General features: G+C 67.1%; 48 protein-coding genes and 1 pseudogene (2 of these 49 cut by a window edge). 28 read left to right on the top strand and 21 right to left on the bottom strand.

From position 1 onward, the window contains the following. The 4 genes from AB0313_RS09885 to AB0313_RS09870 all read left to right on the top strand — a co-directional run. Window positions 1-81, top strand: partial view of a type II secretion system F family protein gene (locus tag AB0313_RS09885; protein WP_141945972.1) — the 3' end only. Its footprint begins 522 nt before the window's first position; 81 of the gene's 603 nt are visible here — the last part of the coding sequence; the start codon falls outside the window, past its left edge; the stop codon is at window positions 79-81. Window positions 82-249: 168 nt separating this feature from the next. Further along, a complete protein-coding gene (locus tag AB0313_RS09880; protein WP_141945974.1) occupies window positions 250-660 on the top strand; it encodes a DUF4244 domain-containing protein in 411 nt (136 codons plus the stop codon). Window positions 661-704: 44 nt separating this feature from the next. Continuing rightward, window positions 705-1,196 carry a TadE family type IV pilus minor pilin gene (locus tag AB0313_RS09875; RefSeq protein ID WP_366305247.1) on the top strand — a complete coding sequence of 164 codons (492 nt, stop codon included), beginning with the start codon at window positions 705-707 and terminating at the stop codon, window positions 1,194-1,196. Further along, window positions 1,193-1,633: an Rv3654c family TadE-like protein gene (locus AB0313_RS09870; protein WP_366305245.1), complete on the top strand. Its 441-nt coding sequence runs from the start codon at window positions 1,193-1,195 to the stop codon at window positions 1,631-1,633. Before AB0313_RS09875 ends, AB0313_RS09870 begins: the two co-directional genes overlap by 4 nt. A gap of 54 nt (window positions 1,634-1,687) precedes the next feature. Here AB0313_RS09870 and AB0313_RS09865 read toward each other — a convergent pair whose 3' ends face one another. Continuing rightward, on the bottom strand, window positions 1,688-4,063 hold the full coding sequence (locus tag AB0313_RS09865; RefSeq protein ID WP_366305243.1) for a DEAD/DEAH box helicase: 2,376 nt from the start codon (window positions 4,061-4,063) through the stop codon (window positions 1,688-1,690). Window positions 4,064-4,147: 84 nt separating this feature from the next. Further along, window positions 4,148-4,840, bottom strand: a complete 693-nt coding sequence (locus tag AB0313_RS09860; RefSeq protein WP_366305241.1) for a GNAT family N-acetyltransferase — start codon at window positions 4,838-4,840, stop codon at window positions 4,148-4,150. 131 nt (window positions 4,841-4,971) lie between these two features. On the opposite strand from AB0313_RS09860, the gene AB0313_RS09855 reads away from it, so the two are divergent. Further along, window positions 4,972-5,868 (top strand): rhodanese-related sulfurtransferase, encoded by an 897-nt coding sequence (locus AB0313_RS09855; RefSeq protein WP_366305239.1) that lies wholly within the window; start codon window positions 4,972-4,974, stop codon window positions 5,866-5,868. Window positions 5,869-5,943: 75 nt separating this feature from the next. Here AB0313_RS09855 and AB0313_RS09850 read toward each other — a convergent pair whose 3' ends face one another. Further along, a complete protein-coding gene (locus AB0313_RS09850) occupies window positions 5,944-6,507 on the bottom strand; it encodes a hypothetical protein (protein WP_366305237.1) in 564 nt (187 codons plus the stop codon). A 51-nt stretch (window positions 6,508-6,558) separates the two neighbouring features. Continuing rightward, window positions 6,559-7,035 (bottom strand): hypothetical protein, encoded by a 477-nt coding sequence (locus tag AB0313_RS09845; RefSeq protein WP_366305235.1) that lies wholly within the window; start codon window positions 7,033-7,035, stop codon window positions 6,559-6,561. Between the two features lie 44 nt (window positions 7,036-7,079). Between AB0313_RS09845 and AB0313_RS09840 the strand changes: the two genes are divergently transcribed. The 5 genes from AB0313_RS09840 to proC all read left to right on the top strand — a co-directional run bounded on the left by AB0313_RS09840 (window position 7,080) and on the right by proC (window position 14,146). Then, window positions 7,080-8,717, top strand: a complete 1,638-nt coding sequence (locus AB0313_RS09840; protein WP_366305233.1) for a methyltransferase — start codon at window positions 7,080-7,082, stop codon at window positions 8,715-8,717. A 112-nt stretch (window positions 8,718-8,829) separates the two neighbouring features. Further along, the gene (topA, locus tag AB0313_RS09835; RefSeq protein ID WP_366305231.1) at window positions 8,830-11,556 is read left to right on the top strand and encodes a type I DNA topoisomerase; all 2,727 of its coding nucleotides are present in this window, start codon (window positions 8,830-8,832) and stop codon (window positions 11,554-11,556) included. Window positions 11,557-11,640: 84 nt separating this feature from the next. Further along, the gene (locus AB0313_RS09830) at window positions 11,641-12,060 is read left to right on the top strand and encodes an SseB family protein (RefSeq protein WP_141945988.1); all 420 of its coding nucleotides are present in this window, start codon (window positions 11,641-11,643) and stop codon (window positions 12,058-12,060) included. Between the two features lie 7 nt (window positions 12,061-12,067). Continuing rightward, window positions 12,068-13,057: a Ppx/GppA phosphatase family protein gene (locus AB0313_RS09825; RefSeq protein ID WP_366305229.1), complete on the top strand. Its 990-nt coding sequence runs from the start codon at window positions 12,068-12,070 to the stop codon at window positions 13,055-13,057. Between the two features lie 255 nt (window positions 13,058-13,312). Further along, entirely contained in the window at window positions 13,313-14,146 is an 834-nt protein-coding gene (gene proC / locus AB0313_RS09820) for a pyrroline-5-carboxylate reductase (protein ID WP_141945991.1), read from the top strand. 89 nt (window positions 14,147-14,235) lie between these two features. Here proC and AB0313_RS09815 read toward each other — a convergent pair whose 3' ends face one another. After that, window positions 14,236-14,874, bottom strand: a complete 639-nt coding sequence (locus AB0313_RS09815) for a TrkA family potassium uptake protein (protein ID WP_174237627.1) — start codon at window positions 14,872-14,874, stop codon at window positions 14,236-14,238. 40 nt (window positions 14,875-14,914) lie between these two features. Beyond that, window positions 14,915-16,348 carry a potassium transporter TrkG gene (locus tag AB0313_RS09810; protein WP_141945995.1) on the bottom strand — a complete coding sequence of 478 codons (1,434 nt, stop codon included), beginning with the start codon at window positions 16,346-16,348 and terminating at the stop codon, window positions 14,915-14,917. A 105-nt stretch (window positions 16,349-16,453) separates the two neighbouring features. Between AB0313_RS09810 and AB0313_RS09805 the strand changes: the two genes are divergently transcribed. Together AB0313_RS09805 and AB0313_RS09800 are read left to right on the top strand one after the other, a co-directional pair. Continuing rightward, the gene (locus AB0313_RS09805) at window positions 16,454-17,665 is read left to right on the top strand and encodes an acetoin utilization protein AcuC (RefSeq protein WP_366305226.1); all 1,212 of its coding nucleotides are present in this window, start codon (window positions 16,454-16,456) and stop codon (window positions 17,663-17,665) included. Between the two features lie 76 nt (window positions 17,666-17,741). Further along, complete coding sequence (locus tag AB0313_RS09800; RefSeq protein WP_366305224.1) at window positions 17,742-18,374, top strand: metalloregulator ArsR/SmtB family transcription factor; 633 nt, start codon at window positions 17,742-17,744, stop codon at window positions 18,372-18,374. Between the two features lie 5 nt (window positions 18,375-18,379). Here the strand turns inward: AB0313_RS09800 and AB0313_RS09795 are convergent, their stop codons facing one another. Beyond that, window positions 18,380-19,717 (bottom strand): alpha-hydroxy acid oxidase, encoded by a 1,338-nt coding sequence (locus AB0313_RS09795; protein WP_366305222.1) that lies wholly within the window; start codon window positions 19,715-19,717, stop codon window positions 18,380-18,382. Window positions 19,718-19,783: 66 nt separating this feature from the next. Between AB0313_RS09795 and AB0313_RS09790 the strand changes: the two genes are divergently transcribed. Further along, entirely contained in the window at window positions 19,784-20,503 is a 720-nt protein-coding gene (locus AB0313_RS09790; protein WP_366305220.1) for an FCD domain-containing protein, read from the top strand. On the opposite strand, the gene AB0313_RS09785 is transcribed toward AB0313_RS09790, so the two are convergent. Then, on the bottom strand, window positions 20,500-22,995 hold the full coding sequence (locus AB0313_RS09785) for a glycoside hydrolase family 3 C-terminal domain-containing protein (protein WP_366305218.1): 2,496 nt from the start codon (window positions 22,993-22,995) through the stop codon (window positions 20,500-20,502). The two genes, AB0313_RS09790 and AB0313_RS09785, sit on opposite strands and share 4 nt — an antisense overlap. Continuing rightward, window positions 22,996-24,330: an MFS transporter gene (locus AB0313_RS09780; protein ID WP_366305216.1), complete on the bottom strand. Its 1,335-nt coding sequence runs from the start codon at window positions 24,328-24,330 to the stop codon at window positions 22,996-22,998. A gap of 110 nt (window positions 24,331-24,440) precedes the next feature. Here AB0313_RS09780 and AB0313_RS09775 point away from each other — a divergent pair, with 110 nt between their 5' ends. Beyond that, window positions 24,441-25,031: a TetR/AcrR family transcriptional regulator gene (locus AB0313_RS09775; protein ID WP_366305214.1), complete on the top strand. Its 591-nt coding sequence runs from the start codon at window positions 24,441-24,443 to the stop codon at window positions 25,029-25,031. A gap of 6 nt (window positions 25,032-25,037) precedes the next feature. Here AB0313_RS09775 and AB0313_RS09770 read toward each other — a convergent pair whose 3' ends face one another. Further along, window positions 25,038-26,072: a LacI family DNA-binding transcriptional regulator gene (locus tag AB0313_RS09770; RefSeq protein ID WP_366305212.1), complete on the bottom strand. Its 1,035-nt coding sequence runs from the start codon at window positions 26,070-26,072 to the stop codon at window positions 25,038-25,040. 287 nt (window positions 26,073-26,359) lie between these two features. On the opposite strand from AB0313_RS09770, the gene AB0313_RS09765 reads away from it, so the two are divergent. The 5 genes and pseudogenes from AB0313_RS09765 to AB0313_RS09745 form a co-directional block, all read left to right on the top strand. Further along, the gene (locus AB0313_RS09765) at window positions 26,360-27,772 is read left to right on the top strand and encodes a Gfo/Idh/MocA family oxidoreductase (RefSeq protein ID WP_366305210.1); all 1,413 of its coding nucleotides are present in this window, start codon (window positions 26,360-26,362) and stop codon (window positions 27,770-27,772) included. A 10-nt stretch (window positions 27,773-27,782) separates the two neighbouring features. Next, window positions 27,783-28,742 carry an NAD(P)-dependent oxidoreductase gene (locus tag AB0313_RS09760; RefSeq protein WP_366305208.1) on the top strand — a complete coding sequence of 320 codons (960 nt, stop codon included), beginning with the start codon at window positions 27,783-27,785 and terminating at the stop codon, window positions 28,740-28,742. Further along, window positions 28,739-29,644, top strand: a complete 906-nt coding sequence (locus tag AB0313_RS09755) for a 5-dehydro-4-deoxyglucarate dehydratase (RefSeq protein WP_141946024.1) — start codon at window positions 28,739-28,741, stop codon at window positions 29,642-29,644. The genes AB0313_RS09760 and AB0313_RS09755 overlap by 4 nt, the downstream gene beginning before the upstream one ends. Beyond that, window positions 29,644-30,747 carry a mandelate racemase/muconate lactonizing enzyme family protein gene (locus AB0313_RS09750; protein ID WP_366305206.1) on the top strand — a complete coding sequence of 368 codons (1,104 nt, stop codon included), beginning with the start codon at window positions 29,644-29,646 and terminating at the stop codon, window positions 30,745-30,747. The genes AB0313_RS09755 and AB0313_RS09750 overlap by 1 nt, the downstream gene beginning before the upstream one ends. 21 nt (window positions 30,748-30,768) lie before the next feature. Beyond that, a pseudogene (locus tag AB0313_RS09745) lies at window positions 30,769-32,235 on the top strand (aldehyde dehydrogenase (NADP(+))); the annotation flags it as partial. A 69-nt stretch (window positions 32,236-32,304) separates the two neighbouring features. Here the strand turns inward: AB0313_RS09745 and AB0313_RS09740 are convergent. The 10 genes from AB0313_RS09740 to AB0313_RS09695 form a co-directional block, all read right to left on the bottom strand. Next, window positions 32,305-33,420, bottom strand: a complete 1,116-nt coding sequence (locus AB0313_RS09740; RefSeq protein ID WP_366305204.1) for a peptidase M24 — start codon at window positions 33,418-33,420, stop codon at window positions 32,305-32,307. Next, window positions 33,417-35,459, bottom strand: coding sequence for a DUF6807 family protein (locus AB0313_RS09735; protein ID WP_366305202.1), 2,043 nt, complete (start codon window positions 35,457-35,459; stop codon window positions 33,417-33,419). Before AB0313_RS09735 ends, AB0313_RS09740 begins: the two co-directional genes overlap by 4 nt. Window positions 35,460-35,493: 34 nt before the next feature. Beyond that, window positions 35,494-36,612, bottom strand: a complete 1,119-nt coding sequence (locus tag AB0313_RS09730; protein WP_366305200.1) for an acetylxylan esterase — start codon at window positions 36,610-36,612, stop codon at window positions 35,494-35,496. Between the two features lie 100 nt (window positions 36,613-36,712). Beyond that, entirely contained in the window at window positions 36,713-38,737 is a 2,025-nt protein-coding gene (locus AB0313_RS09725) for a beta-galactosidase (protein WP_366305198.1), read from the bottom strand. Window positions 38,738-38,800: 63 nt separating this feature from the next. Then, window positions 38,801-42,118, bottom strand: coding sequence for a family 78 glycoside hydrolase catalytic domain (locus AB0313_RS09720; RefSeq protein ID WP_366305196.1), 3,318 nt, complete (start codon window positions 42,116-42,118; stop codon window positions 38,801-38,803). Then, window positions 42,115-43,320: a Gfo/Idh/MocA family oxidoreductase gene (locus AB0313_RS09715; protein WP_366305194.1), complete on the bottom strand. Its 1,206-nt coding sequence runs from the start codon at window positions 43,318-43,320 to the stop codon at window positions 42,115-42,117. The genes AB0313_RS09720 and AB0313_RS09715 overlap by 4 nt, the downstream gene beginning before the upstream one ends. 36 nt (window positions 43,321-43,356) lie before the next feature. Further along, a complete protein-coding gene (locus AB0313_RS09710) occupies window positions 43,357-44,307 on the bottom strand; it encodes a carbohydrate ABC transporter permease (protein ID WP_366305192.1) in 951 nt (316 codons plus the stop codon). Next, window positions 44,297-45,238, bottom strand: coding sequence for a sugar ABC transporter permease (locus AB0313_RS09705; RefSeq protein WP_366305190.1), 942 nt, complete (start codon window positions 45,236-45,238; stop codon window positions 44,297-44,299). The genes AB0313_RS09710 and AB0313_RS09705 overlap by 11 nt, the downstream gene beginning before the upstream one ends. After that, window positions 45,235-46,536 carry an extracellular solute-binding protein gene (locus tag AB0313_RS09700; protein WP_307308318.1) on the bottom strand — a complete coding sequence of 434 codons (1,302 nt, stop codon included), beginning with the start codon at window positions 46,534-46,536 and terminating at the stop codon, window positions 45,235-45,237. Before AB0313_RS09700 ends, AB0313_RS09705 begins: the two co-directional genes overlap by 4 nt. A 645-nt stretch (window positions 46,537-47,181) precedes the next feature. Then, window positions 47,182-47,748 (bottom strand): ABC transporter substrate-binding protein, encoded by a 567-nt coding sequence (locus tag AB0313_RS09695; protein WP_366305188.1) that lies wholly within the window; start codon window positions 47,746-47,748, stop codon window positions 47,182-47,184. Between the two features lie 273 nt (window positions 47,749-48,021). On the opposite strand from AB0313_RS09695, the gene AB0313_RS09690 reads away from it, so the two are divergent. Next, window positions 48,022-48,399 (top strand): STAS/SEC14 domain-containing protein, encoded by a 378-nt coding sequence (locus AB0313_RS09690; RefSeq protein ID WP_141946065.1) that lies wholly within the window; start codon window positions 48,022-48,024, stop codon window positions 48,397-48,399. Window positions 48,400-48,416: 17 nt separating this feature from the next. Here AB0313_RS09690 and AB0313_RS09685 read toward each other — a convergent pair whose 3' ends face one another. Beyond that, window positions 48,417-49,439 (bottom strand): LacI family DNA-binding transcriptional regulator, encoded by a 1,023-nt coding sequence (locus AB0313_RS09685; RefSeq protein WP_366305186.1) that lies wholly within the window; start codon window positions 49,437-49,439, stop codon window positions 48,417-48,419. A gap of 151 nt (window positions 49,440-49,590) precedes the next feature. Here AB0313_RS09685 and AB0313_RS09680 point away from each other — a divergent pair, with 151 nt between their 5' ends. The 8 genes from AB0313_RS09680 to AB0313_RS09645 all read left to right on the top strand — a co-directional run. Beyond that, window positions 49,591-49,944, top strand: a complete 354-nt coding sequence (locus AB0313_RS09680; RefSeq protein ID WP_366305290.1) for an L-rhamnose mutarotase — start codon at window positions 49,591-49,593, stop codon at window positions 49,942-49,944. Between the two features lie 66 nt (window positions 49,945-50,010). Further along, window positions 50,011-51,177, top strand: coding sequence for an L-rhamnose isomerase (gene rhaI, locus AB0313_RS09675; RefSeq protein ID WP_141946069.1), 1,167 nt, complete (start codon window positions 50,011-50,013; stop codon window positions 51,175-51,177). A 7-nt stretch (window positions 51,178-51,184) separates the two neighbouring features. Continuing rightward, a complete protein-coding gene (locus AB0313_RS09670; RefSeq protein ID WP_366305183.1) occupies window positions 51,185-53,221 on the top strand; it encodes a bifunctional aldolase/short-chain dehydrogenase in 2,037 nt (678 codons plus the stop codon). Continuing rightward, entirely contained in the window at window positions 53,218-54,675 is a 1,458-nt protein-coding gene (locus AB0313_RS09665; RefSeq protein ID WP_366305181.1) for a rhamnulokinase family protein, read from the top strand. The genes AB0313_RS09670 and AB0313_RS09665 overlap by 4 nt, the downstream gene beginning before the upstream one ends. Window positions 54,676-54,745: 70 nt before the next feature. Further along, window positions 54,746-55,765, top strand: coding sequence for an acetylxylan esterase (locus tag AB0313_RS09660; RefSeq protein WP_366305179.1), 1,020 nt, complete (start codon window positions 54,746-54,748; stop codon window positions 55,763-55,765). A gap of 242 nt (window positions 55,766-56,007) precedes the next feature. After that, entirely contained in the window at window positions 56,008-57,129 is a 1,122-nt protein-coding gene (locus tag AB0313_RS09655) for a 3-deoxy-7-phosphoheptulonate synthase (RefSeq protein ID WP_366305177.1), read from the top strand. Window positions 57,130-57,285: 156 nt separating this feature from the next. Next, window positions 57,286-57,498 (top strand): helix-turn-helix domain-containing protein, encoded by a 213-nt coding sequence (locus AB0313_RS09650; protein ID WP_141946079.1) that lies wholly within the window; start codon window positions 57,286-57,288, stop codon window positions 57,496-57,498. A 151-nt stretch (window positions 57,499-57,649) separates the two neighbouring features. Then, window positions 57,650-57,671: the beginning of an AURKAIP1/COX24 domain-containing protein gene (locus tag AB0313_RS09645; protein ID WP_003792170.1), read on the top strand. 77 nt of this gene lie beyond the right edge of the window; 22 of the gene's 99 nt are visible here — the first part of the coding sequence; the start codon lies at window positions 57,650-57,652; its stop codon lies off the right edge, out of view.

Below are 57,671 nucleotides of genomic sequence, written 5' to 3'. Positions count from 1 at the left end.
CTCGGCCTCTGTTCGCTCCCTGCCTTCATCTGCCTGGGAGTGGTTCCGGTGCTGCTCGCCATGGTTCCATCCGGTACCTAGCAGACCTGGCATCTGCCTGCATCCGGACCCAACCCGTCCTCCACATCGAAGCAGGAACCAGGCTTTTCCACTTAGCGCACCTTGTGCCTTACCGGCGCCGGCCGGGCCGGGAAGAGTCAAAGCAGCCGGCAAAAACCGGCCACCGGCTAACTACGGAAGGAAGACCCGATGTCCATCAACCACCAACGCAACTACTTCGCAGGAACCTCTGCGCCCCCTGCTTCCTGGCAGCGTCCCACGCCGCGGAGTGGGCGGGTGCGCAGCGGCGCCGGCCCATACACCTTCGGACCGGAAAGTGTCCCGAACCGGAGCCTGGCGGACGCATCCGTCCCCGGCGCCGCCGCCGTGCCAGTGCCCGGCAACGTGGTGGAGCTGTATCCAGGATCCGCCGCAGTCCCGGCCGCGTCCCGCCGCAGGCGGAGACTTCCGGGATCAGAGGCGGGGATGGCCACGGCGGAATATGCCATCGCCACCCTGGCGGCGGTAGGGTTCGCCGGGCTGCTCGTGTTCATTCTTCGCAGTGATGAGGTGAGGGGCTTCCTGCTCACGCTTATCCGCACCGCCCTGGCGCTGCCGTGACCCGTGGGGCCGGCTGGCCTTGTCCCTGGCGGCCCCGGCCCGGTGTGACCGGCTCGGTCGGGAGCAGGCACCTCGCTTTCGGCCAAAGAGCCGGTCTGCAGCGACACAGCGGAACAGCTGATCAAGCGAGGGGCACGGCGGACGCGGACCGGGGTACGGTCACGGCCGAATTTGCTGTCGTGTTGCCTGCCGTCCTGGCGTTGCTGGCCATGCTGTTGGCCGGAGCCGCTGCGGGCATGACCCAGCTGCGCATCGAGGAAGGCGCCCGGGCAGGTGCCAGGGCCCTGGCCAGGGGTGATGGCCCGGCTGCGGTTGAACGGACGGTCCGGACACTCGCCGGCGGCTCAGCCGCCGCGTCTGTTGCCGCCGACGGCGAGTGGTTCAACATCACGGTCACCGACCGTGTCGCCGGGCCCTTGGGATCGGCCATTCCGTTGGTCCTCACCGCCCGCGCCTCAACCCGCAGCGAAACGGCGGGGACGGGAGCCGGTGTGCCAGGTGGTGGCAGCGGCGTGACCGGTGGCGGGCTTAGGTGAGGAGGAATGGCTGGCCCCAAAACCCTGCTGGCGGGTGCTCCCGGAAAGCTGAACCCCGACGGCACCGCGGGAAAAGGCGGCCGCCGGAAAAAGGGGACGGGTGCGAGCGTGGGGCCGGGACGGTTCTGGCTGCAGGGGTTGCCCTCGTGGTCATGACCGCGATGGCAGTCATGCTCCTGCTGGTCCAGTCAGCCGTGCTGGCAAGCCGGGCGGCAGCGGCGGCAGACCTTGCAGCCCTTGCCGCAGCTGACGCTCTCCGTGGCATCAGCACCGGAGAGCCCTGCACGGTAGCCGCGGAGGTAGCTGCCCGCCATGCGGCCACGGTCCTCAGCTGTTCCGAGGGCCCGGGGCAGACAGTGGAGGTGCGGACCGGGCTGACCGGCAACCCCTTGCTGGGAACCGCAACCGGACATGCCCGTGCAGGACCTCCACCCTAGGGGCACACCGGTCAGCAGGGACATACTGCGCACCAGGGAGCCGCCGGGCAAGAGTCAGGTTGTGGCGTGCAGGCCCGCCGGCATGGCTTCCGTGGCGTCCTTGAGAAGGACGTCCAGCAGGGTCACAGCGGCCGCCTTGTCCAGCGGGTTGTTCTTGTTCCCACATTTGGGGGACTGGACGCAGGAGGGGCAGCCTGAGTCGCACTCGCAGGCATTGATGGCGTCCCGGGTTGCCCCCAGCCACACCCTCGCCTTGTCGAAACCCCGCTCAGCGAACCCGGCACCCCCGGGGTGCCCGTCATATACGAAAATGGTGGGCACCCCGGTGTCGGCGTGCAGCGCCGTGGAGACGCCGCCGATGTCCCAGCGGTCGCTCGAGGCAACGAGGGGCAGGAGGCCAATGGCGGCGTGCTCGGCGGCATGCAGGGCACCAGGGAACTGAGCCTCGATGAGCCCCGCTCCGGTGAGGGAGCGGTTATCCACCACGAACCACACCGCTTTGGTGAAGAGCTCGCGTGCCCCCAGTTCCAGCGGCTCTTCGCCAAGGACCTCATTGGAGATCAATGCCTTGCGCTGGAAGGAGACAACCTGGGTAGTGACCTTCACATCGCCGAAGTGGACGGTAACGTCGCCCCACTGCATGGTCCGCAGGGTGTCCAGGACCTCGATCTGGGTCACGTCGCGTGCTGTGGTGTAGTAGTCGGGGTTCGCCCGGCGCACCATCACGCAGTGGTCGTCCTCGTTCAGGTCCTCAACCAGGTAGGTGTCGCCCTGGTGGACATACACAGCGCCCGTATGCGCCTGGTAGTGGGTCTGCGGGGAGTCCATTGTTCCCAGGAGTGAGCCGGTTTCGGCATCGACGATGCTGACCGGACCCCCGCCGTCGGCGCGCAGATTCACCATACCCGCGGCGCTCTGCGAGTGCGTCCAGAACCACCCGGCGGGGCGCCGCCGGAGATAGCCCTGCGCCACCAGCCGGTCCAGGAGCATTTCGGCTGTGCCGCCGAAGAGGTCCAACTCAGCCGGTCCCAGCGGAAGTTCAGCGGCTGCCGCGCACAGATGCGGTCCGAGCACGTAGGGGTTGGACGGGTCGAAAACCGTGGCTTCCACCGACACGTCGAATATCGCTTCCGGGTGGTTCACGAGGTACGTGTCCAGCGGGTCGTCACTGGCCACGAATGCAGCCACGGCATCCTGGCCGGCGCGCCCCGCCCTGCCAATCTGCTGGAACAGTGATGCCCGGGTCCCGGGCCAGCCGGCCACCAGGACCGCGTCGAGGCCCGAGATATCTATGCCCAGCTCCAAGGCGGAGGTGCTGGAAACGCCCAGCAGCTGGCCGGAGCGCAGCGCTTTCTCCACAGCACGGCGTTCCTCCGGCAGGTATCCGGAGCGGTAGGCCGCCACGCGTTGGGGGAGGCTGGGGTCCACCTCGTCCAGGAGGCGCTTGGTGATGGCGGAAATGGTCTCGGCGCCCCGGCGTGACTTGATGAAGGCAATGGTGCGGATACGGGCGGACACCAGGTTGGCCAGCAGGTCAGAGGTTTCCGCCACGGCCGTGCGCCGTTCCTTGGCGCCGCTCTCCCCACGGACCTCAGTCAGCGCCGGCTCCCAGAGTGCCACCGTGGTGGCTCCATGGGGTGAACAGTCGCGGGAAACCGCCTTCACGGGTGCGCCGATAAGGCGAGAGAAGGACTTATCAGGCTCGGAAGCTGTGGCTGACGCTGCAATGAACACGGGTTCGGGAAAAGAGGTTCCCGCCCCGTAGTAGGCGCAGATCCGGCGCAGGCGCCGCATTAGGTTGGCCACATGCGATCCAAAGACACCGCGGTAGCTATGGGCCTCGTCGACGATGACGTAACGCAGCCGGCGGAAGAACGCTGCCCACCAGGCATGGTTGGGAAGGATGCCAAAGTGCAGCATGTCCGGGTTCGCCAGGATGAAGTTGGCGTGGTCGCGAATCCAGCGGCGGGCGGCAGGATCAGTATCGCCGTCGTAGGTCTCAGCCCGGACCGTGGGCAGTTTCAGCGCACGGATGGCGTTCAGCTGGTCCGCGGCCAGCGCCTTGGTGGGGGAGAGGTAAAGGGTGACGGCGCCGTCGTCGTGGATTTTGCCCGGGTCCGCAAGCACCCGCAGCTCCGACCGGTGGATCGCGTCCAGCGCAGGCAACTGGTACGCCAGCGACTTCCCGGACGCAGTTCCCGTGGCCACCACAACGTGCTCGCCCCCGTGGGCTGCCTGGGCCGCGTCCACCTGGTGCCGGTACGGTTCCCGGATACCCAGGGACGCATACGCCTCCACGATGTCCGGATGCAGCCACTCCGGCCATGGTGCGTGGACGGCTGCCCTCGCCGGGATGGTGCGGACATGACGCAGCTGTTCCGGGTCCGGGCCGCGGCCCAGCAAAGGAATCAGCGAGTCATGGGGGTTCACTCCACCATTCTTTCATCCGGCGCCCGGCCGGAAGGCAGCGCTTCGCCGATGGGAAAACCTGGGCGGCGGAACGGGGCCGGCAAATCAGCTCAGGGAAAGGTCCGTTCCGTCGTGCGATGCCGAGAGCATGAGGACCTGCGCGACGGTGGTCCAGCCGAGATGCGAATAGAGTTTCTGGCCGTCAATGGATGCAAGCAGGAGCCCGGTGCGGACATCGTGGCCGAAAGCCTGGGCCGCAAGCGCACGCATGATGAAACTGCCCAGGCCGCGCCGCTGGAACGCGGGCTGGGTGACGATCTTGTCGAACACCGCAGTATCGCCCACCACGAAAACACGGCCGCTGGCGGCTACGGCGTCCCCGGACCGGACCTCGGCGTAGTGGACCCCGTCCTGCTCGTAGGTGAAGAGCTTCAGGTCGTCGTCGGAAAGCCAGGGATCCTCGGCGTCCTGCGTCTCCATGTCCACGATCATCATGGTCTGCGTATTGGAGGTGACATTAAGCCCGTGGCTGGCTGCCATGGCGGCATAGCGGGAGGGGTCGTTCGTCAGGATGGTCAACACCCGGGCGGGTGTTTCCGCCGTTCTGGCAGCCAGGGCGGCAAACTCGTCATCAGTGGGCTCGGAAGCGAAGACTTCCCACTCCCCGGTCGTGTCGGCCCGCAGCGCGGACGGGAAGCGGCCCTCTGTGGAGGTCCGGTAGCCGCGGCAACCGGCCCAGCCGGCAACCCATACTTCAAGCAGGCCAGTGATGTCTTCAACCATGGTTTCCGGACTCATGGCAAGAACAATATTCCAGCCCGATCGCCAGCAACAGGGGGTGGTGGAGTGCTTATGCAATTGTGATCCGTACCCAGCCCGGACCGTGGAGCCAGACGGGTGGCGGCGGCCCAGACGGTACCCTTAAATACGTGGCTTTAAACAAGATTGTGCTCTTTTACGGCTTTACCCCCATCGCTGATCCGGACGCAGTACGGCTCTGGCAGCGTGCCCTCTGCGAGAAGCTGGGCCTGACGGGCCGCATTATCATCTCCAGGGACGGGATCAACGCCACCGTTGGCGGGGAAATTGGCGCCGTTAAACAGTACGTCAAGACCACGCGCGAATACTCCGGATTCAAGGGCATCGACGTGAAGTGGTCCGACGGCGGCGCGCAGGACTTTCCCCGACTCAGCGTGAAGGTGCGGGACGAGATCGTGTCCTTCGGGGCACCCGGGGAGCTCAGGGTCGACGGCAATGGCGTGGTGGGCGGCGGGACGCACCTCAAACCCCGGGAACTGCACGAGCTCATCGACGCCAGGAAGCAGGACGGCCAGGACGTGGTCTTCTTTGACGGCCGGAACGCGTTCGAGGCCCAGATCGGCCGGTTCAAGGACGCAGTGGTGCCGGACGTGGCCACAACCCATGACTTCATCAAGGAGCTGGACTCCGGCAAGTACGACTCCCTGAAGGACAAACCCGTAGTCACCTACTGCACCGGGGGTATCCGCTGCGAGGTGCTCTCCAGCCTGATGGTGAACCGCGGTTTTAAAGAGGTCTACCAGCTCGACGGCGGCATCGTGCGGTACGGCGAGGCCTTCAAAGACCAGGGGCTTTGGGAAGGCTCGCTCTACGTCTTCGACAAACGCATGCACCTGGAGTTCAGCGAGGACGCCAAGACCATAGGCGAGTGCGCCCGCTGCTCCGCGCCCACCAGCAAGTTCGAAAACTGCTCCAACCCCAGCTGCCGCACGTTGACGCTGTACTGCGCCGGGTGCGCCGCAAGCCCCGAAACACTCCGGTGCCCGGAAGGCTGCGCGGCAGCATAGCAGCGGCCCGGATCCGAAATCCTGCCCCACCCGGACAGGCCTGACGGCCACGGGTCGAGGCAGGGGCGGAGCACGTCAGAGCCGGTGCACCCGGAACGCATAGTTGGCTGGGGTTCTTGCCTCCAGCCTGACGGTCAGGACACTGTCCGTGGACAGATAGATGACGTTCTCGCGGTTAATGCCGCATCTGAGGGCCAGGTCCACCAAGGTAAGGGTGTCGCTGCGCACCGTGAATGTGACGCGGCGCTGGCTCCGGCAGGCGATGGCCAGGATGTAGGTTCCGGTCCCCAGCACCGGCGACGAAAAACTCCGGACCTCCCCTGCGACCAGGAGTCCGGCATCGGCCTGGACCACGGGCCCGGTGCTGTCCGGGAGCGCACGGGACACCCAGTCGCCGAGTTCGGCGTCGCTGACAGGGTCCTGCTGCAGCGGGTCGCGGGAGAAGGCAGGAGCGGGCGCAACGCTGGCGGTGGCCTGCGCGTTGCCGGCCCGGCCGTCGTCGTACGTATATTCACAGCCAGCCAGTGCACCTGCCGCAAGCACAAGTCCGAGGGCGACGGCGGCAACCGGCTTCGGTGCCGGGCACGCCCGTGCTGCCCCTTGGGAAAGGGCCGCGGAGAGTCTCCGCCCGCTGGGCATACTTCGACTTTAAGCCCGCCCAGGCCGCCCGGCCATAGCCGGAGCGGCGGGTTATTGCGCCGGTGCCATCTGGTAGGCGTACAGCAGCGGCGCGTCCACGCTGGAACCGCTGATTTGCACCCGGCCAGCCGCGGGAAGGGTGATCCTGGTGGTTTCCTGCCGCCCGTTGCAGGCTGCCCCGGCTTCCGCGACCGGCTTGCCGTCCAGCGATACCGCGAAGAAGGCCTTGCCCGTCCCCTCGCATACGGCCGTGATCATGTACTTGCCGGCTGGAACCCTGGCGGCCTCCCGAACGATGGGGTCACGGTTGAGGATCTTTCCCGAATCCTGGAGCACAACACCGGGCGCGGAGGTCGGCATGGCCGTTGCCCGCCACTTCGGAACATCCGCGTTTTCCACAGAGTTGACCGGCGCGCAGCCGGCCACTGCAGCGCCGAGCGCCGTGGCAACCAGCATCAAAGACAGAATGCGCCGGGCTGCTGCGGGGGCCTTGGGGGCATGCGGCATGACGGGGAGGCGGGAAGGCATGGCTCCACCGTACCCCCGCCGGCACACCGGACTAAACTTGAGCGGTGCCTAGATCCCCTTACGAGTTCACCGCCGGCAACACCCCCGACGCGCCCCGCAGCGACCTCCCGGAACTGCTGGCCGCGCTGGCCGCAGACCTGCGGCGCCTGGAGTACACGCTGGACGGCGTGGCCGGACTGCTGGGGCCTGCAGCCTCCGCGGCGCTGAACCGGGACCAGATCATCCCCGCGCTGCTTGCTGCCGAGCAGGCAGTAGGGAAGGACAAAGGTGCGGCGCCGCTTGCCGCCGTCGTCCGCCTGTGGCTCCTTGCCGAGCCGCAGGACCGGGAAACGCTCGACGCGGCCCTGCCCGGCACCGGCGCGGAAGGCCTGCTGAAGCTGGGCCTGGTGCAGCCCGTTCCCGGTTCGGACCTGCTGACCGCCAGGGCAGACCTGCGGCCCTACGGCTGGGACAAAAACGAAGACGGCAGCGGCGGCGCCGAGCTGTGGGTCGCCAGCGACCTTGCCGCCCACCAGCAGGCGGGCGTGCTGCGGCACGACCACGTCCTGGGCATCGGGCAGGCATCCACCACCCTGGTGCAGACCACCATCCGCCGCCACACTGAGCGCGCCCTGGACCTGGGCACAGGCTGCGGGATCCAGGCCTTCCACCTGCTGCACCACTGCCAGCACGTGACGGCCACTGACATCTCCGAGCGCGCCCTCGCCTACGCGCGGTTCAACATCCTGCTTAATGCCGGGCAACTTTCCGTCGACCCGGACCGCCTGGAGGACAGGGTGAGCCTGCGCCTGGGCTCCCTCCTGGAACCGGTGGCCGGCGAGGAATTCGGCCTGGTGGTCTCCAACCCGCCGTTCGTCATCACCCCGCGCAGCGCCGGCGAGGAGGCGTCGGGCCAGTTCACCTACCGCGACGGCGGCCTGCCGGGCGACGAGATCGTCGCGTCCCTCGTGGCGGACCTGCCCGGTGTCCTGGCGCCCGGCGGATGGGCGCAGATGCTGGGGAACTGGGAAGTCCCCGACGGCGCGGACTGGGACGAGCGGCCAAGGTCATGGGTGCGGCCGGGCACCGACGCCTGGTTCATCCAGCGCGAGCAGGTCAGCCCGGAACAATACGCCGAAACCTGGCTGCAGGACGCCTCCGAGTCCCGGGACCGGAAGCACTACCGGGAGGCGTACGCCGCCTACCTCGCGGACTTCGCCGCACGGAACGTGGCCGGGATCGGCTTCGGCATGGTGTGGCTGCGCCGCCATGCTGACGGCGGGCAGGCCGCCATCAGCCGCTTCGAGGAAATCAGCTACCCCATCGAGCAGCCCATCGGCCCCCACCTGGGCGCCGCCGTCGAACGCAGCGACTGGCTCGCCGCGCACGATCTTGCCCAAACGCACCTGCTCGTTGCCGACGACGTCACCGAGGAGCGCCACCAGCGTCCCGGCGCCGAGCACCCGGGGGTGATCCTGCTCAGGCAAGGTGCCGGCCTGCGCCGCACCAACCTGATGAGCACGGAGCTGGCCGGGTTTGTGTCCGCGTGCGACGGCGACCTCACCGCAGGACAGATCGCCGGTGCCTTGGAGGCCCTCCTGGGTGGAGAGGCCGGCTCATTCCAGCGCTCGCTGCTTGCCGATGTGGCCAACCTGGTGCGGGACGGGTTCCTCATTCCGGCCGCGTTTCCGGCCGAACAGTAAGCCCCCTTATGCCCCCGTCTTTTCCACATGAATGCGCACGATTCCCCAAAATATGGTGAACTAGGCGAACATGGGCTCATCTGCCCCAGCAACCCTTTTCTGTAGGAGCACCGTGCCAAGCAAGGCCAAAACCGGCAAGAAACTCGTGATTGTGGAGTCTCCGGCCAAGAGCAAGACCATCGCCAAGTACCTCGGCGAGGGCTTCATCGTGGAGGCTTCCATCGGTCACATCAGGGACCTGCCGCAGCCGTCCGAACTCCCCGCCGAGCTGAAAAAGACGTCGGTGGGCAAGTTCGCCGTCGACATTGAGCACGACTTCAAGCCCTACTACGTGGTCTCCCCGGACAAGAAGAAAAAGGTCACTGAGCTCAAGGCCGCGCTCAAGGATGCCGACGAACTCTATCTGGCAACAGATGGGGACCGCGAGGGTGAGGCCATCGCGTGGCACCTGCTGGAAGTCCTCAAGCCCAAGGTTCCGGTCTACCGGATGACCTTCGGTGAAATCACCAAGGAAGCCATCCAGCGCGCCATGGGCAACCTGCGGGACGTCGACCAGGACCTGGTGGACGCCCAGGAGACCCGCCGTGTCCTGGACCGGCTCTACGGTTACGAAATCTCGCCCGTGCTCTGGCGCAAGGTGGCGCGCGGCCTCTCCGCAGGGCGCGTGCAGTCCGTGGTCACCCGCATGGTGGTGGACCGCGAACGTGAGCGCATGGCATTCAAGGCCGCGTCCTACTGGGATCTGACCGGCCAGTTCGGCGCGGAATCAGGCTCCTTCAAGGCGAAGCTTGCCGCCGTTGACGGTGCCAAGGTGGCCACGGGCCGCGACTTCAATGACAACGGCGAGCTCACCTCCCGCAACGTCGCCCATCTCAACCAGGAACTGGCGACGTCGCTGGCGGCCGGGCTGCAGAACGCGGACTTCCGGGTGCGCGCGGTGGATACCAAGCCGTACACCCGCCGCCCCGCTGCACCGTTCACTACCTCCACCCTCCAGCAGGAGGCCGGCCGCAAGCTGCGGTTCTCGTCCAAGAGCACCATGCAGATCGCCCAGCGGCTGTATGAAAACGGCTACATCACCTATATGCGTACGGACTCGTCCGCATTGAGCGACGAAGCCATCACGGCCGCCCGCCGGCAGGCTTCGGAACTGTATGGTCCGGAGTACGTCCCGCAGTCGCCGCGCTTGTACTCGAACAAGGCAGCCAACGCCCAGGAAGCACACGAGGCCATCCGCCCCGCAGGTGACTCCTTCCGGACACCGGCCCAGGTTGCCAAGCAGCTCTCCGGCGACGAGTTCCGGCTCTACGAACTCATCTGGAAGCGCACCGTCGCCTCCCAGATGGGGGATGCCAAGGGCTCGACGGCGACCATCCGCCTGGGTGCCGTGTCCTCTGACGGGCGCGATGCGGAATTCTCCGCCTCCGGTACCGTGATCACGTTCCCCGGCTTCCTTGCCGCCTACGAGGAAGGCAAGGACGAGACCCGCGGCGACGACGATTCAGACGAGGCGCGCCGCCTGCCCAACGTGGCCAAGGACGATTCCCTCACCGCCTCCGACATCCAGGCAGTGGGCCACGAAACGTCCCCGCCGCCGCGTTACACCGAAGCGTCCCTGACAGCGGAACTGGAGAAGAAGGGCATCGGACGTCCGTCCACCTACGCCTCCACCATCTCCACTATCCAGGACCGCGGCTACGTCCGTAAGCAGGGATCCGCGCTGGTACCCAGCTGGATTGCGTTCTCGGTGATCCGGCTCCTGGAGCAGCACTTCTCCGACTACGTGGACTACGAGTTCACTGCCGACATGGAAGGCGACCTGGACAAGATCGCCAACGGCCAGGAGGCCGGCGCGTCCTGGCTGCGGCACTTCTACTTCGGTGAGGGGACCGATCCCGGGCTGCTGAGCATTGTCAACAACCTGGGCGAGATCGACGCCAGGGAAATCAACTCCATTCCCATCACCGACGAGATCACGCTCCGGGTGGGCAAGTTCGGCCCCTACCTGGAAAGCTCGGCCGCCGTGGTGGACCCCAAGACCGGCGAGATCGTTGAGTCGGCCCGCGCCAACGTCCCGGAGGACCTGGCCCCTGACGAGCTGACGGCCGCCAAGGCCATCGAACTGATGGAGACGGCGGCACCTGAGGAGCGTGTGCTGGGCACCGACCCGCACACGGGACACACCGTCGTGGCCAAGAACGGCCGCTACGGCGCCTACGTCACCGAAATCATCCCCGAGATGACCGAGGAAGAGCTGGCCAGCCAGCCGGTGGAGTACTACAAGAACGGCAAGCCCAAGCCGCCCAAGAAGCCGGTGAAGGCCAAGCCGCGTACGGGATCGCTGTTCAAGTCCATGACGGTGGAGTCCGTCACGCTGGACGAGGCACTCCAGCTCATGAGCCTGCCCCGCGCCCTGGGCGAGGACGCCGGAGGCAACCTCATCACCGTCCAGAACGGGCGGTTCGGCCCCTACCTGAAGAAGGGAACGGACTCCCGCTCCATCGGCTCCGAAGAGGAAATCTTCACCATCACCCTGGATCAGGCCCTGGAGATCTACTCCCAGCCCAAGCAGCGCGGCGCCCGTGCTGCGGTGCCGCCCCTGGCCGAGTTCGGCCCGGACCCGGTGTCGGAGAAGAACATCGTGGTGAAGGAGGGCCGGTTCGGTCCCTACATCACCGACGGCATCACCAACATCACCGTGCCCCGCGCCACCTCGCTGGAGGAGCTCACGCGGGAACAGGCAGTGGAACTGCTGGCGGAAAAGCGCGCAAAGGGTCCGGTCAAGCGGACGGCAACCCGCAAAGCGCCGGCCAAGAAGAAGGCAACGGCCAAGAAGTGACTGCCGTGGTTGAGCACGGGGCGCAGGCCCCGCGCTCAACCACCGGGGTTTGCATGCGCTTCGGTATCGTGATCGGCTAGTCGTATGACTGAACAGCAGGGAATCGACGACACCAACCCGCTCAATGACCTTGAGGAGAAGCTCGCCACCGGCGGACAGCCCGATGCGAACCCCGTGGACGTCATCCTGTCGTTCCTTAACAGCGAGGTCTACATCATCAGCTCGGACACGGTGGAGGGCATCGACTCCCAGGTGGAGCCGCTGGTCCTGGCCAACGCCGACGGCGACCCCGTCCTTGCCGTCTTTTCGCACCCCAGCAGGGTGGACCAGCAGTACCTGGAGGCGGCTCCGAACGTGCTGGGCACCCAGGGGGCGGCCATCATCGCCAACATCGGCGATGAACTGGGCATGGTGATCAACCCGGGCGCAGCCTACGGCTTTGAGATCAACCCGGAGGGCGTGGCCAATATCAGGCGCGACTTCAAGCGCGCTGACGAGCAATAATGTCCCCATGCGTCTAGGCGTCCTCGATATAGGGTCCAACACTGTCCATTTGCTCCTGGTGGATGCCCACCCCGGTGCACAGCCTGTCCCGTTCGCGTCGCACAAACGGCCGCTGTCCTTGGTGCAGTACCTTGAGCCCGATGGCAGCATCAGCGACGAGGGCCAGCACGAGCTGACCGAGTTCGTCCTGGAGGCCTGGGAATTCGCTGCCCGGCACAAGGCAGAGGACCTGCTGGCCTTCTGTACATCCGCCATCCGCGAGGCCACCAACGGCCCCGCAGTCCTGGCCCGGGTCAAGCATGAGACCACCGTGACCCTTCAGGAACTCAGCGGCAGCGAGGAAGCGTCCATGACCTTTTTTGCGGTCCGCCGGTGGCATGGATGGGGCGCCGGTCCCATCCTGAACCTGGACATCGGCGGCGGTTCCTTCGAAATGGCATTCGGCCAGGATGAACTTCCCGAGGTGGCCACCTCCGTTCCCCTTGGTGCCAGCCGCCTCACCAGGGACTGGCTCGCCGAGGATCCGCCGTCGGCCAAGAGTGTCAAGGAACTCCGGCGCTACATCCGGGCAACGCTGAAGCCCGCCGTCCGTGAATTCGAGGGCCTGGGCCGGGCCAACGTGGTGGCCGGGACCTCCAAGACCTTCCGTTCCCTGGCCCGGATCGCCGGAGCCGCCCCCAGCGCCGAAGGCCCGTACGTCAAACGCGAACTGCATGCCTCGGACCTGGGCATTTGGACCCAGCGGATCTCCGCGATGAGCTCCGAGGACCGGCTGCACCTTCCAGGTGTTTCAGAGGCCCGGGCCCACCAGCTGCTGGCCGGGGCATTGGTGGCCGAGGCTGCGCTGGAGATGTTCAAGTTCAAGAAACTGCGCATCTGCCCATGGGCACTTCGTGAAGGACTCATCCTCCGGCGCCTGGACCAGCTCGTGTTTTCCGGGCCGCTGGAGCCCGCGCCCCATGTGACCGCCGCGCCGTCGGTGGACGCAACAGTCTAGCTACCTGTAAATCAGCGTTCCGGCAGGCGGTTGGCCGGCAACTGCAGTTTAAATGCGGAAGCACCGGGGCCGGCAACAGGAAAATGGGGGAAAACCTGTTGCCGTGCCACCGGTGCCCTGGCAGGCATCCCCATGCCTGCCGCATCACTCGCACCCTCAATGAGGTAATAACCACGTTAGGACCCCAAGTTGTGCGCTGCCTGCGCTGAAGATGGGAGTTGCCTGTGAATGCGTACCAACTGCAATGATGGAGGCATGAGCAACCGAATCGCATTCCTTGGCTGTGGATCCATGAACGAAGCCATTCTTGGCGGCCTGCTGGAGGCAGGAACAGATCCGGGGGATGTGGTGGCAACCGTCCGCCGCGCCGGGCGCGCGTCCGAGCTGGCCGAGCGGTACCAAGGGATCACCGCCATCGCCGGCGAGGAAGAACCGGACAACAACCGGCAGGCCACCAAGGGGTCCGCCGTCGTCATCCTTGGCGTCAAGCCCGTTGGCATCGCTGACCTGGCCCGGGAGATCAGCCCTGCCCTTTCGCCGGACACCGTGGTGGTCAGCGTGGCGGCCGCCGTCTCCATCGCCCAACTGGAGGCCGCCCTCCCGGAAGGGCAGCCGGTCATCCGGACGATGCCCAACACGCCGGCAAAACTGGGCCGCGGTGTGGTGTCCGTTTCGCCCGGCACCCATTGCACGCCTGAGCAGCTTCAAATGGTCAAGGACATCCTGCAGGGCGCCGGGACCGTCGTGGAGGTTCCGGAGGAACAGGTGGACGCGCTCTCGGCCATCAGCGGATCGGGTCCCGCGTACGCCTTCTACCTGGCCGAAGCCATGGCCTCGGCGGGCGAAAAGCTGGGCCTGGACCACGAGCTGTCGCTGCTGCTGGCCCGCGAAACCGTCGCCGGCGCCGGCCTCATGCTCGCCCAGCCCGGGGCGGACCCGGCAGCGCTTCGCAAAGCTGTTACCAGCCCCAACGGGACCACCGAACGCGCCATTGCCACCTTCGACGAACAGGGCATCCCGGCAATCATCGCGGCCGGCGCCAGGGCAGCAGCGGACCGGGCAGCGGAAATTACCAAGCAGCTCGGCTAGCGGGTTTCCCTGGGCCCGGCCACCACTGGCTGGGCCCACGACGTCAGGGTTCCCTGACCGAGCTTCCGAGGTTAGGGTGCGGTTGGGGACTACGGGCGGGCGGCGAACCGTTCCAGCAGGTCCACGTGGCCTGACACGATCAGCATGTCCCGCGAGGACACCTTGGTCTCCGGCCTGGCGTAGGTAAAGTCCTCACCCGGGGACTTCACGCCCACAATGGTCACCCCGTACTTGGAGCGGACCTTTGACTCGTCAAGGGTGAAGCCCACCGTTTCGCGCGGCGGGTACATCTTCACGATGGCGAAGTCGTCGTCGAACTCGATGAAGTCCAGCATGCGCCCGGAGACCAGGTGCGCGGCACGGACGCCGGCGTCGGCCTCGGGATAGATGACGTGGTTGGCGCCGATCCGGGTGAGGATCTTGCCGTGGGACGGGGTAATGGCCTTGACCCAAAGATGTTCGATGCCGAGGTCCACCAGATTGACGGCGATCAGCACGGAAGACTCGATGGAGGTGCCCACGCCCACGACGGCGGAGCTGAACTCCTGTGCGCCGAGCTGGCGGAGTGCGTCGATGTTGGTGGCGTCGGCCTCCACCACGTGGGTCAGCAGCGGCGCCCATTTCTGCACCAGGTTCCGGTCCCGCTCGATGGCGAGGACTTCGCGGCCCTGCTTGACCAGCTGCTCGGCGGTGGACGATCCGAAGCGGCCCAGCCCGATCACCAGCACCGGGGCGTTGTGGGCGGGGCGCCGGGGGGCGTCTGTGGAACTAGCCAATGATCGGCCTCTCTTCGGGGTAGTGGTACAACTGGCTGCGCTGGCGCAGGGCAAGCGCAGCGGCGAGGGTAACGGTACCCACACGGCCGGCGAACATCAGCACCGTGAGGACGTAGACCCCCGCAGGAGGCATTTCCGCGCTCAGGTTGGTGCTGAGCCCCACCGTAGCGAACGCGGAGATGGTTTCGAACAAAACGCGGTCCAGCGACTGGCCGCTGATGTGGAGCAGCAGGAACGCCGATACGGAGACCAGGGTGGCGCCTGCGACGATGACCGAGATGGCAACGCGCATGCTGCCCTGTGGGATGGTCCTGCCGTAGACCTTGACGTCGGCGTCGCCGCGGGCCTCGGCGATGATTGCCAGGAACATCACGGCGATGGTGGTTACCTTGATGCCGCCTGCTGTTGACGCTGAGCCGCCGCCGGCGAACATCAGGGCGTCGGTGAGCAGCATGGTGGTGGAGTCCATTTGGTTCTGGTCCACCAGGTTGAACCCGCCGGACCGCATCATCACGGAGGCAAAGAGGGCGTGCGTGATTTTGTCACCCACGCTCATGGAACCAATGGTCCGGGCGTTGTCCCACTCCATCAGGGCCCAAAGGAATGCCCCCGCAAACAGCAGGATCAGGGACACCTGGATGGTGAGTTTGGTGTGGAGGTTCCACTTCTTCCAGTTCAGCCCGTTCTGCTGCAAAACCATCACCACGGGGAATCCCAGGCTGCCCAGGAAGACTCCCACCATGAGGGGGATGAGGATCCACAGGTCTGTCTCGTAGGGCACGATGCCGTCCGAGTGCGGGGTGAAGCCTGCGTTGTTGAACGACGAGATGGAGTAGAAGATGCCGTGCCAGACGGACTGCCAGAACGGCTCGCCCAAGGTGAGGAACCGAGGGACCAACGCGAGGGCCAGGACTGCCTCGATGACCACGGATGTGGTGATGACGATCCGCAGCAGGGTACCCACTTCGCCCAGCCGGCCGGCGTTGTTCATGGACTCGGCGGCGATGATCTTGCCGCGCACGCCCAGGCGTTTGCTGACCATCAGCGCCAGCAGGGACGCCAGCGTCAAAGTTCCCAAACCGCCGATGAAGATGCCCAGCAGGATCACCAGCTGGCCGAAGAAGGACCAGTGGGCGGCGGTGGACACGACGGTTAGGCCGGTGACGCAGACTGCCGAGACGGCGGTGAAGAGCGCCTCGTAGACGGGAGTGGCGGTCCCGTCGGCCGCAGACACAGGCAGGGACAGCAGGAACGTGAACACGATGCATACAGTGGCGAACGCGGTCAGGGCCAGGCGGGCGGGGGACGTGTTGGCGATATCGTCTATGAAGTCGCGCAGCCGCGTGAAGATCCACAGGCCCTCCCGCTCCTGCGCCGGGGGGTGCCAGGTGGCCGGGGTGCGGGGCCTTGACTGGCTCTGCGTCATGTGTGGCTTTTTCCTCGGTTGAAACGGCTTCCCCCAGTAGTAAACCACTAAAGCGCGGGTCATGGCCGGGAGGACGGCGGTGCGGGCTCGGGTAGCCTGTGATTGATGACATACCTGCCCGGCCTCAGCCAGCCCTCGCCGCCTACGGTGGTGGCGTGGAGTCCTGACATGACAGCCTACAACTTCGGCCCGGGGCACCCTATGGCGCCGGAGCGGATGGACCTGACCGCCCGGCTGGCCCGCAGCCTGGGCCTGTTCGACCTGGATCATGTTGACGTGGCGGCGCCGGAAGTGGCTTCCGACGCCGACCTGCAGTCCGTCCACTCACCCGGCTATGTGGCTGCAGTCCGCAGGGTCAGTGCCGACCCCTCCCGGCCGGACGAATCCCGTGGGCTGGGCACTGAGGATGACCCCGCGTTTGCCGGCATGCACGAGGCGGCTGCCCGCCTGGCCGGCGGGTCGGTGATGGCGGCCCGGCGCATATTGGAGGGTACGGCCGTGCATGCCGTGAACTTCGGCGGCGGCATGCACCATGCCGCCAGGGACCGCGCCAGCGGATTCTGCATCTATAACGACGCGGCAATGGCGGTGCAGAAACTGCTCGACGGCGGCGTACACAAAGTGGCCTATATCGATGTCGACGCCCACCATGGGGACGGAACGCAGAACATTTTTTGGGACGACCCCCGTGTCCTCACCATCTCGCTGCACGAAACAGGCCTCACCCTTTTTCCGGGGACCGGCTTTGCCAACGAAATTGGTGGTCCCGCAGCGGAGGGGACGGCCGTGAATCTCGCACTGCCCGCAGGCACCGCTGACGCCGGCTGGCTGCGGGCCTTCTACGCCGTGGTGCCGCAACTGGTGGGTGCTTTCGAACCGGAGGTCATCGTCAGCCAGCACGGCTGCGATTCACACCGCAGTGACCCCCTCACGCACCTCAACCTCAGCGTTGACGGACAGCGCGAGGCAGCGAACGCCGTCGGACATCTCGCCGAGCGCTACTGCGGCAGCCGCTGGATCGCGACGGGCGGCGGGGGCTACAACGTACTGGACGTGGTGCCGCGCGCCTGGAGCCACCTGGTGGCCATCGCCGCGGGACGCCCCGTGCCGCTGCGGACCCCGGTGCCCGGGGACTGGCGCCGGTACGTGGTGGAGAAGTTCGGCGTCGATGCTCCCGCGCTCATGGGGGACGAGGTGGAGCTGTGGTGGCGGTCGTGGGAGGTGGGTTTCGACCCCAACGACGCCGTGGACCGCACTGTCATGGCCACGCGCAAGGCCGTGTTCCCGCTGCACGGCCTGGACCCCTGGTTCGATTAGGGGCCGGTTTCGCAGAAAGCGCGGACAGCCGAAATAGTTGATGCCTTTCGGCGTATATGTCGCTAGGGTGGGAGGCATGGTGACAGACGACGTATTTGCCGTCATAGCGGAATCCACCCGGCGGGACATCCTGGTGGCCCTCCGGACGGGGGACAAAGCCGTGGGGGAGCTGGTGGAGGAACTGGCGGCGAGCCAGCCCACCATTTCCAAGCACCTGAAAGTCCTGCGTGAAGCGCAACTGGTCAGCATGCGCGCCCAGGGCCAGAAGCGCTACTACGCCCTGAACCGGGGGCCGTTGGAGGGCATCGCCAGCTGGCTGGAGACGTTCGACGTCGGCTCCGGCGCCGCGGCGGCCGCCTCAGCTGCGGCCACGGAAGCACCCGGGAAAGTGGGCGGCGGACCGGACCAGGCAGTCCCGGCCCACCTCCGGGAGGGTGTTGCGGCGGCGGCAGCGTCGCTGCCCACCGCCGCGCGGCCCCAGGAACCGGCGCCCGCGCAACCGGCGGCGGCAACGACGGACGAAGTTCCGTCGGCCGTATTGGTGCGCGAAGGAGCGGAACTGAGTCCCGCCGTCGTGATTCCCGGTGGTACCGCCGCCCCGTTGAGCGATGACACCGTCCCGCAGCAGATCGGCCGCACCGTTGGCCGTGCCGCCACCAAGGCCGCTGACCTGCTGGCCAACCTGCCGAAATTCGGACGGAAGAAGTAGCCCCTTTAGTTGCCCGGCAGCCGAACGTGGTCCGGGGTCAGCTCTGATATGCGGCTGGCGCCCAGCAGGGCCATGGTGCGGGCCATGTCCTTCTCCAGGATCTGCAGGGTCCGGTCCACGCCCGCGCGCCCACCGGCCATCAGGCCGTAGAGGTAGGCGCGGCCGATCAGGGTGAAGTCCGCGCCCAGGGCCAGGGCCGCCACGATGTCCGCGCCGCTCATGATGCCGGTGTCCAGGATGATGGCCGCATCGCTGTTGTCTGCGGTGAAGGCTTGCTTGACCTCGGGGAGCAGGTGGAACGGGATGGGTGCCCTGTCGAGCTGGCGGCCGCCGTGGTTGGACAGCACCACGCCGTCCGCGCCGTGGTCCACCACGCGGCGGGCGTCCCCCACGGTCTGGATGCCCTTGACCACCAGCTTGCCCTTCCAGGTTTCGCGCAGCCAGTCAAGGTCCTCGAAGGTCAGTGTTGGATCGAACATGGAATTGATCAGGTCCGCAACGGTGCCGGTGTAACGGGACAGCGAGGCGAAGGTCAGCGGCTCGTGGGTGAGGAAGTTGAACCACCAGGCCGGCCGGTAGGAGGCATCAAGCACGGTCTTGAGCGTCAGCGCCGGCGGGATGGTCATGCCGTTGCGGACGTCCCGGAGCCGGGCGCCGGCCACTGCGGTGTCCACGGTGACCATGAGTGTGTCATTTCCGGCCTTGGCGGCGCGTTCGATCAGTTCCAGGGAGCGGTCCCGGTCCGTCCACAGGTACAGCTGGAACCAGTTGCGCCCGTTGGGAGCAGCCGCGGCCACATCCTCGATGGAAGCAGTGCCCATGGTAGACAGCGTGTATGGGATGCCGGCGGCCTCGGCTGCCTGCGACCCGGCGTACTCGCCCTCGGACTGCATCATGCGCGTGAAACCGGTGGGGGCTATGCCGACGGGCAGCCGTGACGGCTTGCCCAGGATCTCCGTGCTGAGGTCGATGGCGGAGACGTTGCGCAGGATGCCCGGACGGAACTCGATGTCCAGGAACGCCTGCCGCGCACGGCGGAGGGTGATCTCGTCTTCGGCGGCGCCGTCAGTGTAGTCAAAGGGGGCCTTGGGCGTGCGGCGCTTGGCCATGGCGCGGAGCTCCCAGATGGTGCTGGCCCGCTTCAGCCGCGCCTCCTTGCTGAACTCCGGCTTCTTGAACTGCATCAGGGGCGCGAGGTCCGAGTACTTGGGGACGCGGCGCCTGAGTGCGTCGGGCAGGGCGGTCGACGACGGAGCCTTGGCAGGTGCCGGGGCTGTGGGGACGTCCATGGCATCCGGGGCCGGGGTGGCCTCGGGATTGTTGGGCTGAATGGTGTGCGTCATTGCTCCTCCTATGGTCCAACCAGACTCTAGGTCATATGGTCCAACCACATCAACTACTATTTGGATATGCGCACCCACCAGCTGGTCCTGCACTGGATCGAGGATCAACTATCGGCCGGCAACCTCGCCGTAGGGGGCAGGCTCCCGGCCGAGCGCGCCCTGGCGGAACAGCTCAAAGTCTCCAGGACCTCCGTCCGCGAGGCCATCCGGATTCTGGAAGCCATGGGCGCGGTGCGCTCCGGTGTTGGCTCCGGCCCCGACGCCGGGACGGTGGTGATCTCGGATCCCACGGCGGCGCTCGGCTCGGCCCTTCGGCTGCACGTGGCCACCCAGCACCTTCCCGTGGCGGACATCGTGCAGACCCGCGTCCTGCTCGAGTCCTGGGCCGCCGCCCACGCCCGCCGGGATGCGCCCGAACTTGAGGAGGCGGCCGCACTACTGGGCGCCATGGATGCCCCGGAAGACATCCCCGTGGGCGAGTTCCTGGCCCTCGATGTCCGGTTCCATCTGGCCCTGGCCAACGCCGCAGGGAACGCGGTGGTCAGCGCCATGATGGGATCGCTGCGGGAATCAATCCAGGGATACGCCGCCGAGCTGACATCCCACCTGCCGGACTGGGGTACCACGGCATCGCGTTTGCGCGCTGAGCACCACGCCATCCTTGCTGCGGTCAGGAACGGCGACGGCGCCAGGGCGGCGGAGCTGGTGGCTGCCCACATCGAGGGGTTCTACAAAGAGGCCGGGCTGGGCAGGGATAATCCTGCCCAGCCCGGCCGAGGGGACTAGCGGACTTCGATCTCCAAAATCTCGAAGTCGTCTCCGGCGTGCCGGCCCACGAGGATCCGGAAGGTGCCGGGCTCAAATTGCCAGCCGCCGTCGTAATGCGCCAAGGAGCGGGCCGGGATCCGGACTTCCACGCTCTCCGTGCCGCCCGGCGCCAGATGCGTTCCGGCGTAGCCGGCGAGCCAGCGGACGGGCCGCTCGACCGCGGACTCGGGGCGGTCCAGGTACACCTGCACCACTTCGCGGCCGGACCGGCTTCCGGTGTTGCGGACCGGAACGTGGACCGTCACGTCAGCGCCGGCCGGGACCGACTCGCGTGCGTGGGCCGTGCCGAGCTCGAAGGTGGTGTAGCCCAGGCCGTAGCCGAAGGGAAGGGCCGGGGCGGCACCGCCCGAAGCCTGCTGCTTCAGCCAGGCGCGGTAGCCGACGTGGATGCCCTCGGAGTAGACCACGTTGCCGTCAACCGGGTGGGTGTCCAGGACCGGAACGTCGGACAGGGCCGCGGGCCATGTTGTGGGAAGGCGGCCGGCCGGTTCCTCGGCGCCCAGCAGGATGTCGGCGAGGGCCCGGCCGAATTCCTGGCCGCCGAACCAGCCCAGCAGGACGGCGCCCACCCGGTCCAGCCACGGCATAAGGACCGGTGAACCGGAGTTCACCACCACCACGGTGCGCGGGTTCACCGCAGCCACCGCCTCCACCAGTTGGTTCTGCCGGCCCGGGAGGTCCAGGTCCTTGCGGTCGAAGCCCTCGGATTCGATGGCTGCGCTGGTTCCCACCACAACCACGGCTACGTCGGCGGTCCGGGCGGCCTCCACAGCCGCGTCGATCTCGGCCTGCGGGTCCTCCACCACCGTTTCCTCGCCCAGGAGGATGGCCGTGAAGGGGATGGCCTGGTTCCTGGGCAGCTCGTACACGGCCTCGATCCGGACCGCGTCTCCCGCGGCAGTGGTCACCGGGTGGACGGTCTTGGGCGGATCGAACAGGGCCGCGCCGAGCACGTCGGTGTCATCCTCGATCTCGCCGTTGAACACCTCGTCACCGTTCAGGGACAGCCGGATCCGGCCCACGGTGCCCACGCCCAGGTGGTGGACGCCCGCCCTCGGTGCGGTCCAGTCCGCTTCCATGCGGATGGCCGCGGTCCCCTCCGGGATGCCGACACCAAACCAGATCAGGTGCGAGGCCAGACGGTCCTCGCCAGAGATTTCCGAACGATCCTCCGCCAGGAAGGTCACCCGCATGCCGGGCACTCCGGACACGGGGTTGTGCAGCGAGGCGCGGGGGAAGGCCTGCAGGCCCTCTGCAACCTTGGCGCCGCGGGCGTAGCTCACGCTGACGCCCGGCAGCGCTTCCCGCAGGCCCTCAAGCGGCGAGACGTTCTGCTTGGGCATGACGGTGGCGCTGCCGCCGCCCTGCGTGCGTGCTTCCTCTGCATTGTGGCCGCTGACGGCCACGCTTGCCAGGGCCTGCGGATCCAGGGGCAGGAGGCCGTCCCGGTTGCGGACCAGGACGGCGCCACGGACCGCCACTTCACGGGCGACGGCGGCCGGGTTGAGGGGTGCCGGGAGCTCCGTCACGGCGGGCGAGACGCCGTCGAGGGAACCCACGCGGGCGGCCAGCCGGAGGATCCTGATGACCTTTTCGAGGATAGCGGACCGGCTCACGCGGCCGTCATTCACTGCCGCCAGAAGCTTGGGGCCCCAGTGGCCCACCGGCCCCGGCATCTCCAGGTCCTGGTTGGCGTTGGCAGCTTCGACCGAGCGGACACCGGTCCAGTCGGAGACCACCACACCGTCGAAGCCCCACTCCGTGGACAGGGGAGTCTTCAGCAGCTCGTTTTCGCTGGCGGTGGTGCCGTTGATGGAGTTGTAGGAGCTCATCACCAGCCAGGCGCGCGCCTCGGTGATGGCGTCCTCGAAGGCTGCCAGGTAGAGCTCCCGCAGGGGCCGCTGGTCCACCACCGAGTTGGAGGTGAAGCGCTCGGTTTCAGCCTCGTTGGCGAGGTAGTGCTTCGGGGTCGCGCCCACGCCCATCGACTGGACCCCGGCAACGTAGCCGGCGGCCATGGTGGCGGTCAGGCGCGGGTCCTCGCTCATGCATTCAAAGTGCCTGCCGCCCAGCGGTGAACGGTGCAGGTTGATGGTGGGGCCCAGGACGGCATGGACACCCTTGCGGCGGGCCTCCTGCCCCAGGACCTGGCCATACCGGCGCGCCGTCTCCACGCTCCACGTGGCGGACAGCGCGGACGACGACGGCAAGGACACCGAGTCGTGCCGCTCATCGAAGTCTTCACCCCGGACACCGGAGGGGCCGTCGGACATGACCACCCGGGACAGGCCAATGGAGGGCAGAGCGTGCGTTGCCCAGACATCAGCACCAGTCAGCAGCTGGATCTGCTCCTCGAGGGTGAGGCGTTCAGCCAGTTCGCGGATGCGTGCCTCCGCATCCGGTGAGCCGGCCGCCGGCGCTGTGACGGCGGGGGAAAGTGTGGGATTCATTTACTTGACTCCTTTGATGCGGGTGACGAGGACGGCGCCGATGATGCCGACGACGGCTCCGCCGATGAAGAGGGCCGGGTAGCCGCCGAGGGTGATCACGGGGAAGGCGATGGCGGGTACGAGGGACTGGGGCAGGGCCTGGGCGATATTGAAAACGCCGAACGTCTTGGCGTTCTCGCTCTGGCTTCCAGGGAGGAGGTCCGCGATGAGGGCCACGTCCACCGCACCAAAGCAGCCAAGGCCCAGGCCGGCGAGGGCCTGCCCCAGCAGGACCTGGTCCGTGGTGCTGCTGGTGGCAACGACCATCAGGCCCGCCATCATGATGATCGCGGAGGCAATGACCATGGCCTTGCGCTTTCCGATCCGGTCGCTGATCCAGCCGCCGCCGATGCTGGTCACCACGGTTCCCGCGGAGCTGACCAGGGTCGCCTGGAAAACGAGTCCCGGAACGGCGGTTTCTGCAACGTGGAGGTGGTCCTCGAAGAAGTAGGGCAGGTACAGCAAGCCGGCGCAGTAGCCCATGTAGACCAGGAACTTGGTGAACCAGGCCCACCCCAGGCCCGGGTAGGTGCGGGGGTTGAAGTAGAAGGAGCCTGCGATCTCCCGCAGGTTGAGCGGGGCAGGCTTTTCCGTCAGCACGCGGTCCTTGAAGGTGAAAGCGAAGACGAGGGTCACGGCGGTCCCCACCACGCCGGGGACCACGGCCATCTGGAAGGCGTTGTCGAACAGCTGGGCAAAGAACGCGGCGGCAACGAGGCCCACCGGCAACGTCATCCCGATGAGGCCTGAGAGGCGGCCGCGCTCGGTGGGCGCTGTCTGGTCGGGGAGGGTGGCCACCAGGGCCGCCAGCGCCGCATTGAAGCTGAGCTGGGCGAGGACCCAGGCAACCAGGACTCCCGTCACGTTGGTGGCAGAACCCAGCAGCACCAGGGATGCCAGGCCTGCCAGCGAGCCGCCCACAATCCATGGCTTGCGCATGCCGAAGCGGGATGTGGTGCGGTCACTGAGCCGGCCGAAAAAGGGATTGGCCAGCAGTGCGATAAGGGCTCCGACGCCGGCAACCAGGCTGAGCGCACCGGCACGCGTTTCCGGGGTGGTGATTTCTGAAACTTTGATGGCCAGTACCACGAGGGCCGGGGCCAGGACGGCCATCCAGAGCCCGGCGCTGGCAATGGGCATGCCGATCACGTAGGCACGGGGTGTGCGGATTGGTGCCCCGGCGGGGACGGTTGAGGTGCTGGACGTTGAAGCAGTGCTGGGGTTTGAAACGGTGTTTGAGGGCGTTCCGCCGGCAGGCAGTCCTGCGGAATCCTCGCTGATGGTCTTGATGGCCACGATGCCTCCTGACAAAAAAGTGACCCTCCGTTGGGTCCTGCAGAAGATGGTACCCGCAAAAACCTAGTGTGACTAGGTTTTTTGAATTGGCGTTGAAATACACTGGCCTGATGCCTTCATCAAAGCCGCGCGGCCAGTACGCCAAAGGCGCGGAACGCCGGGAACAGATCATCCAGACTGCCACGGACGTCTTCGCTACCGAAGGCTTTGAAGGCACGGCGCTCAAGCGCGTGGCAGAGCTGGTCGGGGTGAGGGAAGCAACCCTTTTCCATTACTTCCGGGGCAAGCAGGAACTCTTGACCGCCGTCCTGGCTGAGCGTGACCGGCGCAGCCTCGCGGCAATGGAAGCGGACCAGGCGGGGTTGGCGCTGATGGTGCGCTCCGCGGAACGGAACCGCCGCGAACCCGGGCTGACCACGCTGTACGCCGTGGCATCCGCCACCGCCAACGATCCTGAACACGACTCGCACGCCTACTTCAAGGAACGCTACGCCGAGGTGGTCGGCGTGCTGGCGGCGGACATTGAACGCCGACAATCAGAGGGGGCGGCCCGCTCGGACCTGCCGGCGGAGGACCTGGCCCGCATGGTGGTGGCCGTCTCCGATGGCCTGCAGCTGCAGTGGCTCTATGACAAAGGCGTGGACGTGGCGGACGGCCTGCGCGATTTTATCGATGTACTCCTGAAACCGCCGTCCGCCTAGCCCATATCAGCCGTGGACTGTGGTCCGCGGCGCTTTCGCCGGTCCCGTGCTGGCCCGGACTTCCAGGCGCGGTTGGTACCAGCCGCCGGGAGGCTCGTCACCTTCCTTGCGGATCAGGGCCCGGAGCTGGCGCCATGCCTGCTCGCCCAGCTCGGTAATGGGCACCGCCCCGGTGGTGAGGGCCGGCGTCGTATACCTGGCAAAGGGGATGTCATCGAAGCCGGTTACGGAGATGTCGCCGGGAACCTCCAGCCCGCGCTCGTGCAGGCCGCTCATCAGGCCCATGGCCACCAGGTCGTTGAAGGCCAGGATTCCGGTGGCCCCGCTGGCCAGTACGGCATCGACGGCTTCATGGCCGGTGTCGAAATCCGAGCCGCCCTCCAGCATGGTTACGTCAACGTGCGGCTGGGCGGCCCTGAACGTCTCCAGCCCCTTGAGCCGCATGTCGTTGGAGGCGCTCCCGTGCGGGCCTGCCAGGAAGGCCAGCCGCGTATGGCCCAGTTCCACCAGGTGCTCGGCAATGTCCTGGACGCCCTGGCCGTAGTCAACCACCAGGCTGGGCACGCCCGGCGCCGCGGTGGTCCGGTTGATCAGGACCAGGGGATGCAGTGACGGCGCGATCTCCTCCAGTTCGGCATCCGACATTCGCGGGGCGCACAGGACCAGCCCGTCGCACCGCCGGCGTGCCTCGCCGGCAAGGATGGACTCCTCGCTGGAAACTTCGAACGAGTCCGCGATGAGCACGCGGTAACCGTCCTGGGCTGCTGCCCGGCTCAGGCCGCGAAGAATGGCCTGGAACGTGGGGTTGGCCAGGTCCGGCACCACGATGCCGATGGTGTCCGTCTTGCCAAGGGCCAGGCTGCGTCCCACCGGATTGGGCTGGTACTTCAGCTCCGCCGCAGCCGCACGTACCCTGGCAGCGATTTCCGGATCCACGGTGAAATTCCCGTTCATGACCCGCGAAACGGTGGCATGGGAAACTCCGGCCTTTACGGCGACATCCGCGATGCCGATCCGGCCGCTTGCCGATTTCCTGGCCATGGGGGAACCCTTCCTTGAGCGTGAAACCACAGCATATAACGGAGCATGAAAGCGGTTTCTTCCGCTTTTCAGTGTTTCACGGGCGATGTCGGTTTCAGTGCTGACGCGCCTGAATGAGAAAGCGGTTTCCATTAGTGCGGAGAACGGTTGACGGATCGGCTGTGAGGTTGGTACAAATTTTATATCCGGATCAAGAAAACGCTTTCTCGAGTAGCTGGCGCCGAGAAACGCCAGCGAACACCAACGGCCGTCCCGTCGGCCGGTACTGAGCTTTCGAAAGGGACCCCATGGTCAACACAGCGCAAACGACGCCGGCCCACGCTGCTTCCCGGCACGGCACGGCTTCGGGCAGGGCGCGCATCGCGCTCATCGGGACCGGCGGCCGTTCCGAGATGTACATCCGCGCCATCTTCGGAAAACACGCGGACACCGCCGAACTGGTGGCGTTTTCCGACGTTAACCCGGGCCGCGTGGAGTTCTACCAGAAGCTCATCCAGGAACTGGGATCGCCGGGGCCGGTGGCGTCGTTTGATCCTGGAGACCTCACCGCCTTCGTCCAGGCAAACAACATCGACCGCATCATCGTCACCACCCCGGACTACACCCATGCCGACTACATCGTGGAGGGCCTGCGCGCGGGAGCCGATGTCGTCGTCGAAAAGCCCCTGACCATCGACGCGGAAAGCTGCCGACGCATCGTCCAGGCTGTCCACGAAACCGGCCGCAACGTGGTGGTCACATTCAATTACCGCTACTCGCCGCGCAACAGCGCCCTCAAGGAAATCATCCAGAGCGGCGTGATCGGCAAAGTGACCTCCATCGACTTCAGCTGGGTTCTGGACACCGTGCACGGCGCCGACTACTTCCGCCGCTGGCACCGTGAGAAGAAGAATTCCGGCGGCCTGCTCATCCACAAGGCATCGCACCACTTCGACCTGGTCAACTGGTGGATCGACGACGTTCCGGAACGCGTCTTCGCCTCTGGCGGCCTGAAGTTCTACGGCGACAAGAATGCTGCCGAGCGCGGCCTGGGTCCACGCCCCGAGCGCGGCACGCCCGACGCCGAGGCGCCTGCCGGCGAAAAGGATCCCTTCGCGCTTGACCTGAGGGAGGACGAGCGGCTCAAGGCCCTCTTCCTGGACAACGAGCACTACGACGGCTACCGCCGGGACCAGGACGTCTTCACCGGCGGCATCACCATCGAGGACAACCTGGCACTGGTGGTGGAATACCAGGGCGGCCCGCGGCTGAGCTACTCACTGAACGCCCACAGCCCGTGGGAAGGCTACCGCGTGGCCGTCAACGGTACCGAGGGAAGGGCTGAACTCGAAGTGGTGGAGCGTGCCGCGGTCCTGCACAGCGCGGACCAAAAGACCGTGGTTGACCCCAGCGCAACACCCGTCGAGGAAGAGGACGCGGTGCGCCGCAACGGCGAACGACTGGTGGTCCAGCGCCACTGGGAGGCCGCGTACGAGGTGCCCATCATCAATGGCGAAGGCGGCCACGGCGGCGGCGACGAGCTCCTGCTCTCGGACCTTTTCAACGGGCCGGGCGAGGATCCGCTGGGCCGTCCCTCCGGCTACCTGGACGGGCTGCGCTCGGTGTCGGTGGGCATCGCCGGCAACCGCTCCCTGGAAACGTCCCTGCCCGTCAGGGTCGAGGACCTGGATCTTGGCGCCGACCTCCGCCGCGGCAAGTAAGGGACAAACCATGAGCAGGATACTTGTCACCGGCGGCTCCGGCCGCCTGGGCCGCAGCGTGGTGGCCGGACTGGCCCGGTCGGGTCACCAAGTGGTCTCGGTAGACCGCGACGCCGTGCCCGCTGGACTGCTGCTGGCCGGCGTCGTGCAGGAAACCGCGGACCTGCTTGCGCCGGGGGAGGCCTTGCGGCTGATCGAGGCAACAAAGCCCGACGCCGTCATCCACCTTGCGGCAATCGCCGTGCCGTTCAGCGCGCCGGAGGACGTCATCTTCACCACCAACACCCGGCTCGCCTTCGCCGTGATCAGCGCGGCAACGCAGGTGGGGGTGCCGAAGATCGTCACTGCCAGCAGCCCCACTGTCCTCGGCTACGGCTGCCCGGCCGGCTGGCTGCCGCCGTCGTTCCCGCTGGATGAACGGACCCCGCCCAAGCCCTGGAACGCCTACGCGCTGTCCAAGCTCATCGCAGAGCAGACCATGCAGATGTTCGCCGCAGCCCAGGGGGAGAAGATCCGCTACGCGGCGTTCCGGCCGTGCTTCGTCATATCCCCCGAGGAGTGGGAGGGCGCCCCCACCCAGCAGGGCCACACCCTGGCCGAACGGCTGGCAGACCCGGCCCTTTCCGCGCCGGCACTGTTCAACTATGTCGATGCGCGGGATGTGGCCGACTTCCTGGACCTGCTGCTGCAGAAGATGCCGGACATCCCGAACGGGGAAACCTTCTTCGTAGGGGCAGCAGATGCGCTTGCCACCGCGCCCCTTGCGGAGCTGATCCCCAGGTTCCTGCCAGGATGCGAAGCCCTCAGCGCCGGCCTTAGCGGCACCAGCCCCGCGTTCTCCATCGCCAAGGCACAGGAACTGCTCGGCTGGCAGCCCAAGCGCAGCTGGCGCACCGAACTCAAGTCCATCCTCAACGACGACGCCTCCACGCTGGTGACCGCCGGCAACCGGGGCAAGGAGGCATCATGAAATTCGACGGCGTACTTTTCTTCCCCGTCACCCCGTTCACGGCCGAAGGGGCGGTGGACGTTGAACTGCTCAAGGAACACATCAGCTCCCGGCTGCCGTTCGGACCCGGCGGCGTTTTCCCTGCCTGCGGGACCGGGGAATTCCACGCCCTCAGCATCGATGAGGTCCGTACCGTGGTGGCGGCCGCCGTCGAAGTTGTTGCCGGCAAGGTTCCGGTGGTGGCAGGTGCGGGCGGACCGCTCGGCCATGCGCTCGCCGCGGCGCGCGCCGCCGAGGAAGCAGGCGCCGATGCCCTCCTGGTGCTGCCGCCGTACCTGGTGACCGGTCCCACCGACGGGCTGGTGGCCTACATCGAGGCCGTGGCGAAGGCCAGCAGCCTCCCGGTCATCGTCTACCACCGCGGCAACGCAAAGTTCACGGCAGCCTCCATGGCGAAACTCGCCGCCAACCCCAAGGTCATCGGCTTCAAGGACGGCCTGGGCGATGTGGGCCTGGCCCAGGAGATCGTGACCGCCGTCAAGGCCACCGGACGGACTGACTTTGCTTTCTTCAACGGCCTGCTCACCGCGGAACTGACCCAGGGCGCCTACCGCGGCCTGGGCATCCCGCTGTATTCGTCGGCCGCGTTCGCGATGGCGCCAGAGATCGCCAAGGCGTATTACGACGCCTACGTCTCCGGCGACGAGGACCGCCGCAACGCGCTCCTGGAGGGCTTCTATGCGCCCCTGGTCCGCCTCCGCGACCAGACCCCCGGCTTCGGTGTTTCCCTGATCAAAGCCGGTCTGCGGCTGGGCGGCCTCCCGGTCGGTTCCGTGCGGGCGCCGCTGGTTGACCCCACGGAGGAGCAGTTGGTGGAGCTGAAGGCCATCCTGGCCAAGGGCTACGAGCTGGCCGGCCGCTGATGAGCGCGCCTGCGGCCGAAACCGTCCGCACCATTCCCCGGATCAGCGGCCTGTCCAGCCGGCTACTCACCGTTCCGCTCCGCCGGCACTGGGGTGCGGAGGCGCCCGAAAACCATGTGATCGCCACCGAGCTTCACACGGACGACGGCGGGACGGGCTTTGGCTTTTCCTGGACACCTACCATCGGCCCCCAGGCAGTCAAGGCCTTGCTGGACTACGACATCGCCCCGTTCGTCACCGGCCTTCCGGCCGAGCCGGAAACGGTGTGGGACGCGCTGTGGAAGCGGCTGCACGAGGCCGGCGGCGGGGGACTGACCACCATCGCCATGGCTGGTGTGGACCTTGCGCTCTGGGACCTGCGGGCCCGCCGCGCCGGAACGTCCGTTACCGGCTTCATCGGGCAGCGGCAGGAGTCCGCCGAGGTCTACGGGTCCGGGGTAAACCTGCATTACACGCTCGAGGAGCTGGTGGCCCAGGCCGAACGCTGGGTTGCTGCCGGCCACCAGGCGGTCAAGATCAAGGTGGGCAAGCCGGACCTCCGCGAAGACTACGAACGCGTGCAGGCCGTCCGTTCCGTCCTGGGCCCGCACCGCCGGCTGATGATCGACGCGAACCAGCGGTGGGACCTGCCCACGACCTTCCGCGCACTCGATGTGCTGGCCGAATTCGGGCTGGAGTGGCTGGAGGAACCGATCCGGGCCGACGACCTCTGGGCCTACCGCAGGCTCCGGAAGCACTCGCCCGTGCCCATCGCCCTTGGCGAAAACCTCCACACCATCTACCGGTTCCGCGATTTCATTGAAGCGGAGGCGGTGGACATCATCCAGCCCAACATCATCCGGGTGGGCGGCATTACCCCGTTCCGGCGGATCGTGGAGCTGGCCCGGACCCACAGCATCAAGGTGATGCCGCACCTGCTGCCGGAGCTGTCCGGGCAGTTGGCGCTCACCATGGCAGAACCCACCATGGTGGAGGACGTGGAGGAGGCGTCCTTCGAACAGCTGGGCGTCCTGGCCGGGCCCTCGCCGGTCCGGTTCAGCAACAGCAGGGTGACGGCGGCGCACCGGCCGGGACTGGGTTTCCGTTTCCGGGACGCGCTGTGACCAGAATCTCCGTACGACGACGAACAGGTACCTGACGTGACAACTGCAACGCTTTCCCTGACAGGGATCACTTCCGCCGCCACCGCAGCAGCCCGCATCTCCGCTGCTGCCTCCGATGCCGAGCGCGCGGGCTGGCTGAACGCGGTGGCTGACGCCCTGGATGCCAACACAGCAGAACTGGTGGAGATCGCAGACGCCGAAACCAGCCTCGGTGCACCGCGCCTGACGGGGGAGGTAGCCCGCACCACCGGCCAGCTGCGCCTTTTCGCCCGCGTGATCACCGAGGGTTCCTACCTGGAAGCCATCATCGACCACGCCGACCCGGCCGCCACCCCGCCCAAACCGGACCTGCGCCGGATCCTCAAGCCCATCGGTCCGGTCGCCGTCTTCTCGGCCTCGAACTTCCCGTTCGCCTTCTCCGTGGCCGGTGGCGACACCGCCTCAGCCCTCGCCGTCGGCTGCTCCGTGATCGTCAAGGCCCACTCCGGCCACCTGCGGCTTTCCGAGCGCACGGCGGAGATCGTGGCGGAAGCACTCCGCGGCGCGGGTGCGCCGGAGGGCCTGTTCGCCCTGGTCAGCGGCCGCGAAGTGGGAACTGCATTGGTCCAGGACCCGGCCATCAAGGCCGTGGGTTTCACAGGCTCCATTCCGGGCGGAAGGGCCCTGTTCGACCTCGCCACCTCCCGCCCCGACCCCATCCCGTTCTACGGGGAACTGGGCAGCCTCAATCCCGTGGTCATCACGGCCGCAGCGCTGCAGGCGCGCTCGGGGGAACTCGCCGCCGGGCTTGCCGGGTCCTTCACCCTTGGGGCGGGCCAGTTCTGCACCAAGCCCGGCCTGGTGTTCATCCCCGCCGGGACCCGGTTCGCCGCGGAAGTGGCTGAGGCCAGCCAGGACAAGCCTGCGGCCGGCATGCTGACCACCCGCATCGCCGAGGCCTACCCGGACGGGCTGCGCAGCTTCGCTGCTGTTGACGGCGTGCACGTGGCCAGCGGCAGCGTGGACCAGGACGCCGTGGCCCATGGCGCCGCTCCCGTGGTGTTCTCCACGAGTGCCGCCACGGTGTTGGAGCAGCCGGACAAGCTGCTGGAGGAATGCTTCGGACCCACCACCATCCTCATTGAGTACGCGGACCAGGACGAACTGTCCGCCGTCCTGGCCAAGGTGCCGGGCAGCCTGACCGCCACCCTCCACGCCGGAACCGGAGAGGACATCGCCGCCTTGGTGGAGCAGCTCTCCGGCCTGGCCGGCCGGGTCCTGTTCGACGGCTGGCCAACCGGCGTCGCCGTGAACTGGGCCCAGCAGCACGGCGGCCCGTACCCTGCCACCACCTCGCTGTTCACATCGGTTGGTGCGACGGCGGTCCGCAGGTTCCAGCGCCCCGTTGCCTACCAGGACGCCCCGGAAGCAGTGCTGCACCCGGCGCTGCGCGAGGACAATCCGCTGGGCATCCCCCGCCGCGTGGACGGGGAACTGCAGCTTCCGTAGAGCGCGGTTTCGACAGCACAACAAGTAATCCCCCGGGCCTTTCGGCTCCGGGGGATTACTTTGTGCTTCCTACAGCTGCAGCGTCGCCGGCCGCTCCAGGCCGTTCACGGTGGTCACTGGCCAGCGCGGGTCCACGGTGAGGACGCGAAGTCCGGACTCCGTGAGCTGGACCGTGTCCTCGATCTTGACGTTGGGACCGGACGGGTTCCAGGTGAAGGCCTGGTCCAGCACCACCGTATCGGTGGCATCCGCCGTCACACGGGGGTCCCGGCCGGCGTATCCGGCCGGACCGCCCTGATGGTGCTGCTCCCACTGGTCCGCGCCGAAACCGTGCCGCACGTAGGCGGCCTGAATTTCGGCGAAAATCCGGTCCAGGCGCGCGCCGGGAACGGTGGCTTCGAAAATGTCCGCTTCCACTGCTGCGATGCGGGCTTCGGCGTCGTGCTCTTCTGCGGTGCCGGCGTCGAACCTGATCCAGCGGGTGATGTTCGCAATCAACCCGTCCCGGCGGGCGCACACCACGGCCATGGCACGCCGCCCCAGGGCTGCGTGGGTTGCCAGCGGGTGCCGGAAGGTGCTGCGGGAGCTGCCGTTGCACAGGAGGACCAGCGGTTCCGCGCCGGCGGCCACCACCCGTGCGGCGAGCGCCGAGACCAGTCCGAATTCGGTGGTCTCCGGCCGTGCGGTTGAGAGGACGTCCGTCATGATGCCGGCCAGTTCGGCGCTGAGCCGTGAGTAGCGGGCGCTCTCGGCCGGGAGGAGCTGACGGCGGGCGCGCCGCAGCTGCGCGGCGACGTCCGCTTCCGCCAGCGGCGGCCGGGAGGCGCTTCCGACGGCGGCAGCGGCCTGGTGCAGGTTGCCGTACCAGGGCACGGTGTGCAGGTTGACCCCGGACGGCAGTTCCTCCGCGGCGATGCGGCTTGCTTCGTTGCTGAACGTCACCAGGTGGTCACCTCCGCGGTCCACCAGCAGGGCTGCGATGGGGTCGCCGGCCAGGCTGACGTGGACGCGGCTGCCGTCCAGGTACCAGGCCAGGGCGGTGGGGGTGGTAAGGAGCAGGGAGTCGTGCCCTTCGGCGTCCAGGATGTCCAGGATGCGCCGGCGCTTGATGGCGCGGTCCGCCGCTGACCCCGGCGCTACCCGTGCCCCGCGCTGCGGAACTGCTGTGTTCGTTGCCTGCGTCATGACGGGTCCCCTTGCTGGTTGATCAAATTTTCAATGTCTGCGGTGGCCAGGATTCCGTCGGCCACGAAAACGGTCACCTGCCGTCGGACCGGGCTGCCCGGTTCGGCGGTGACGGGGCTGTCCCACGCCAGCGACTGGCCCACCCCGGGGTAGCCTTCAGCGCGGACAAACCACGGGTCGGTGCAGCGTTCCGGGGCGACAAACGCCAGCGTGGCCGGGCCGCCGTCGAACGTTCCGGACCAGGCCAGCCAGGGCGTGACGCTGCCGTGGATCTCCGCCTCGCCGGCACCGGAGGCCGTCCAGACGGCGGCGTCCCTGCACTCGGGCAGGCGCCAGAAGAAACCGCCGTAACCGCCCTCATAGCGGCCATTGGACCCCGGGCTGCCCAGGCTGACCGGCTTGCTGCCGACGGGGGACAGCGCGAAGTCGAGGGACAGCCGCCAGATGGAAGGCGCGACGCCGGACCACTTCCAGGTGCGGTCCTCCACGAGGATCGGGGTGCCGTCGGGGCCGTTCCAGGCCAGCGTCTCCTGAAGCCGGCCCTCCTGACCGCTGCCGGCGCGGGTCAGGTGTGAAGCCGTGACGGTGATGCTGCCGTGGTCCGGGCGCCAGACGTATTCCCCGGCCTCGCGGGTGTAGGTGCGGCCGCCCCAGAAGTTGACGCCGCCCACGTCCTGCAGCGCCACTCCGGCGCCCAGGTGCCACACGTGGTCCAGCGGCATGTGGTCCGTTACCGCCACTCCGCTCAAGGTCCGGACGGGATGCAGGTAGGGGCGCGGCGAGGAGACAGCGCGGACATGGCTGCCGTCCTGGTAGTCCGCCACGGGGTGGCCACCCACGGTGAGGGTGCGGACGGCGGGGAGGGGCCGGGCCCAGGGGACGCCCAGTTCGGCGAAGGTTCCCTGCGCCTTGACCGCCCGTTCCAGCAGGTTGGTAATGTCCCTGACCACGGGGTGCGCGGCGGCATCGCCCCCGCCTTCCCAGGAGACGAACTCCGGGCTGATACGGGCGGGTGCGGGCGAGGTGCGGATGGCTTCGAGGACCGCGGTGAACGCGCCGGTATCCTCCAGCGCGCACAGCAGCGGTGCCCCGGTGGCGCGGGCGTCGAGCAGGTTCTCCAGCAGGTCGGTCCGGCCGTAGGCTTCCCGGCGCTCGCCGTCGGGGGTGGTGATGAGCACTTCGTCCTGTGTGTAGGAGAGGGTGATGTCGCCCAGGGTTCCGTGCACGGTGACGGTGGGGTCAAGCTGTTCGGGGGCGCAGAGCGTGAGGGCGCACAGCAGGGTGCCTCCGTTGGCCGTGCGCACCCGGAGGACGGAGGTGTCGTCGCTTTCGGTGTCGTGTGCCCGGTACAGGTCCGTTTCGACTGAAGCCACGTCAGCGAGGGCCCGGGCGCCCGCAAGGAACAGGCCGGTGGCCACGGCGTGCGCCAGCGCGTTGGTGGCCACGCCGTCTACCACGTCGGTGCCGTCCAGCCTGCGCTTGCCCGCCCAGCGTGAACGCTTGAAGTAGGCCTTGGTGCGCAGCCACTGGCCGGTGGCACTGATGCCCAGGACGGTGCCGATGTCCCCGGCGGCCACCATCTCCCTGATGGCGGGCAGGGCATGGGAGCCCAGGCTCTGGAAACCAACCTGCACCAGGCGCCCGTTCTCCCGGGCAACGGCCAGGACCTGCTCGAACTGGGCCATGGACGCAACCGGCGGCTTCTCGACGTAGACGTCCATCCCGGCCTGCAGCGCGGCGATGGCCAGCGGGGCGTGGGTTTGGATGGGCGTGGCAAAAATAACGACGTCGGCACCCGGCCGGGCGGCCAGCAGCCCGTCCAGATCGGCGAACACGGCGACCGACCCGGCCAGGGTGCCGGGGCTTGGCGGGTTGGGATCGGCCACTGCCACCAGTTCCACGGCGCCTGCCTTTTCGAGCCGGGCCAGGTTGGCGAGGTGGCGCTCGCCGAAGCCGTGCACGCCCACCAGGGCAATCCGCGGGATGGCTCTGGAAGCGGCCTGCTGGTACGGGGATTCCGGGAGGTGCTGGGTGGTCACATGGGTCCTTGGGAGCTGTTGGAAGGGGTGGTCATCAGGCCAGTGTTCTGGCGAGGAATTCGATGGCTTCGTCCTGCATGGCGGCGGTGAAGACGTGGCCGCCGGGCCAGAAGCTGCCGGTGTACGTGTCCGTGCCGCCGTGCAGGGACTCCAGTAACCGGTGGGCGTCACGCATCCCGTCCTCCGGAAACAGTTCATCCGCCAGGGCGTACTGCACCAGGAACCGCGCGGCTTCCGCCCGCAGGGTCAGCTCGGGCCAGTCGCCCAGTTTCCATAGCCCGGGCGTCTGCAGCAGCCAGGAGTGGGCGTCAAGGTAGGCGGGAAAGAGGGAGTCGAAGGTGGTCATCATGCAGGTCACCACTGCGGCCCGGATGCGGGGGCTCAGGGCGGCCAGGGCCAGGGATCGGCCGCCGCCGCCGGAGAAGCCGATGCAGCCCAGGTTCTCTTGGTCCACCCCGGGGAGGGCGGCCAGGATGTCCAGGGCGGCGAGGTCGTCGTGGGCCACCATCCCTGCCAGGCTGGTGCCCAGCATGCCGGCCGCCTTGGCGACGGTGTCTTCGTGGAAGCCGGCCGCGGCGTTGTAGCGCTGGGCTTCGGAAGGTACGACGCCGTCCTCCCGCCACTGCGCCTGCCTCGCCTCCGTGGCGGAAGCGGTGCGCCACGGGGGAGTTGAGAGGTCGAATTTCCGGCTTCCCCAGGCGAAGGTGTCATGGGCGAGGACGGCAAAGCCGCGGCGTGCGATGTCCGTGGCCAGGGCGTGTCCATCGTAGAGGGCGGCGCGCGCGGCCGCCGCGGACGGGTGGTTGTCCGGCAGCGCCACCAGGCGGTCTGCTCCGCCGAACTTGTTGCCGCCGTGGCAGTGCAACGCCAACACCCCGGGCAGGGGCCCGGAACTTCCGGCCGGCCGTACCAGCCAGCCCGTAGTCCGTGGGCCGAAGCCTAACTGCCAGCTGAGCTGTGAGGTGGTGGCGTCGTCGTACGTTTCCTCCCAGTGCACCATGACGTGGGGAGGCGCGGAGGCGCCGGGAACGCCGAGGGCATCGGAAAGCTCCTGGGCGGGGTGCGTGGCGGCGCGTTGGCGCGGATGTTCCCGGACGTAGGCGGGCCAGTCTTCGTAGCCTCCGATGGCGCTGGGCCGTGCTGCCGGGACCATCGACGGCCTCCCTTCACGAGGCCTGCCGGTCTCCAGAAAACGGTTTCTCACAGATTAACAAAGCTCCCCGCAGGCGTCAACGAGGCGTTTCCCCTGACCCTCACCGCGCTCCTTCGTGAGTTTCCGCCACCACCGCAACGCCGCCTGCAGGGACGGAGCCGGGGAACGGCGCACCGGTCAGCAGGTCGGTACCCGTGGCGGATACCGGGGCGTCAGCGCGTGTGTGGTTGATGGCGAACAGGAAGTTTTGACCGTTGGGCGAATGCCGGCGGACCAATTCCACGCCGGGACCGGCGGCCGCAGCGGGGGAAACTCCGGACTCGGCAAGCAACTTGTCCAGGAGGGCATCAATCCCCTCCGGGTGTGGGAACGTGGCGAGGTACCAGGCCGTGCCCGAACCCACGGCCCGGCGGGTCAGGGATGGGACCCCCACCAGGGGGTATTCGGTGAAGGTCTGCACCGCTTCGGCGCGTTTGAGGTGGACGTGCTCGCTCCAAACCGACGCCTCGGTGCCGTCGCTGAGCTTGAGCCGGGACCCGCTGAGCAGGGGGTGGAACTCCTCCACCCGGATACCCAGGAGCTCACGGAACGCCCCGGGGTAGCCGCCCAGCCGCACGTGGTCCTGCAGGTCCACGATCCCGCTGAAGTAACTCACCAGCACTGTGGCGCCGGCATGGGCAGCGGCGGCAATGGTGGCCGCATTCTCATCCGATACGGCGTACAGGGTGCACACCAGCACAAGGTCATACCCCTCCAACGGGCCGGACGGATGCACCATGTCCACCGAAATCCCTCGGAGGAACAACGCGCGGTGGAAGGCCCGCAGCACGTCCAGGTACTTGACGTCGATGCTGGGCTTGGAATCGATTTCGCTGGCCCACCAGGCCTCGTAGTCAAAGACAATGGCTGCACGGGACCGTACCCGGGATCCCCGCACGGGCTCCAGCCGTTTCAGCGCGGCGCCGAGGTCCACCACCTCCCGCCACACGCGGGTGTCCCGTCCGCCGTGGGGGACCATTGCGGAGTGGAACTTTTCCGAACCGGCGAAGCTCTGGCGCCACTGGAAAAACATCACGGCGTCCGCCCCGCGGGCCACGTGCGCCAGCGAGTTCCGCAGCATCTCCCCGGGCATCTTGGGCTGGTTGCGGGGCTGCCAGTTCACGGCCGACGTCGAATGTTCCATCAGGATCCATGGGTCACCGCCCGCAATGCCGCGGGTGAGGTCCGCGCTGAACGCGAGTTCGATGTGCCGTTCCGGGTCCGCCGCCACCAGGTAGTGGTCATTGGCGATGACGTCCAGGTCTTTGCTCCAGTCGAAGTAGTCCATGGATTTGGTGGCGCTGGAGGCCATCAGGTTGGTGGTGCAGGGAATGTCCGGCGTCACCTCGCGCAGGACGGCCACGAGCTCCCGGTAGTAATCCATCAGCGCCCAGGAATTGAACCGCTGGAAGTCCAGCTGCTGGCCAGGGTTCAGCGTGGAGGGCGCGGCCGCGGGTGGCAGGATTTCGTCGAAGGAGCCGTAATTCTGCGACCAGAACGCCGTGCCCCAGGAGGCGTTGAGCGCCTCAATGCTCCCGTACCGGCGCTGCAGCCACACCCGGAAGGCGGCGGCGTCCTCCTCCCCGTAGAACTCCGAGACGTGGCAGCCCAGCTCGTTGTCCACGTGCCACAGTGCCAGGGCCGGGTGGCCCTTGTACCGTTCGGCGAGCATGCGGGTGATGCCGGCGGCGTAGCGGCGGTAGATGGCCGACGACGGCGTATAGTGCCGCCGCGAGCCCGGTCCCAGCACCGTCCCGTCGGCCGTGACCGGCAGGATCTCCGGATGCTTGCGGACCAGCCATGCCGGGGGAGCGGCCGTGGCGGTGGCCAGGGCCACCTTCACCCCGATCCCGGCGAGGTTGTCCATGACCTCGTCCAGCCAGCCGAAGTCGTAGTGCCCTTCAGCCGGTTCCAGGAGGGCCCAGGAGAAGATACCCACGCTGAGGAAGTTCACCCCGGCTTCCTGCATGAGATCCAGGTCCTCCAGCCGGACATTGACCGGCCACTGCTCGGGGTTGTAATCGCCACCAAAGGCGATGCCCTCCACCTTGCTCCAAACACTCGGCGGGCGGTTGGTTTCCTGCATCTCCGGGCTCCTCTGGTCTCTGTCTGTTTCCGGCCGTGCCTTCACTTGCGGCAGCAGGTCCTTCTACGCGGGTGTGAAGGTCCACGTTCCGGTGTGCACCCGGAAGTCGCGGGGCCCCCGGTGCTTCCCATTGTCACCAGCGGGAGGGGAAGTGGCTACGGCGGCATCTGTGCCCGGGGTCCTCACCACGTAACTGCCCGGGGGCAGCCGGACCGTGGCCGTGACTCCCGGAGGAATGGTGCACTCCAGCTCCACCCGTTGGCCACGCCGCCGCCAGCGGGCCTGCACGTACCCGTTGCCCACGGGGACACTGCCGCCCGCGTGCTCCAGCCGGCACAGCGGCGGTTCGACCAAGACCTCGTTGCCGCCCGGCGCGGTGTACCGGACGCCCAGGAGGTGCTCCAGGATCTCTTTGATGACGGACGCGGACCACGCATGGGACTGGCTGTAGTCCGTTCCCTCCTCCAGGTCCCAGGCCTCCCACGTGAACGTGGCGCCGTGGTCCAGGAGCCGCGCCCATCCGGGCTGCTCCTTGTTGGTGAGGAGGTCCAGGACCGCGTCCGTCATCCCCTGGTGCAACAGCGCGCGGACCAGCCGGTGCGCGGTCATTGGTCCCTGCCGCATGCCCATCCCGGCCATCCGGGCCGCATCCGCCGCAGCGTACTCCGGGCCGGTGATGCCCAGGGACAGCGGGAAGGAGGTGGCATGCTGGGAAGCGTGGGAGCTGGGCGTCCCGTCGGCGTGGAGCCCGTCCACCATGACCCCGCCCACCCGCAGCCGTGCGCGGATCGCCTCCGCCAGGGTGCGGGCCGCCGCGGAATAGTGGACCGCCCCTTCCCCGTCCCCTGCCGCGCTGCAGAGCCGGGCCGTGGACACCAGGGCCGAGTAAGCCTGGGCGTTGACGGTGGTTTTCGCTGCGCAGCCCATGTCGTAGCCGAACCGGCCGGGCGCGGGCCAGTCAACGATTCCGTGCAGGTAGGGCCCCGAGCCGCCGCCCAGTGTGGTGACCAGTCCCGCCGTCGGGCCTTCCGCCGGAATGTGCCGCAGGGCATAGTCCGCAGTGTCGCGAAGGTGGGGGAGCAGGTCCTGCACCAAGCCAAGGTCGCCCGTGCGCAGGTGGTATTCCTCCGCCCACTCGGGCAGCATGAGGGAAAAATCGGGGATGTCCCGCTTACCGTCCCCGTTGGGATAGACGGCGTTGTAGCGCCCCTTCTCTTCGGCGGACGTCCAGTAGCGGCGGGCGGACCAGGCGAACTCCCGGAGCGCCTGTGCCGTATAGGCATGCTCACCGAAAAGCGCCATGGTGGCGTAGGAAATGTTCGCGGCGTCGGCCAGGAACTGGCCCTTTTCCCGGGTGGGCGTGTCCACAAACTGCTCCTGCACGCCGTAGAGCGCAGAATCGCGGAGCAGCCGGAAAACCGCGTCCAGAACGGGGTCCGAACTGCTGAAACTCCCCTCGGCGGGGTGTCCGGCATGGACAGTGCGGGCGCCAACGCGGGACACCTCTGCCGCGTCGACTCCGGGCAGCTCCAGGTAGCGGAAGCCCAGGTGCACTGAGGCCCGGTACTGCTGGGGCCCGGACGCCTGGGTGTAGGGGAAGGACATGTCCGTGTTCTGGCTGGCGGTCTTTCCGGCGTCCACCCTGCCATCGGGGCTGAGCACGTACCCGGCCCGCATCATCACGGTCCGCCCTGGCATGCCGTCCAGGAAATCCACTTCCGGCCGCGCCGGAAGGACCTGGCCAAAGTCGGCCACAAGGGTGCCGTCACCGGCGGTGAGGAACTGCGCCGGGGGCACGAATTCCCCGGCCAGGAAGGTCCTGCGGGGGTGCAGTCCGGGAAAGTCCGACGACGGATGGGCGCCGGAGCTGACCGCGGCCGGAAGGTCCCGGGCGGCTGCGAGGGATGCGGCGGCAGCGCCGTCCAGGTGCTCCACCGGGTCACCCTCATCGTTCCGGTAGCCCGACTGCCGGTAGGGCGCTTCCACAGCGGACCAACCCGGCCCGGACGTGAGGACGTCGCGTCGGCCGTCGTCGTAATCCACCGTGAGCCGGACCAGGAGGCCTGGGACGCCGGCCGCGCGGCCCTGGCCGGGACCGTACCAGTGCAACAGCGCGGTGACCGGCACGGGCGTGTCCGCAGGGTGCCCGCGGAGCGCATCGGTGATATCCGCGGCGTCGTAATACCCCTCGCCCGGATAGCCGAAGGAGGTGGTGCTGAGACAGTGCCTTCCAGCCACCGAAAGCTGGGCGTGGTGGTGGGCGGCCGCGTAGAGGCGGGCCCGCCGGACCGTCCCGGTGAGCTGGAGGGTGGTCCGGAACAGGGTCCACTCGTCGGGTTGGCGGTGTTCGGTCGTCGGGGACCACTGCGTCAGGCAGGCCGCCGCTTCCCCGTGCGCATCGAAGCGGTGGTCCAGCAGCACGGTCCCCGCACTGCCGGCGGCAGCGTCGGTGATGCGCAGCCAGGCGTATTCAGCCTGGCTGCGGGGGCCCTGGTGCAGCGCGGGCCTGCCTTCTGCCGTGCCGCCGGGCGCTTCAACGGCGAGCAGTTCCGCTCCGTCCACGTGGACGCGGATGGTCCGGCCGTCATCTGTGACGGTGATGTCGCGCCAGGTCCCGGACGGTTGTTCCCCCGCCTGGGCCGACGCCAGGACTTCGGTGTCCGGCACTGTGGGGGAGGGGATCTCCCATTTCGGTGCGCGGCGGAGCACCACATCTCCATCGGCGCCCAGTTCCAGCAGCAGGCCGGTTCCGGCGCCGCTGCTGCGCAGGAGCAGGCCGGCGCGGCCCATCACGGGACGAACCCGGGCCTCCATGCGGTACCGGTGGAGTGCGGGGCAGGGAAGGGGCAGGAAGGGCGACGCCGCTGCGCGGAGAGCGTTGTTGAGGATCCCAAGGGGAGCGCGTCCGCCCGGCGGACGGCCGATCCAGTCTGCCTCCCAGGAGCTGTGCCCGAGTCCGGTGCTGAACTGCTGCAGGGCTGACCAGCCACCAAAGACACCGGCTGCGTCACGGACGCGGACACGCCACGCGTAGTCCGCGTCGTCGTCGAGCGCCGGGCCGCCGCGGGAGACACCGCGCTGGGTGTTCCCGGCCACCGGCCCGGAAGTCCACAGAACGGAACCCCCGGCGTCCCGGACCTCCAGCTCGTAACCGGTCTGCCGGGCAAGGGCGGGATCGCCGCCGTCGTCCAGGTTCAGTTCCCAGCTGAAGGCAGGCGAGGGAGCAGCCGTCAGGCAGGAAGCGACGCCGTCGGTCAGGAGGTTGACGGCGTAAAGCCCGCCGGCGCCGCCGACCAGGGCTGCGGTGTCCGGGGCGGCTGTCTCCTGCAGCCCCGTTTCTCGAAGTCCTGGGTCCCGGCGTTCCGTGTCATCGAGGCTCATGAGGGCGGCAGCTCGAAGGCAGTTGGGGTGGAGACGGCCCAAGGCAGTCCCAGCTCGCTGAACGTGGCATGCCGGCGGCCGGCGCGTTCGAGGGCGTCCTCAATGCCGGCCACTATGGGGTGGGCGGCGTCGCCGTCGCCTTCCCATCGGATATGGGCGGGTTCAATCCGGGCTGGTGGCGGTGCCGTGCGGACGGCTTCCAGAACCAGCATGAAGGCGCCGCTGTCCACCAGGCTGCTGATGAGCGGAACGCCGGTGGCGCGGTGGGCCAAGAGGTTCTCCGTCAGGTCGTCACGGCCGAAGGTTTCCTCGGTGCGCCCGGAGGTTGTCTCAACGGTCAGCCTGTCTTCCGTGTAGTGGAACACCGCAGTGCCGGCCGAGCCCTGGAGGGTGACGTACGGCTCCGCCGGGTCCGACGCACAGATGGTCAGGGCGCAGGTGATGGGCAGCCCGGCGGCCGTGCGGATCCGGACCACCGAGGTGTCATCGGATTCAATGTCGTTCGCGCGGTACAGCTCGGTTTCCACGGAAGCCAGCTCCGCGGTGGTGCGTGCCCCGGCAACCCGGAGGGCGGTTGCCACGGCATGGGCCAGGGGATTCGTGACCACGCCGTCCACCACGTCCACTCCATTGATGCTCCTCTTTCCCGCCCAGCGGGATCGTTTGAAGTAGGCCCTGTCCCGGACCCAGCGGCCCGTGGCGGAGATGCCTTCCAGCGTGCCAATGGTTCCGTCGGCGAGCAGGCCTTCAATGGCCTTCAGGGCGTGCGAGCCGAGGCTTTGGAAGCCGACCTGCACTCCGTGCCCTGATGCCGAGGCGGCCGCGCGCAGCCGGGCAAAGTCCGCCAGCGAGGCGACGGGCGGCTTCTCAAGGTACAGTTCCGCGTCCGTGGCCAGGGCGGCCAGCGCCAGTGGGGCGTGGGTCTGGATGGGCGTGGCCACGATAATGGCGTCCAGGTCCCGGGTGGCCCCAAGGAGGTCATCGAGCCCCGAATAAACAGCGGCCGACGGCGGGACGGTGCCGGGTGCCGGGGGCTGCGGATCCGCCACGGCAACCAGTTCAACGCGTCCCTGTGACTGGAGGCGTTCAAGGTTCCGCAGGTGGTGGGTGCCAAAGCCATGCACTCCCACCAGGGCAACCTTTGCGGCTGCCGCGGTGGCTGTTCCGGTCGCGCTGCCGGCGGCGTCCATCGCCGTTTCCATGGTTCTCCGATCTGCCCCGCAGGGCGGTCCCTGTGCCTACTTGATGCCCGTTGTCGCGATGCCTTTGACCAGGAATTTTTGGCCGACGAGGAAGGCGATGAAGACGGGAAGGAGCGAGACGACCGACATGGCGAACATCGCGCCCCAGTCGGTGCTGGATTGGGCGTCGACGAAGCTGCGCAGTGCGACGGGGACGGTGAAGACGTCGGGGGAGGTGAGGTAGATGAGCTGGCCGAAGAAGTCGCTCCAGGTCCAGATGAACGTGAAGATGGTGGTGGTGGCCAGGGCCGGTGTCATCAGGGGGAGGATGACCTGCAGGAAGATGCGTGGGTGGCCGGCGCCGTCGATCCTGGCTGCTTCATCCAGCTCCCGGGGGATGCCGCGGATGAACTGGACCATGAGGAAGATAAAGAACGCGTCGGTGGCCAGGAATTTCGGCACGATGAGGGGCGCGAAGGTGTTCACCCAGCCGATCTGGGAAAACAGGATGTACTGGGGCACGATGACCACGTGGATGGGGAGCATGATGGTGACGAGCATGGCGCCGAACATCCACTTTTTGCCGCGGAAGTCCAGCCTGGCGAAGGCGTAGGCGGCCAGCGAGCAGGAGACGAGGTTTCCGATGACCGCGCCCAGGACGACGAGGGCCGAGTTCAGCAGGTAGGTGCCGAACGGTGAGGTCAGGGCGTTCCATCCGGTGGCGTAGTTCTCCGTGTGGACCTCGGTGAGCCAAAGTCCGGGGGCGCGGAAGACGTCCGCACTGGGCCGGAAGGACGAGGCGATCATCCACAGCAAGGGGTAGATCATGATGATCGCGGCTGCGATCAGGACCGCGTGTTTCAGTAAGCTCTTGGCGCGTTGCCTCGGACTCGGGGCATAGCCGGCTCTCCGGGTGATGGTGGTGCTTGCCGGGCGGCGTTCCCGGACGGGGCCGGGGGCAGGTGGTGTGGCGTCGGTGGTGATGCGCGGGGCTGATTCAGTCGTCATAGAACACCCAGAATTTCGATGCGTAGAAGTTGATGGCGGTGAAGGCGCCGACGATGACGAGCAGGACCCAGGCCATCGCCGAGGCGTAGCCCATGTCGAACTGGCCGAAGCCGCGCTGGTAGAGGTAGAGCGTGAAGAACATGGTCGAATCGGACGGGCCGCCGGTGCCGCCGGAGACGATGAAGGCCTGCGTGAAGGACTGAAATGCTCCGATGATCTGCAGCACCAGGTTGAAGAAAATGATCGGGCTCAGCAAAGGCAGGGTGATTTTCAGGAACCGGGTTGCCCGGCCTGCGCCGTCCACGGCGGCGGCTTCGTAGTACATGCCGGGGATTTGACGCAGCCCGGCCAGGAAGATGATCATCGGCGAGCCAAAGGTCCATACGTGCAGCAGGATAATGCTGCCCAGCGCGGTGCTGGGGTCGGAGATCCAGCCCGGGCCGGTGATTCCCACCATGGCCAGGAGTTGGTTGACCAGGCCCGAGGTGCCGAACATCTGCTTCCAGAGGATTGCCACCGCCACGGAGGACCCCAGCAGGGAGGGAAGGTAGAACACCGAACGGTAGAACGGCAGGCCCTTGAGGCCTTTGTCCAGGGCCATGGCCACGGCCAGGGCCAGGCCCAGTTGCAGCGGGACGCCGACGATCACGTATGTGAGCGTTACCCGCAGGGAGTTCCAGAACCGGTCGTCCTGCATCATCCGGGTGAAGTTGTCGGTACCGATCCAGTTTGGATCCTGGATCAGGTTGTAGTCCGTGAAGGACAGGTACAGGGAGATCAGCATCGGCCCAACCGTGATGGCTACCAGGCCCACTATCCAGGGGGCCAGGAAAACCATGGCGGCGCGGTTGTCCTTGTAGGTCCGCTTGACGTTGGGGCGGCCGCCGCGGGACTTCTTCCCGAGGCTGCCCAGTTCAGCGAGTGCGCTCATTTCTTGGCACTCTTGATCATGTTGTCCGCGTCGCTCTTGAACGCTGCGGCTGCGTCCTGCGCGCTCGCGCGCCCGAAGAGGACATCGGTGGTGTGGCGGCCGAGGGAGTCGGCGGCCTTGCTCGACCCTGTGGGCGGGACGGCGGGCGGCTCTCCGAGTTCGGGCTTGATCTCGGAGAGGAAATCGAGGGCGCTCTTGTCCGTCGGGGTGAGCAGGGGCTTGATGGCGTCCTGGATCTTCTGGGACGTCGAGAAGCCGCGCTCCGTGGTGATGATCTTGGCAACGTCGGTGTTGTTGACGAGGTAGTCAATGAAAGTAGCCGCTTCGGCCGCATGCTTGGAGCGGGATGACGCGGACCAGTACATCGACGGCTTGTAGAAGAGCCCATCGTCCTTGGGGTTGCCGTCCTGGCTCGGAACGCGCAGCAGCTTGATGTCGCTCCCGCTGGCCTTGGTCAGGGGCGCGAGCTGGTTGGTCCACCAGAACGACAGGCCGGTCTTGTTCGTCGCGGCGAGAGTCTGCTCGACGGGGGCGCCGATGTCCTCCTGTGCCACGCTGGCCGGGGGCGCCGCGTTGGCGTCCATCAGTTTCTTCTGGAAGGCCATGTAGGAGGCCACGCCGTCGACGGTGAAGCCGGTCTGGCCATCCTGCGTGTAGAGCTGCTCTCCCCGCTGGCGCAGCCAGATGCTGAGGCTCTGGTCCGTCAGGCCGTACGAGGATCCATAGTTGCCCGCGCCGGCCGCGAGGGCCTGGGCCGTCCTTAGGTAGTCGTCCCACGTCCACTTCGAGTCGTCAGGGATGGCGACGCCGGCCTTCTTGAACACGTTGACGTTGGCGAAGACCGCCAGGGCGTTCTGGCCAGTGCTGATGCCGTTCAGCTTGCCGTTGTACTGGCCTGCCTTGATCGTGTTCTGGTCGAAGGCGGACAGGTCCAGCTGGCTTTGCTTGGAGAGGTCGAGGAGCGCGCCCCGTCCGCCGTACTCCGCGATGTAGGCCAGATCCATCTGGATCACATCGGGTGCGTCGTTTGCGGCGGTCTGGGTAGCCAGCTTGTCCCAGTATCCCGACCACACGCCGGGCTCTGCCTGGATCTTGATGTTCGGATGGGCCTGCTGGAAGGCATCGATTACCTGCTGGGTCTGGTTGTTACGCACATCGTTGCCCCACCAGGAGACACGCAGGGTAACGGATCCGTCAGCGTTCTTCGAGCCGGCTCCGGTACCACAGGCGGAAAGGGCCCCCACGGCAGCAGTTCCCGCAAAGAGTGCCAGTGCCGATCGGCGGGTCAAGGTAGTCATTGTCTCTCCTTTGAGTTCATGGGTTGCTGTGCAGGGGGTCCGGGTCCGGATCCAGGGCGTGTGTCCTACGCCACGTTGCTCATGTATAAGGAAAGCGCATTCCGCAAAACTTGGCAAGCCCTTTCCGCCGGATCGGGCCCGTGATATGTAACGATTCAAAAATTGTCGCGGTCAGCGGGCTGCTGCTGGTCCGGATTTTCGGGAAACCGATTACTCGCGCGATGGGGACTATGTCCCGTCTCGCCGGTGCGGGGGTGGGGGGAAGGAACCCTGCCATGCCGGCGGGGACCTTCAGTGCGGGTGCCTACTCATTTCTTGACACCCTCGCCTGGACTGCGCGCCCGAGCCTGCCCTGGATTGCCTTCGCCCTTTTTGCCCGGGTCCGGCCTGGGCGGGCTGTACCCGGCTGGAGGTGCTGAAGGGCGGGCCCTCGATGGCCTTTTTCGTCAATGGACTGTGCGTCTTCGAGTGGGCGTCTGCAGTCAGGGTGCTGGCGGCGGCTGGATCGGCTTCCGGCAGATGGCTCCGCTCCGGGCCCCCTGCCGCAACCTGGTGGTGGAGAAGCTTTAGCAGCAACGCAAGGCGGGCGGCCCGGAAGGGCCGCCCGCCTTGTTTGTCGGTTCCAGGTTATCGACCTGCCGGAAACTAGAGCCCCAGGAGGCGGTTGAGCAGGTTGGTGAGGCCGCTGAGTCCATTGCCGCCATCGAGGAGGCCGGTGACGGCGCAGAGGAGGTTGCCTACCAGGTTGCCCGCCCCGGTCTGGGAGGTGATGTTCAGGACAACCTGGTTCAGGTCCACGTTGAGTCCCAGGAGATTCAGGTGCAGTGGCCCGAGGACAAGGTTAAGGACATCGCAGCTGCCGCCGGAGGCGAGCGCGGCAGCTGTGGAGGGCGCGGCCGCAGCGGTGGTGGTCAGTGTCTGGGAGACCGGGGTGGCCACGCCGTTAAGGTCCGTGAAGGTACCCTGCACGAGACCCGTGACGGTCAGCTGGCCGTTTTGGGTGCTGAAACCTGACGGGGTGAAGGATCCCACGAAGGTGCCGACGCCGTCGATGGTCTGGTTGATGGTTCCCGTCACGTTGGCGACCCTTGTCGATTGGGTGGCGGTGGAAGGAGCCGCCGGCGCCGCAGCGGTTGCGGGACCTGCCATGCCGAAGAGCATGGCGCCGGAAAGGGCAATGGCGGTGACTGAAGCTGAGACCTTTGTTCGCATTTTTGGTAAATCCTCTCAGCGCCGGGATGCGGCGCATCGAACCCCCCGAGGCTCCGCCCCCATGGAGAACCCCGGCGGAACTGGTTATTCAAATGCAGTTTTCAGATGCAGCCCTGGTGGGCCGCGACACGTGGCGCCGAAGTGATCCAGGCCACGGACACGCCGACCACCGTATTAGTAAGTATGCTGATTAGTCAAGCGGGTGGAGTGTCCTCCCTTGGATTGGTGCAAGATAGAGGGGTTCGTGATCTGCCCACTGGAGGGAGGCGTGATATGGAACCCGTAGTGGTTGACGGCGGCAAAGGCACCGTGGAGCTGCGCGCCGACGGCATCATCCACCTCATTTGGGAACCCAAGGTCCGCATAGAAGCCGAGGATGCCCAGGCCGCCATGGCTGCCGTGAACCGTCTGGCCGGTGACGGCAACTATCCGATGCTGGTGGACATGGCCACCACCGAAAACGTCAGCATCCAGGCGCGGTCGGTTTTCTCCATCCCCTGCGCAGCCAGCCGCATTGCCCTGCTGGGCTCGAGTCCCGTGGACCGGATCATCGCCAATTTCTTCCTCGGCGTCCACGTTCCGCCGTGCCCTACCCGTTTCTTCACGTCCCGGGATGAGTCCATGAAGTGGCTGCGGCAGGACGGAAAGTAGCAGGTACTTTTGCTGCCCTAACCTGCGGCGGGTGTGGCTGTGCTCTGCCTGACCACCAGCTCGGGAGTGAACACGACGGCCCGGTGGACCGGGCTCTGGGACTCCACCTCTTCGGACAGCAGCTCGATGGCCGTCCTGCCCAGCAATTCGGTTGGCTGGCGGATCGATGACAGCGGGACCACTGCCGATGCCGCAAAGTCGATGTCGTCGTAGCCGATCAGCGCCACGTCCGCCGGGATGCGGAACGTGTGGGTCATGGTGAGCGACTGCATAACGCCGAGGGCCAGGAGGTCGTTGGCGCAGAAAATTCCGTCCGGCAGGTCCGCCCGGCCGCGCTGGACCAGCGCGTCGCCCACGCTGCGGCCGGCCAGTACTGTCTGGCCTTCCGCGTCCAGCACCTCCAGCGTGGCATCCGGTTCGTCCTTCACGGCCCGCCGGGCGCCCTGGAGGCGGTCCGCGACCTGCCGGATGGACGTGGGTCCGCCAACAAAGGCCAGCCGGCGGCGGCCGGTGTCCAGCAGGTGCCGCGCGGCAAGGTACCCGCCGGCGTCGTCATCCACTGCAACCGAGCTGAACTTGGACTCGTCAGCCAGCCGGTCCACCACTACCGTAGGCACGCCGCGCTCGCGGAGGAGATCCAGCCTGGCCGTCACATCGCCCACCGGTGAAATCAGGAGTCCCTGGACGCGCTGCTCCTGGAAGAGGTCGATGTAGTTCGCTTCCCGGGCGGCGTCATGGCCGCTGTCGCCCAGCAGGACGGCGCTTCCCTGCAGCGCGGCCGCGTCCTCTGCTGCACGCACCACGGAGGTGAAGAAGGGGTTGCCGACGTCCAGGACAATGAGCCCGATGGTGCGGCTGTGGCCCACGCGGAGCTGGCGGGCGGCATCATTCCGCACGAAGCCAAGGTCATCGATGGCGCGCAGCACCCGCTCCTTGGTCCTTTCCGACACCCGGTCCGGGTAGTTCAGGACGTTGGAAACTGTCCCCACGGCCACCCCCGCGTGGGTGGCCACGTCCTTGATGCTGGCTGTGCGGTTCATCGATTCTCCGTGCCGGTCTGCCCGTGGAGGTCGGTTCCGCGGGGTGGATCAAAAATTTCTGCCGTTGCTTGACACCTGCTCAATCCCAAGAGTACTTTGAATCGTACCAATGAAACGATTCAAAGTAATCGTGGTTTCCGGAGGGGTTCCCATGCGCGTGTGCTTCCGTTCCTCGGTCCAGCCGGCTCTGATGGCCGAATACCGGCGCCGGCACGCCGCTGTGTGGCCGGACATGCTCCTCGCCCTCAAGAACGCAGGGTGGCACAACTACTCCCTGTTCCTGGGGGAGGACGGGCTCCTTGTGGGCTACGTGGAGTGCGACGACTTTGACGCTGCCCGCGCCCGCATGGCCCTGACGGAGGTCAACGCCCGCTGGCAGGCGGAGATGGCAGCACTTTTCGAGGACTCCGGGCAGGCGCCGGATGAAGGGTTCCAGGTACTTGAGGAAGTCTTCAACCTGGACAGCCAGCTCGCAGCCGCCGGTTCCCAGCAACCACAGCACTAACGCTCCAGCAGCGGGGCACCCACCATGAAGCATCAGACAGACGCTCCACCACCGGAAAGAACCAACATGAATGACGTAGCAACGGCGCTGGGCAGGCTTGGGGAGCTTGCTATCGAGGTCCCTTCGTGGGCTTATGGAAATTCGGGTACGCGGTTCAGGGTGTTCGGCACGCCCGGCACCCCGCGGACAGTGCAGGAGAAGCTGGCGGACGCTGCCAAGGTCCATGAGCTGACGGGTCTTGCCCCCACAGTGGCCCTGCACATCCCGTGGGACAAGGTGGACGATTACTCGGCCCTCAAGGAGTACGCCGCCGGACTGGGTGTCGGCTTGGGCACCATCAACTCCAACACCTTCCAGGATGATGAGTACAAGTTCGGCTCCCTGACCTCCTCGAATGAGGCTGTCCGGCGCCGGGCGATCGACCACCACCTTGACTGCATCCAGATCATGCACGCCACCGGCTCACGCGACTTGAAGATCTGGCTGGCGGACGGCACAAACTATCCGGGCCAGGACGATCTGCGTGGCCGCCAGGACCGGCTGGCCGAGTCGCTGCGGGAGATCTATGCGGCCCTGGGGGATGGGCAGCGTTTGGTGCTGGAGTACAAGTTCTTCGAGCCGGCTTTTTATCACACGGATGTTCCGGACTGGGGCACCTCCTACGCCCAGACCCTGGCGTTGGGGGAGAAGGCGTTCGTCTGCCTGGATACCGGCCACCACGCGCCGGGCACCAACATCGAGTTCATCGTGATGCAGTTGCTGCGGCTGGGCAAGCTGGGCTCTTTCGACTTCAATTCGCGCTTCTATGCCGATGACGACCTGATAGTGGGTGCCGCGGATCCGTTCCAGCTTTTCCGCATCATGCATGAGGTGATCCGGGGCGGCGGCTACGGGAAGGATTCCGCCGTGGCCCTCATGCTGGACCAGTGCCACAACCTGGAGGAGAAGATCCCGGGCCAGATCCGCTCGGTGCTTAACGTCCAGGAGATGACGTTGCGTGCCCTGCTGGTGGATACCGCTGCATTGGGCGAGGCCCAGCGGGCGGGGGACGTCCTGGCCGCCAACGGCATCTTCAATGATGCGTTCTACACCGACGTCAGGCCGATGCTGGCCCAGTGGCGTGAATCCCGCGGCCTGCCCGCGGACCCGATGGCCGCCTACAGGGCCAGCGGCTACCAGAAACAGATCAACGAGGACCGCGCAGGCGGCCAGCAAGCCGGATGGGGCGCCTAGAAAAGCCATGAGCAACAAGACTGTTGAAGACCTGATTTCCCGTTCCAACCGCCTGGGCGCGGACAAGCGGAACACCAACTTCGCCGGCGGCAACACCTCCGCCAAGGGCACCGAAAAGGACCCCGTCACCGGGGAGGACGTCCAGTTGCTGTGGGTCAAGGGCTCCGGCGGCGACCTGGGCACGCTGAAGGAGCAGAACCTTGCGGTGCTGCGGCTGGACCGGCTGAACGCGCTCAAGAACGTCTACCCCGGCGTTGAGCGGGAGGACGAGATGGTGGCCGCGTTCGACTACTGCCTCCACGGCAAGGGCGGTGCTGCTCCCTCCATCGATACGGCCATGCACGGCCTGGTGGACGCCGCGCACGTGGACCACCTGCACCCGGACTCCGGCATCGCCATCGCCACCGCCGTGGACGGTGAGGCGCTGACCACCAAGATCTTCGGCACCAAGGTGGTCTGGGTGCCGTGGCGCCGTCCCGGTTTCCAGCTGGGCCTGGACATCGCCGCGATCAAGGACGCCAACCCGCAGGCCATCGGCACCATCCTGGGCGGCCACGGCATCACCGCCTGGGGCGCCACCAGCGAAGAAGCCGAAGCCAATTCCCTGTGGATCATCGACCAGGCCGAGAAATACATTCGGGACAACGGCAAGGCCGAACCCTTTGGGCCCAAGCTCCCCGGGTATGGCGTGCTGCCCGAGGCCGAGCGGCGTGCCAAGGCCGCCGCGCTGGCACCGGTGATCCGCGGCCTGGCCTCCACGGACAAGCCGGTCCTGGGGCACTTCAGTGATGACGCCGTCGTCCTGGACTTCCTGGAGTCTGCGGAGCACCCAAGGCTGGGAGCCCTGGGCACCTCCTGCCCGGACCACTTCCTGCGCACCAAGGTCAAGCCGCTGATCCTGGACCTGCCGGCTGACGCCTCCATTGAGGATTCGATCGCCCGGCTTCAAGAGCTCCACGCCGACTACCGCGAGGACTACCAGGCCTATTACGACCGGCACAAGATCGCTGATTCCCCTGCGCTGCGCGGCGCGGACCCGGCGATCGTGCTGGTGCCGGGCGTGGGCATGTTCTCCTTCGGCGCCAACAAGCAGACCGCCCGGGTGGCCGGTGAGTTCTACCTCAACGCCATCAACGTGATGCGGGGCGCCGAGGCGATCTCCACCTACGCCCCGATCGAGGAATCCGAGAAGTTCCGGATCGAATACTGGGCGCTCGAGGAAGCCAAGCTGGCCCGGATGCCCAAGCCCAAGTCGCACGCCACCCGCATTGCGCTGGTGACCGGCGCGGCATCCGGCATCGGCAAGGCCATCGCCACCCGCCTCGCGGCGGAAGGCGCCTGCGTGGTCATCGCCGACCTGAACCTGGACAACGCCCAAAAGGTCGCCGAGGAGCTGGGAGGCCCGGATGTCGCCGTCGGCGTCCAGGCGGACGTGACGGATGAAGCCCAGGTCGCGGCAGCGATCGACGCCGCCGTGCTGGCGTTCGGCGGCGTGGACCTGGTGGTCAACAACGCCGGCCTGTCCATCTCCAAACCGCTGCTGGAAACCACCGAAAAGGACTGGGACCTGCAGCACAACGTCATGGCCAAGGGGTCATTCCTGGTGGCCAAGGCCGCGGCCAGGGTCATGATCGCCCAGGGCATGGGCGGGGACATCATCTACATCTCCTCCAAGAACTCCGTGTTCGCCGGCCCCAACAACATCGCCTACTCCGCCACCAAGGCAGACCAGGCCCACCAGGTCCGGCTGCTCGCGGCCGAACTGGGCGAGTACGGCATCCGCGTCAACGGCATCAACCCCGACGGCGTGGTCCGCGGCTCCGGCATCTTCGCCGGCGGCTGGGGCGCCAAACGCGCAGCGGTCTACGGCGTGGACGAGGAGAAACTGGGCGAGTACTACGCCCAGCGCACCCTGCTCAAGCGCGAAGTCCTGCCCGAGCACGTGGCCAACGCCGCCGCCGTTCTTACCAGCAACGAACTGTCCCACACCACCGGCCTGCACATCCCCGTGGACGCCGGAGTGGCGGCAGCCTTCCTGCGGTGAGCACGCTGTCCAACGGTGTCGACGGCGGCGTGTTCGCCGCCGTCGACATCGGAGCTTCGTCCGGCCGCGTGATCCTGGGACGTGTCTCCCGGAACGGGGTGGCGCTGGAGACCGTCCACCGCTTCCCCAACGGCGTGGTGGAACTCGACGGAGGCCTCCGCTGGGACTTCGACGCCCTTTACGCGGAGGTGCTCACGGGACTCCGGGCCGCGGCCACCGTGGCGGCCGTGCAGGGCGAGACGATCGCCAGCATCGGCATCGATACCTGGGCCGTGGACTACGGCCTGGTGGATGCGGACGGGAGGCTGGTGGCGCAGCCTTACAGCTACCGCGACGACCGCAGCCGTGCCGCCGTCGCGGCCGTCCACGCCAGGCTGGATCCCGCGCGCCTGTACCAGACCACCGGGCTGCAGTTCCTGCAGTTCAACACCATCTACCAGTTGGCCACCGAGCAGGACCTGGACGGGCTGCAGGCGCTGCTCATCCCGGATCTGATCGCCTTCCTGCTCACGGGGAAGCGCCGGACCGAAGCCACTAACGCCTCCACCACCGGGCTGTTCGATGCTGTGGCGGGGGAGTGGGCCACCGAATTCTTCACCGCGCTGGGACTGCGGAAAGACCTGTTCCCGCCGCTGATCCAGCCCGGCGACACGTACGGGGTCCTTTTGCCGGACGTTGCCGCGGCCGCGGGACTTCCCGCCGGAACCCCCGTGGTGGCCGTTGGTTCCCACGACACCGCGTCCGCCGTCGCGGCCGTTCCTGCCACGGAGGACGCGTTCGCCTACATCTCGTCAGGCACCTGGTCGCTGGTGGGACTGGAACTCAAGCACCCCGTCCTGACCCAGGCAAGCCGGGAAGCGAACTTCACGAATGAACGCGGCGTGGACGGCACCATCCGCTACCTGCGGAACGTGGGCGGCCTGTGGCTGCTGAGCGAGTGTCAGCGGACCTGGGCCGGCGAAGGCTTCCACCCGGAGCTGCCGGCACTGCTGGAAGCCGCGGCTGCCCTGCCCGCCGGAGGGCCGCAGATCAACGCGGACGATCCCTACTTCATCGCCCCGGACAACATGCCCGAACGCATCCGCGCTGCAGTCCGCCGCACCGGCGACGTCCTGCCCGACCATCCCGCAGCCATCACCCGCTGCATCATGGACAGCCTCGCCAGTGGCTACGCCCGCACCATCACCGCTGCCGAACGCCTCGCCGGCCGTGCGGTGGAGGTAGTGCACGTGGTAGGCGGCGGTTCGCAGAACACCCTGCTCTGCCAGCTCACCGCCAACGCCACCGGCCGGCCCGTCGTCGCCGGTCCCGTCGAAGCGACGGCGCTGGGCAACGTGCTGGTCCAGGCCCGCGCCGCCGGGGCCGCGGCAGGAGGGCTGCCGGAACTACGCCGAATCATCACCGCAGGAACCACGCTTCGCCGGTTCGAACCGTTGGACCTCATCGTTCATTGAGGATTCATGCACTAGAAATAGAAGATCTCCTCCGCGGGCCGCCGGACCACCAGAAACCAGAAGGACAACGATGCCCCTCTTCGACCTTCCCCTTGCACAGCTCCGCAGCTACACCTCCGATGTCACTCCGCCGGAAGACCTTGCCGCCTTCTGGGATGCCACGCTGGACGAAGCCCGCGCCTTTCCGCTGGACGCGACCTTTGAGCCTGTGGAGAACTACCTCACGGTGATCGACACTTACGACGTCACCTTTACCGGCTTCGGGGGTGCTCCGGTCAAAGGCTGGCTGCACCTGCCTGCCAACCGGGAGGCGGGGGCCCGGCTTCCGGTGGTGGTGAACTACATCGGCTATTCGGGCGGCCGCGGCCTGGTCAACCAAGACACGCGCTGGGCTCAGGCCGGGTACGCCCACTTCATTATGGACACCCGCGGCCAGGGGTACGGCGGCATGGTCGGTGACACGGCTGATCCGCACCCGTCCGCCGGCGACGTGGCGCACGCCGGCCTGATGACGCGGGGCATTGCCAGACGCGAGGACTACTACTACCGACGCGTCTACGCGGACGCCTTCCGCGCCGTGGAGGCTGCCCAGGCCCACCCCGCCGTCGATCCCGCCAAGGTGGTGCTGGCCGGAGTCAGCCAGGGCGGCGGACTGGTGGTGTCCACTGCGGGGCTCACCGCCGGACGGCTCGACGGCGTCATCGCCGCGCTGCCGGACGTGCCCTTCCTGCAGGACTTTCCCCGCGCCATCGACATCACCCCGCGCGGGCCCTACCCGGAGATTGCCCAGTTCCTGGCCCGGCACCGGGACCGTTACGACGCGGCGCTGGCCGTCCTGAGCTATTTCGACGGCGTCAACCTGGCCCGCTACGCCACCGCGCCGGCGCTCTATTCCGCTGCCCAAATGGATGACATCTGCCCGCCGTCCACGGTGTTCGCCAGCTACAACGCCTACGGCTCCGGGACCAACGGGTCTTCCGCCTCCGGTGCCGCCAAGGACATCGAGGTGTACCGCTTCAACAACCACGAAGGCGGCCAGGAGCACCACTGGATCCGTCAGCTGCAGTTCCTTCGCAAGCTGCTGGGGTAAATCCGGGACGGATTGTGACGGCAGCTGATTTTGCGGACGAGGTGACGCGGGCTTATGGTCTTTGCCATGACTAACCGTTGGTATGCGTATTTTTCGTTGGCTCTGGAGGAGCCCGCGTCTAACTGACACGCATCCAACTTTCCTTCAGAGCCAACAGGGCAGAGATGATTCTCTGCCCTTCGCCGTTTCTCCGGCGGGTTCTGAAATCCGGGCCCGCTTCCCATCTGGAACAGGACCCGAACATGAGCACCGCAACAGCAGCAGCCCCCGCCACCGACACCAAGTCCACCTCCAACCTGCGGGTCAGTGAATTCACGCCGCTGCCCACTCCCTCCGAACTCCTCGCCGAACTGCCCCTGGACGCCCGGGCCGCGGACGTCGTCGAGCGGGGACGCGACGAAGTGCGCGCCATCATGGACGGCGTGGACGACCGCCTGCTCGTCATCGTGGGACCCTGCTCCATCCACGATCCAAAGGCGGGCCTGGAATACGCCCGCCGGCTGGTCAGCCAGGCCGAAAAGCACAAGGAAGACCTGCTGATCGTGATGCGGACCTACTTCGAGAAGCCGCGCACCACGGTCGGATGGAAGGGCCTGATCAACGATCCCCGGCTGGACGGCAGCCACGACATGGTCACGGGCCTGCGCGCCGCCAGGAAGTTCCTTCAGCAGGTGACGGCGCTGGGCCTGCCCACCGCCACTGAGTTCCTGGAGCCCATCAGCCCCCAGTACATGGCTGACCTCATCTCGTGGGGTGCCATCGGCGCCCGCACCACCGAAAGCCAGATCCACCGGCAGCTTGCCTCCGGCCTCTCCATGCCCATCGGCTTCAAGAACGGGACCGACGGCGGCCTGCAGGTGGCGATCGATGCCTGCGGTGCTGCGGCGGCGGCCCAGGCGTTCCTGGGGATCGACGGGGAGGGCCGGGCTGCACTGGTGGCCACTGCCGGCAACCCCGATACCCACGTAATCCTGCGCGGCGGCCGCAAGGGGCCCAACTACTCAGCGGCGGATGTGGAGCGGGCCTCCAGCGAGCTGGCAGGCAAGGGGCTGAACCCGCGCCTCATTGTCGATGCCAGCCACGCCAACAGCGGCAAGAGCCACCACCGCCAGGCCGAGGTGGCGCTGGAGATCGGTGCCCAACTGGAGGACGGCGGGACGGCAGCGCGGGCAGTGGCCGGCGTGATGCTGGAGAGCTTCCTGATGGGCGGGGCGCAGAACCTGGACGTCGCCGAGCACGCGGCGGGGCGATCCGAACTGGCCTACGGACAAAGCGTCACGGACGCCTGCATGGACTGGGACGTCTCCGCCTCAGTGCTGGAGCAGCTGGCAGCCTCGTCCCGGAAGCGGCGGCAGTCGAAATAGGGGACCGAAATAGGGGCGCGCACTACTTTCACATCTGCCACATGAACATCTAGAGTATCTATTTAGGTGGTTGGTGGATGGCTCAGCATCGTAACACCGCATTGGCACGTACCTGGGGTCACTGTTGTCCATCCGTCAGCAAAGGAAAATAGGGAAATGTCGGCAGAACAGAACTTCTCCAACGCGAAGTTCCTGACCGTGGCTGAAGTAGCCGAGGTCATGCGCGTCTCCAAAATGACTGTCTACCGGTTGGTCCACTCCGGTGAAATGCCGGCTGTGCGCTTCGGCCGCTCCTACCGGGTACCGGAAAACGCCGTTGAACAGTACCTTAGGGGTGCCGTGGTGGACGGCCACACTGAGACGGCCTGAGGCAGCTTGTCCCGAGCCGCCCCCGATAGGCGGTACCCTGTTAAGGAACGTTTTACGTCATTGTAAGAATCTGTCAGTTGTTCAGTTCGTAGCTTTGTCCACGGACATTCCCCATCAGGCAGGTACTGCATCTAGTTTGTAAGGAACTTTCGTGGGTTCAGTTATCAAGAAGC

Origin of the sequence: Pseudarthrobacter sp. NPDC080039, from assembly GCF_040702335.1 — a bacterium.
Lineage (GTDB): Bacteria > Actinomycetota > Actinomycetes > Actinomycetales > Micrococcaceae > Arthrobacter > Arthrobacter enclensis_A.
This window is presented reverse-complemented; position numbering and strand designations above follow the sequence as displayed.

Coding starts and splice junctions, on each gene's coding strand:
- AB0313_RS09880 (WP_141945974.1), top strand. CDS start 250: ATGTCCATCAACCACCAACGCAACTACTTCGCAGGAACCTCTGCGCCC.
- AB0313_RS09860 (WP_366305241.1), bottom strand. CDS start 4,840: ATGAGTCCGGAAACCATGGTTGAAGACATCACTGGCCTGCTTGAAGTA.
- AB0313_RS09850 (WP_366305237.1), bottom strand. CDS start 6,507: ATGCCCAGCGGGCGGAGACTCTCCGCGGCCCTTTCCCAAGGGGCAGCA.
- AB0313_RS09845 (WP_366305235.1), bottom strand. CDS start 7,035: ATGCCTTCCCGCCTCCCCGTCATGCCGCATGCCCCCAAGGCCCCCGCA.
- AB0313_RS09830 (WP_141945988.1), top strand. CDS start 11,641: ATGACTGAACAGCAGGGAATCGACGACACCAACCCGCTCAATGACCTT.
- AB0313_RS09825 (WP_366305229.1), top strand. CDS start 12,068: ATGCGTCTAGGCGTCCTCGATATAGGGTCCAACACTGTCCATTTGCTC.
- proC (WP_141945991.1), top strand. CDS start 13,313: ATGAGCAACCGAATCGCATTCCTTGGCTGTGGATCCATGAACGAAGCC.
- AB0313_RS09810 (WP_141945995.1), bottom strand. CDS start 16,348: ATGACGCAGAGCCAGTCAAGGCCCCGCACCCCGGCCACCTGGCACCCC.
- AB0313_RS09805 (WP_366305226.1), top strand. CDS start 16,454: ATGACATACCTGCCCGGCCTCAGCCAGCCCTCGCCGCCTACGGTGGTG.
- AB0313_RS09800 (WP_366305224.1), top strand. CDS start 17,742: ATGGTGACAGACGACGTATTTGCCGTCATAGCGGAATCCACCCGGCGG.
- AB0313_RS09795 (WP_366305222.1), bottom strand. CDS start 19,717: ATGACGCACACCATTCAGCCCAACAATCCCGAGGCCACCCCGGCCCCG.
- AB0313_RS09790 (WP_366305220.1), top strand. CDS start 19,784: ATGCGCACCCACCAGCTGGTCCTGCACTGGATCGAGGATCAACTATCG.
- AB0313_RS09785 (WP_366305218.1), bottom strand. CDS start 22,995: ATGAATCCCACACTTTCCCCCGCCGTCACAGCGCCGGCGGCCGGCTCA.
- AB0313_RS09775 (WP_366305214.1), top strand. CDS start 24,441: ATGCCTTCATCAAAGCCGCGCGGCCAGTACGCCAAAGGCGCGGAACGC.
- AB0313_RS09770 (WP_366305212.1), bottom strand. CDS start 26,072: ATGGCCAGGAAATCGGCAAGCGGCCGGATCGGCATCGCGGATGTCGCC.
- AB0313_RS09765 (WP_366305210.1), top strand. CDS start 26,360: ATGGTCAACACAGCGCAAACGACGCCGGCCCACGCTGCTTCCCGGCAC.
- AB0313_RS09760 (WP_366305208.1), top strand. CDS start 27,783: ATGAGCAGGATACTTGTCACCGGCGGCTCCGGCCGCCTGGGCCGCAGC.
- AB0313_RS09755 (WP_141946024.1), top strand. CDS start 28,739: ATGAAATTCGACGGCGTACTTTTCTTCCCCGTCACCCCGTTCACGGCC.
- AB0313_RS09750 (WP_366305206.1), top strand. CDS start 29,644: ATGAGCGCGCCTGCGGCCGAAACCGTCCGCACCATTCCCCGGATCAGC.
- AB0313_RS09740 (WP_366305204.1), bottom strand. CDS start 33,420: ATGACGCAGGCAACGAACACAGCAGTTCCGCAGCGCGGGGCACGGGTA.
- AB0313_RS09730 (WP_366305200.1), bottom strand. CDS start 36,612: ATGGTCCCGGCAGCACGGCCCAGCGCCATCGGAGGCTACGAAGACTGG.
- AB0313_RS09725 (WP_366305198.1), bottom strand. CDS start 38,737: ATGCAGGAAACCAACCGCCCGCCGAGTGTTTGGAGCAAGGTGGAGGGC.
- AB0313_RS09720 (WP_366305196.1), bottom strand. CDS start 42,118: ATGAGCCTCGATGACACGGAACGCCGGGACCCAGGACTTCGAGAAACG.
- AB0313_RS09715 (WP_366305194.1), bottom strand. CDS start 43,320: ATGGAAACGGCGATGGACGCCGCCGGCAGCGCGACCGGAACAGCCACC.
- AB0313_RS09710 (WP_366305192.1), bottom strand. CDS start 44,307: ATGACGACTGAATCAGCCCCGCGCATCACCACCGACGCCACACCACCT.
- AB0313_RS09705 (WP_366305190.1), bottom strand. CDS start 45,238: ATGAGCGCACTCGCTGAACTGGGCAGCCTCGGGAAGAAGTCCCGCGGC.
- AB0313_RS09700 (WP_307308318.1), bottom strand. CDS start 46,536: ATGACTACCTTGACCCGCCGATCGGCACTGGCACTCTTTGCGGGAACT.
- AB0313_RS09695 (WP_366305188.1), bottom strand. CDS start 47,748: ATGCGAACAAAGGTCTCAGCTTCAGTCACCGCCATTGCCCTTTCCGGC.
- AB0313_RS09690 (WP_141946065.1), top strand. CDS start 48,022: ATGGAACCCGTAGTGGTTGACGGCGGCAAAGGCACCGTGGAGCTGCGC.
- AB0313_RS09685 (WP_366305186.1), bottom strand. CDS start 49,439: ATGAACCGCACAGCCAGCATCAAGGACGTGGCCACCCACGCGGGGGTG.
- AB0313_RS09680 (WP_366305290.1), top strand. CDS start 49,591: ATGCGCGTGTGCTTCCGTTCCTCGGTCCAGCCGGCTCTGATGGCCGAA.
- rhaI (WP_141946069.1), top strand. CDS start 50,011: ATGAATGACGTAGCAACGGCGCTGGGCAGGCTTGGGGAGCTTGCTATC.
- AB0313_RS09670 (WP_366305183.1), top strand. CDS start 51,185: ATGAGCAACAAGACTGTTGAAGACCTGATTTCCCGTTCCAACCGCCTG.
- AB0313_RS09660 (WP_366305179.1), top strand. CDS start 54,746: ATGCCCCTCTTCGACCTTCCCCTTGCACAGCTCCGCAGCTACACCTCC.
- AB0313_RS09655 (WP_366305177.1), top strand. CDS start 56,008: ATGAGCACCGCAACAGCAGCAGCCCCCGCCACCGACACCAAGTCCACC.
- AB0313_RS09650 (WP_141946079.1), top strand. CDS start 57,286: ATGTCGGCAGAACAGAACTTCTCCAACGCGAAGTTCCTGACCGTGGCT.